This window comes from Brevundimonas sp. FG8, from assembly GCF_057808845.1.
On sequence record NZ_JBMDIU010000001.1, the window covers coordinates 168,183 to 224,586 of the forward strand.

The window sequence follows — 56,404 nt, forward strand, 5'->3', positions numbered from 1 at the left end:
GCCTCGCCGGCGGCCCTCCTGCTGATCCTTCTGGGGGTCGGCCTGGGGCTGGTGGCCGGTGTTCTGGTCGGCGCCCTGCGTCGCGACATCAAGGGCTGGATCGCTGTCGGCGCGGCCGTCGGTCTGGTGATCGGCTGGGTCGTCTTCCTGCATAACTACATCGGCGGCATGGGGGCCTACGCCTCGGCTGTCGGTCCGGAAACGGTTCCGGCTGATGCCGCCGCCGCGGTGGTCGATCCGGCCGCCCGCGCCGCGACCCTTCGCAACATCGACACGGTCTTCATCGGGCTGGCGATCTTCTTCGCCCTGCTCGGCGCCTTCATCTGGAGCGTCCGCAAGCGTCTGACCGCCGCCAGCGCCACGGCCTCGGCCGAGACGCCCGGTTCGCCGCTCAAGGCCCTGGGTTCCGGCTGGGCGATTTTCGGCGCGCTGGCCATCTTCATCTATGTCGGTTCGGAGGTGACCATCGGCAGCCTGATGACCAACTTCCTGCACTCGGACGGCGCCCTCGGCCTGCCGATCCACGATGCGGGCCGTCTGGTCGCCCTGTATTGGGCCGGCGCCCTGATGGGCCGGTTCGCGGGCAGCGCCCTGCTGACGCGCATTCCGGCCGGTTGGCTGCTGGCGGTCTGCACCGCCGCCGCCGCCATCCTGTGCGCCGTGGTGACCCAGACTGGCGGCGTGAACGCCTCGTTCGCCGCCCTGCTGATCGGTCTGTTCAACTCGGTGATGTTCCCGGCCATCTTCACCCTGACGCTGGAGCGCTCATCCGCACCCGCGTCGGCTACCTCGGGCCTGCTGTGCATGGCCATCATCGGCGGCGCGGTCCTGCCTCTGCTGGGCGGCTGGATGGCGGACTCGGCGGGGCTGAACCTGGCCTTCGTGATCCCGCTGGTCGGCTACGTCATCCTGACGATCTTCGCGGTCGCCGCGGCCCGGGCGAGGGTCCGCAATGTGGAGACGCCGGTGGCGACGGGCGGTCACTGACCGCCTGCTCCCATCGCTGAAAGGCAGGGCCGCCGGGGGAAACTCCGGCGGCCTTTTCGTTGGTGGAGGGGAGCAGGCAGTAGGCAGCAGGTCGGGCGGGACTTTCCGTCCCGGATGCGGCTTTGGCATGCCGGAGGTGGGGCATTGCCTTTGCGTGGGCAGGGGAGGCCAGCGACCCTACTGCCTACTGCCTACTGCCTGCTGCCTCAGGCCAACGGTCTCTGGATCAGGCCCGTTCGCGTTCGGTGGGCTGGCCGGCCTTTTCGAGGATGGCGGCGCACAGGGCGAACAGGACGGCCAGGGCGGCGGTGCGCAGGGGGTAGTCGACGCCGGAGTGCACGAGCATGGCCAGAAGGGCGATGCTGGCGGCGCGCTGGAGATCCCGTTCCCGGGAGGGGCCGGCTCGCCAGGCGGCCCAGAGGCGGCGTCCGTACCAGATCAGGAAGGCGATGATCAGCGCGGCGCCGAACCAGCCCGCTTCCAGCCAGGTTTCCAGATACTCGTTGTGGGCGTGATTGAAGAAGGTGGGGTCCAGCTGATCCAGCGGCTCGACCGAACGATAGACTGCGTCGAAGCTGCCGATGCCGGAGCCGACGGGAAGCCAGCTGTCGGCGGCGGACGCGACGATGGGCCAGCCCTCGAAACGGCCTTCCGGCGCGGACTGGACGTCGAAGCGGGCGAGGATCGGCGGCAAGGCCAGAATCGCCACGGCGCCGATGGCGGCCGCGACGCCGCCGGTCAGGGCGATCAGCCCGGGGCCGGGACGACCACGGCCGGCGGCGATCCAGGCGGCCAGCAGGCTGGCGACGGCGACCGGGCCGAACAGGATGACGCCGGCGCGTGACCGGATGGCGGCCAGACCGACTACCACCAGCCCCATGAACAGGGCGCCGAACCACAGCGGCAGGCGCTGCTCGCTGCGGCGGCGCAGCACCGCGGCCCCGAAGACCGCCGCGAACGGCAGGCAGGCCAGCAACAGGGTGGCGAGGTGGTTGCGGTTGGCGAAAAAGCCGGTGACCGAGCCCGCCGCGGTGGTCGCCCAAAGGTAGAAGCGGGTGTCGCCGCTGGCCAGCTGAACCGCTCCCAGAAGCACCGAGACGACGGTCGCGACCAGATAGAAGGCCAGCATTCGCGCGGTCTGGGCCTGCGAGGAGCCGAGCACAGCCAGGAACATGGCGGCGGGCGGAAGGATGGCCAGCACGGACTGCCAGGTGAGGTCCGGCGTGACAGTCAGCTGCGCCCAGGCGGGCTGGATGCCCGCAAGCTCAAGCGCCAGCACCATCTCGCTGCGCCCAGGCAGGGACGTCCAGATCGCTGGCGGCAGGGGAATGAGCTGGATCAGGGGGATGGCGATGAAGGCGCCGAGGAGGCCCAGAGCGAACCTGTGCGACTTCCATTCGCTGGACCGCAGCAGTCGGTCCGCGCTCATCACCAGAAGGGGCAGGGCGGCCAGTTCAACAAGCGCGAGACGCAGGGCGTGCTCGCGGCTGGCGCCGCCGAAGACAAACGAAAGGGCCAGCAGAAGGGTCGCAGCAATCGCTACGCCATCCCACTGGCCCTTCAAACCTTTAATCGGCACGCGTTACGACTGCATCAGGCGCAGCGCGGACCGGGTCTGCTTAGTCGCTTTCCGAGTCGTCGTCCGAAGCGACGACGACGACGCCCACCAGCACCGCGGTGCCGATGATGAGCACCGGGAGCGGAATGCCCTGGAACTCCGACGAGGCGTCGGCGCGAGCGCCCACGCGGTCGCCGACGCGAACGACGGCAGAGTTGTTGGCGGCGGCGGCTTGGCCAGCCACGAGCAGCAGGCCTGCCGTTACAGCGGCGATGGTCTTACGCATGCTAATCCCCTTCTAATCAGGTCTTTGGTACGGGCTGGCCCGCGACGTATCGAGAATGGGTATAGGCGGCGAAGGTTTCCAAATCAATACGATTCCGGCGGTCTTTGGTGCAAATAGGCCACCGTTCAGTACCGAGTTCGTGTCTCAGGGGATCGGGGTGATCGCCAGCTTGTCGAGCCAGGCGGCGGTTCTGGAGCGGACATCACCCGCCCGGGTCTCGAGTCGCAGCCATTGGGCGCGGCATCCCGTCGGCACGGTGAAGGTCGTGCTGAACGGGGTCCAGACCTCGGATCCAGGGGCCGCGGCGGGGGCGGACATGACCACCAGGTCGCCCGGGGCGCAGGTGACCGTCAGGGCCAGACGTTTTGCGGGCTCGCCCGCCTCGGTCCGCGATTCGGCGCTCAGGCGATACCGGCCGGGCGACAGGAACATCAGCTGCTCCGCGATTCGCGAGGCGGAATAACCGTCATAGTCCACGCGCAGGGCGGGGTCGGCCGGGCGCACGTCATCCGGAACGATTTCCGCGACCACCCCCGCATCCTGGGCCAGACGCCACTGGAAGGGTTCAGGCGCGGAGGCGTCGCCGAATCCGCCGTTGGTGACCAGATTGGCGACCGACGGACGGTTCAGGCGCGCACGGACGACCCGCACGGCCTCGATCTGCCCCTTCTCCATCAACTGGATATAGAGCTGGTGCAGTTCGGTGTTGGTGAGGGGCGCGCGGCCGTTCTGCAGCAGGACGGCCAGATTGATCGCCACCTGCAGGCCCGCGACGTCGCCGTACAGGCTTTCCAGATAGGACTGGCGCCAGGGCGGGTTGGCGGTGAGCAAGGTCGCGACCTGGGGCAGGGCCCTTTGCTGGTCGAGGGTGGCGGCGGTGGTGAACAGCCGGAACACCTGCGGGCGAACGTCCTCGCGACGGCGCACCAGGGTGTCCGCGTGGGCGAAGGCCGAGGCATAGTCGCCCCGTTTGAGCCGATAATCGACCAGCCAGGCGTGGGCCGGGTCGTCGCGCAGGCTCCAGTTGCCCGCGAGGGTCAGAATGTCGTCGGCGGCGGTTTCGCGGCCCGCGGCGGCCTCGGTCAGGCCCACGACCCGCAGGGCGCGGACATCGAAGGGGGACCGGGCCACGGCTTCGCGGGCCAGGTCGGCGGCCTGACGATAGCGTTGGGGGTTATTGTCCTTGCGCCCCGCGGCGTACTCGCTTTCGGCGGCGCGACGCAGGACCAGCGGCGAGGTCGGGGCGACCGCGAGAGTGACTTCGGCCGGGCCCCGCTGGAGCACCGGCTGGATCAACACCTGCCAGCCCAGGACGACGCCCAGCGCGGTCAGTCCCCAGGAGACGACCTCGGTCGCCCGCAAGCGCTTGCGGGCGGGAGCGGCGGCGCGGTCCGCCTCTTTCCTCAACCCTTCTTGCCCTTCTTGGCGGCCGGGGTCTCTTCCTGGGCGCCGTAGTTGTAGTCATACGCGTAGTCGTACCCACCGTAGGTGGCGGTCTTGGCGTTGAACTTGGTCAACACCGCGCCGAGCAGGCGGGCGCGGCCCATCTTCAGACGACGCAGGGCGCCGCGGGCCTGACCGCGACGGGTGCCGCGCGATTCCAGCACGAACAGAACGCCGCCGACGGTCGCCGCCAGCAGGGGCGAGTCGGCGAAGCCCAGAACCGGCGGGCCGTCGACCACGACGTGATCGAAGCTGGCGCCGGCGTCGTTCAGGAACTGACGCAGACGATCACCGCCCCACAGTTCAGCGGGGTTGGGCGGCAGCGGGCCGCAGGGGATGAAGAACAGGTTCTCCTGACGCGTGCGCTGGGTGACCGAGGCCAGATCGACCGAGCCTGAGAGCAGGTTGCTCATGCCGCGTTCGTTCTCGACACCGACCACGCGGTGCATTGAAGGATTGCGCAGGTCGCCGTCGACCAGCAGCACCCGCTTGCCCACGCGAGCAAGGTTCAGCGCCACGGCATAGGCCGTGGTCGACTTGCCTTCGGCCGGCCGGGCCGAGGAGACCAGCAGGCTGGCGGGGGCGCCGTTCGGGGTAGAGAACTGAAGCGCCGTTCTCAGGGAGTAGTAGGCCTCGGAGAAGCCGGACCGGATGTCCACCAGGGCGGCGGCGGTCGTCTGGCCCTTGTCGAGCAGCGGCACGACGCCCAGCACCGGAACGCCCAGCTTCTTCTCGACGTCGTCCGGGGTGGCCAGGGTTTCGTCCAGGGCTTCCAGAACCAGGGCGGCGACCACGCCGATGCCCAGCCCGAAGATCGCGGCCAAGGCCAGATTGATGATCATGTTCGGCTTCGACGGCGAGACCGGCGGGGTGGCGGTGTCGACGATCGAGATGTTGTTGGCGGTCACATTGCCGGTGACGCCGACTTCCTTGTAGCGCTGCAGCAGGCCCTCATAGAGGGTGCGGGTGGTGTCCAGCTCGCGTTGCAGGATGTTGTACTGGATCGAGCGGTCGCGCAGGTCGAGGACGTCGCCCTTCAGGCTGTCGACCTGGTTCTGCAGCGAACGCTCCTGATTGGCGGCGACCACATACTGGCTCTGGATCGAAGCGCGGATGTTGGTCGCCAGGGCGCGGACCTGACCGTCGATCTCGGTGATCTGGCCGCGCAGGCGGACCATCTCGGGATAGTCGGCCTGATAGATGCTCGACTTCTGCTGGTACTCGGCCTCCAGCTGGGCGCGTTGCTCGCCCAGACGCTGGATCGAGGGGTTCTGCAGCACTTCCGGCAGGGTCATGACCTCGGCGGTGCGGGCCGTGCGCCAGCGCTCCTCGGCGGCGACGCGGGCGGCGCGGGCTTCGGCCAGCGAGGAGTTCAGCGCCACCAGATTGTTCGAGGCCAGCGACTGCGAGCTGCCCGAGGCGTTGGTTCCGCCTTCGCTGGGTTCGCCGACGTTGATGATCTGCTGGTTGGCGGCATAGGCGACCAGCTGACGCTCGGCTTCCTCAAGGCGGCCCTTGGTCTGGGCGATACGCTCTTCCAGGAATTCGCGGGCATAGGCCGATGACTGGAATTTCCGGTCGAGATTGGCCTGGATGAAGTTCTCGGAGAAACCGTTGGCGACGCGGGCGGCGACGACGGGGTTCGGGTTGTCGAAGCCGACGGCGACCAGACGCGAGCCGCGCACCGGGGTGATGCTCAGATTGTCCTGCACGTAGGCGAGGGCGGCGTTGCGGCGGCGCTCGGCCTGGGCGGCGGCGCTGCCGCCACCGGCCGGGGGCTCGACCCCGAGCTCTTCCAGCGCGCGGTCCGAGCTGGCCAGGCCGAGGCTTTCAACCACGCGTTCGGCCAGCGAGCGGCTGCGCAGCAGGCCGTACTGGGTCTGGAAGAACTCTTCCCCCTGCGCCATGCTTTCGCGCGGGCTGACATCCTCTGCGGAGGTGAAGACGCGGGCGGCCTCGCGGTCGATCTGCAGCGTCGCCTTGGCGCTGTAGATCGGGGTCATCAGCAGGGTCATCGCCGCGCCGATGGCCAGGGCCGCCAGGAAGCAGCCGATGATCAGGATGCGGTGCTTGAGCGCCAGCCGCCAGTAGGCGCCCAGGTCGAAGACCGGAGCCTCCTCGGCCTCGTCCACCCAAACGCCGGGCTGGTTGTCATCGAAGACCGCTTCGCCGGACGCGCGGCCATGCCGCGGGTTGCGCTCGTCAGCGAAGTGATTGTCGCCCAGCATTATGCCATCCGTCAGATCGTGGCGGTCGAGGCCGCCGGTCGAGAACCTATCGGGCTGATACCGCAAAGCCCTACACCGCGCACACGAATTCGAGAGCATGCGACGGCGGCCGTCATGTCGCGGGGACAGGCCTTCGCGGTCAAGCGTTGTCTTGAGATCGCGGAGAAGCTTCGATCGGGCTCATCGGGGCGGCCGGATGTCGGGATGAAAACGGCGACAGGCCGACTTCGCTGTAGAGGCCTGCCCCCCGTCCGGCGTATGGAGCCGTCGGGGCGGCGTCCGGCGCGGCCCGACGATGGTCGCGCGTATTGCTGATGCGTGTCGCCATGGAACCCCTCTCCACCCGACGAGCGACCCGAACTCATGACCACGACGAATCACGAAGAGCGGCGGCGCCCGTCCCCGCACTCGAACACCCGGCGTCGGGACATGTTCCGTGCAGGAACGGTCGTTTTCGCGGTCGCCGTGGCCTGGTTCGCCTTCACACCCGCGACAGGCGCGGAGAGCGGCTTGCCTTGGGACAAGGCGAACCATGCCGTCGCCTTTCTGACCTGGACGCTTCTGGCCGGCTGCGGCTGGCCCCGGGCCGGTGTGGCGCGGATCGCCGTCGTCATGCTGGGGCTCGGCATCGGGATTGAACTGATTCAGGGGCTGCCCGCGATCGGGCGCGACGCCGATGTCTGGGACGTGGTCGCGGACATGGTCGGTTTCGCGATGGGCTGGGGCGCGCTGGTCGGTCTGGCCCTGCGCCGCCGGCTCGGGCTTACGGGATGAGCGCCTGCCCGGCCGCCTTGCGCGCGGCGATGTCGGCCAGCACCGGCTCCAGCGTGCGACGCCGGGCCGGGGCGGACTCATAAATCCCGCCCGCATTGGCCTGCGGATAGCGGGCCGCCGGATTGACCTCGGCGTAGCGGGTCAGGAAATCGACCGCCCGATAGGGATCGAAGCCCGCACGAGCCAGAAGGAACAGGCCGAGATGATCGGCGTCAGGTTCAGCCCTCAATGAAAGCCCCCTGTTGAGGGTGATCCGCTGGTTCGTCTGACCGGGCGAGCCGGTCACGTCCGGCTGGCTGCGATGCTCCAGCACGGCGTGGGCCAGTTCATGCGCCAGCACGAAGGCCAGTTGATCGTCATCGTCGGCCACCTCGACCATGCGGTCGGAGATGAAGATGTGGCGGCCGTCGGTGTGGCTGCGGAAGGTTCCCGTCACCTCGATCTGGGTCGGATAGGCGCAGGCGAGGGTCGGGGCGAGGTCGACCCGTCGCTCCACGCCGTGCCTGCGGACCTGAAGCCAGATGGGCCTCCTTGCCGCCAGGGCGTCCAGATGGGCGATGTTGGCTTCAAGTCCCGCGTATGAGCCGGATGATGAGGCGCCGCCCCGTGACAAGGCTTGTCCGTCAACCGACAGGATCAGGTCGCCGGGGGCCAGTCCGGCTTCGGCGGCCGGGCTGCCCGGCGGGGCGGCCAGAATGCCCGGGAGGTCGCCGTCCAGCCCGTAACGGGCTTCTGCCAGTGGACGCAGTTCGCCGCCGTACTGGCTCGCCGAGTGTAGCGTCCAGCCCACGCGGAGACGACTCTTCGGGCAAAGGTCGGCGTTGGCCTGGGCGAGCTTCCAGGCCACGGCCGCGACTCGGGCGTCAGCGGCGGTCAGCGCTTCGAGACGAGCCTCCGGAGCGTCCGGGACGCCCCCGGAGTTCATGGCCGGGTGGCCGCAGGCCGCCAGCCCCGATCCGAAGATCAGGGCCGCGGCCAGCAAGCGGGTCCGGCGCCGCAACGGCTTTAGAACGGACGGAAGATCGCCAGCGCCGGCAGGGCGCTGACCGCTTCGCGCAGGGCGGCGTTCAGGCGCGAGGTGTCGACCACGATGATGTCGTCACCCAGTACGGTCGGGTCGCTGGCGCGGCCCTGACGGATGGCCTGAAGGTCGAACAGGGCGACCGAGCGCTGGCCGTCGATGGTGCGGAAGACCGCGACCTGGGTGAGGTTGGCGACCGGGCTGGGCCCCTGGGCCATGGCGACGGCCTGCAGCAGCGAGGTGGTGCCGCGCATCTCGTACACGCCGGGCTTGGTCACGGCGCCGTCGATGGTGATCTTCTGGCTGGCGGCTTCAGCGACGGTGACGGTCACCTGCGGGTTGCGCAGATACTGGGTGCTGAGCTTGGCGGCGATGTCGGCGGACAATTCGCCCGAGGTGCGGTCGGCGGCGCGCACGGCGCCGATCAGCGGCATCTGGATGTTGCCCGAGGTGTCGACCGTCAGGGCGTCGAAGGTCAGGTCCGGCACCTGGAAGACCCGAACGCCCAGCTTGTCGCCCACACCGATTCGATATTCGGATTGCGGGGCGCTGGTGGCTTGGGCGTTCTCCAGATCGACGGGCGTGGCCGCCGTGACCTGATTGATGTCCATATTAGGCCCGCCGCAGGCGGCGAGCAGGGTGGCCGTGGCGATCAGGACCAGCGAGAGGGCGCGCATCATTCGACAGTCACCTTGAAATTCAGGCGGCCTTGAACAGCCGTTTGAAGAAGCCCGGCCGGGAGGTCGGACGGGAGACGCCGACCGCGGACGGGACCGAAGCGGGCGTAGCGTTTTCCAGCACGGCGAGGGGTCGGGTCAACACCATGTCTTTCGCAGCCTGTTCGCCGAGCCGGTCCGCGACGGCCTGAACGGCCTCTGACAGGACCGGAGACCGGCTGCGAAGGTTGTGTGCGTCGGTCGCCAGAATGTGCACGATCCCCTCGTCCAGCATGCGCTCGGCCCAGTATCGGGTGCGTTTGCCGAAGCGACCGGTGACGGAACCGGCGGTGATCTGCAACCATGCGCCGGCCTGGGCCATCCGGACCATCAGGTCGTACTGTTCCTCGATCCAGCGCAGGCGCTCGGGGTGGGTGATCAGGGGATGGAAGCCCGCGGCCATACAGTCGAACACGGCGTCGGCCATGCGCGGCGGGGCGGTGTTGTGGGGCGGCTCGAACAGGAAGTAGCGGGTGTCGGCGAGCGTCAGCTTTGATCCGTCGCGCAGTCCTGACGCCAGACCGGGCACCAGATGCACATCGGCCCCGGTGACAAGGCGCAGGGCAATGCCGGCCTTGTCCAGTTCGGCCTGCAGGGCGACCACGGCGGCGCGGACGCCGTCCGAGGTGTTCTCGTAATAGCCCGGCATCATGTGCGGGGTGCAGGCGGTCACGGTGATTCCGTCGGCGACGGCCATGCGGGCCATCGCCAGCGCGGTCTCCAGATCGGGCGCGCCGTCGTCGATCCCGGGCAAGATATGGCAGTGGAGGTCGATCACGTCGGTCTCGCGTTGCGGTGTCGTCCCCGGACAAGGGACGCTCGCGGCTGAACAGGGGATGAAAGGACCGCCCCCGCGGTCGGGCCTCTAACGCTGCACTGCGATCTTTAGTTCAAACCGGTCGGCGCATCACTGACAATGCCCGCCTGCGCGGCGACGCACACCTGATCGAAGGCGCCGACGATGTGATAGAGCGAACTGGCCGGCGCGGGTTCGTCTGTGAAGGCGCCCGCGGGCTCCAGCTTGTCGCGCCATGCGCCGTTCGGCCGCAGGTAGAGGGCCAGCCCGGCCATGGCCTTGCGGGCCTCGGACAGGCGTTGTTCGCGCTCCGACCCCTCGGCCAGTTCCGCGAAGGCCAGCGCCGCGCGCAGCCATTCTGTCTGGGGCCACAGTCGGGCGCGGGCGCTGCGGACCTGCAGGCTGTCATCCAGTTCATCGACCGCCACGCCCCGGCGGGGATCAACGCCGCGCAGGCCGTGGAGATAGAGACGCTTCGCCGCCGTCATGGCGCGCGCGTCGCCCCGGTTCAGGGCATGGCGCGACAGCAACCAGGCCCATTCGAACTGGTGACCCGGCTCGACCAGTCGGCCGTCGTCGCCCGGCGCGGGGCGCCAGTCAGCGTTGAAGAACTCGCGCAGGAAGCCGCCCTCGGCGTCAATGAACCGGGTCAGGGCCAGTTCAGCCAGGCTGTCGGCGATGTCGTTCCAGCGCGGATCGACGCCGCGCGCGGCCCAGGCCTGCGCCGCCTCGAACAGGTGCATGTTGGCGTTGGCCTGGTACGGATGGTCCCCCGCTTCCTTCCAGCCGCCGTTCGGCAGGCGCTCGGCGAACAGGCGATCCAGCAGGATCGTCGCCTGCGCCTCGCAGCGGTTGGTCTCGATTCCGGCGGCGTGGACGGCGGACAGCGCCAGCAGGGTGAAGGCCTGTTCGTACAGGACGACGCCGTCGTCCAGCACCAAACCGTCGGCGTTCAGGGCGTTCCGAACCGCGCCGTCGGGGCGCAGATAGCCGTCGAGGAAACGGGCCAGGCCGCTTTCGACCCGGTCCCGCCAGGGGCCGGTCCAGCCTTGGGCGCCGGCGCGGGCGAAGACGTAGATCTGGCGGGTCTGCACACGGGCGCGGCGGCGGCTTTCGACCGGGCGGCCCTCCAGCGTCAGGGTCTCGACGAAGGCTCCGTCGGCGTGGGTTCCGAGCGTCGCCCACAGCGGCAGGGCGGCGGTGCGCATCCAGTCGCCGAAGCGTCGGTAGGGAGCGGTCTCGCCGGTTTCCGGCACATCGGCGTGGCGCGGGGCCTCGGCCTTGACCCGATCCACCACCAGCTTGACGTCCTGGGACCGAGACAGATCGCAGACCAGAACGGCGTCATTCTCGGCGATGACCGCGATGTTGGATACGCCCAGCGTCGCCACGACCATGCCGTCGGCGGCGCGGACAAGGGTGTTGTCGCTGTCGACCCCGATATGCAGGCCGGTGTGCCCGGCCCCGGTGGCGAGAACGGAGTCCCAGGCGCCGACATCGGACCATTCGAAGGCCACGGGCAGGACGGAGGTGCGGTCGCTCTTCTCCATCACCGCATAGTCGATGGAAATGCGCGGCGCTGTGCGGAAGGCGTCGGTCAGGCGGACCAGCGGACCGGCCAGGTCTGTGGGCAGGGCCGCGCGGGCGGCGTCGCCGATGCCGGGCGCGTACCGGGCGAGTTCGTCCATCAACGCGGCGGCGGAGACGATGAAGTTGCCGCTGTTCCACAGGAAGCCGTCGGCCAGATAGCGGGCGGCGGTCGCGGCGTCGGGCTTTTCGACAAAGCGTTTGACCGGCGACAGGCCCACGCCCTCGGGGCTGATGTAGCCATAGGCCGGGGAGGGCCAGGTCGGTGTGACGCCCAGGGTGACGATCCGGCCGCGCGCGGCCTCGTCCGCGGCGGTGCGGACGGCGGCGCGGAAGGCCTCGGCGTCGGGAATATGGTGGTCGGACGCGATGATGGCGGCGACGCCGTTCGGATCGCGGCACTGGATAAAGGCGGCGGCGGCAGCCATGGCCGGTCCTGAATCCCGGGCTTCGGGCTCCAGCAGGATGGTGGCCTCGACACCGATGGCGTTGAGTTCGGCGGCGATGGCGTCGGCGTGGCCCAGACCCGCGACCACGACCACGTCGCCCTCACCCGCGAGGGGGGAAACCCGCAACACCGTCTCCTGGAACAGGGTCCGGGCGCCGGTCAGGGGCAGGAACTGCTTGGGCCGTCCGGGACGCGACGCGGGCCAAAGGCGCGAACCGGCGCCTCCGCACATGATCACCGGATAGATTTTCATCGGTCCCCCGCGTCTGTCGCGACCACTCGGTTCTAGAGACAGAATGGCGCGCCGTCTCGGAACAGTTTGTGTCGCCCGGTGTCAATCAAGCGGCGCGCGGCTTTGGCGGTTTGAAGAAATCGGGATTTCTCTACAGATGATCCGGGTTGGAATACTTTCGTTCTCCCATGTCATGGCGAGGTGTGGCCCAAGCGTGACAGAGAGCCGACAAGGCGCTAGAACCCCGGAACTTTTCCCGGACACGCTGACTTTCAGCGCGTCGGGGCGGGCGTTCGGCGGGGAAACCGTGAGCGTGCGCGGATTTTTAATGGCCGAAGTGGAGGGCGGCGCGGATTTCGTCACCGTACTGTGAAGGCCGGACGTTATTACTTTGGCGTGTGGCTCTGTGGATGAAACCCGCCGGACAGGACTGTTTTGGGTAACGCGAACGTACTGTTGATCCGGGGACTGAAGGTTGCGGTGCGCGCCAGTGTGCGCGTCGTCGCGATGATCGGCGGCTATCTGGTCGCCTCCGGCAACGCCCTGACGCCAGACGCCATTCTGGATGCGACGCAGTCGGCCTGGCCGTTCGCCCTGGCGTTCGCGGCGCTGGGTTTCCTGCTGGATCAGTTCTTCCGCACGGATCGCGCCCTGTGGCGCTATGTGTCGATCGTCGACGTGGGGCCGATCGTCCGGACCTCGCTGCTCTCGACAGTGATCTTCCTGGCGCTGGGTTTCTTCATGGACCGGGGCGCGTCCCTGCCGCGCTCGACCCTTCTGATCGCCCTCATTCTGGATATCGGCCTGACGCTGGCGCTGGTGCTGCTGCGTCGCATCATCCACGACAAGGAAGCCCTGAAAGCCATCGCCCCGTTCGTCGGCTCGCGCGATGAACGCAAGCCGCTGATCGTGGTCGGCGCCATGGATCGCGCCGAGACCTTCCTGCGCGAACTGGCTCGCAGCGGGGAAGCCTATCGCCCGGCGGGCATCGTGACCGACAACAAGGGCGCGGTGACGCGGGAGCTGCGCGGCGTGCCGGTGCTGTCCGGCGCCGGCGCCGCCTTCGAGATTCTGGAAGACCTGACCGACCGCGACATCGAGGCGGCCATCGTCTTCCTCGATGACCATCTGACGCCGGTGGATTTCGGGGTCGAGCGTCTGGGCCAGCTTCGGACGCGCGGCGTGCACCTGCTGCGGGTGCCGAGCCTGGTCGAGATGGGCGGCAAGGCCGACGAGCCGGTCATGCGCAAATTCGAGCTCGAGGAACTTCTGGCGCGTCCGCCGGTGCGTCTGGCCGATGGCCCGCTGCGAGCGCTGGTCGCCGGCAAGCGGGTGCTGGTCACGGGCGCGGGCGGCTCCATCGGCTCGGAGATCTGCCGTCAGGTCGCCAGTCTGGGCTGCGGCCATCTGGTGCTCGTCGACAACTCGGAATTCGGCCTGTTCAAGATCGATCAGGAGATCAGCGCGCGTTGGCAGACCCTGTCGTCCCGCGAATATCTGTACGACGTGCGCAACAAGGCCCTGCTGAACGAGGTCTTCACGCGCGAGCGCCCGGATGTGGTCTTCCACGCCGCCGCCCTGAAGCACGTGCCGCTGATGGAGAAGCACCCGTGTGAGAGCGTGCTGACCAATGTCGTCGGCACCTGGAACGTCGCCGAGGCCGCCAACGCCGCCGACGTGAAGCACATGGTCTTCATCTCGACCGACAAGGCCGTTGATCCCCCGAACGTCATGGGCGCCACCAAGCGTCTGGCCGAGGCCGTGGTTCGCGCCCAGCAGACCAGCGCGGGCAACACCCGTTTCAGCGTCGTGCGCTTCGGCAATGTGCTGGGTTCGGCCGGCTCGGTCGTGCCGACCTTCCGCGCCCAGATCGAGCGCGGGGGTCCGGTGACGCTGACGCACCCGGACATCGAACGCTACTTCATGACCATACCGGAGGCGGTCCAGCTGGTCCTGCACGCCACGGCCCACTCGGCGGGACAGCCGGATGGTCCGATGGGCGTCTTCGTGCTGGATATGGGCAAGCCGGTGAAGATCATCGACCTGGCCCGTCAACTGATCGGCCTGTACGGCAAGGTTCCGGGCAAGGACATCGAGATCGAGGTCACGGGCCTGCGTCCCGGAGAGAAGCTGTTCGAGGAGCTGGTCGATTCCAGCGAGGTCGCCGAGATGTGCGGTCAGAGCCTGATGTGCGTGACCGATCGCATCGAGGGCGCGCGGATGACCGAGCGGATGGTGCACAAGCTGGAGCAGACCGCCCGCACCGGCGACAACGCCGCCGCCCGCGCCCTGATCTTCGAAATTCTGGCCCGGGTCCGCACCGTCGGCGACGAGCGCGGCGCCGACGTGGTGCCGATCAAGCGGGCCTGATCAACGGTTCAGTGCGAGATGTTCCGCGCGCGCAGAACCTTTCCGACCGTCATCCAGATCGTCTGAAGATCCATCGCGAACGAGCGGCGTTGCAGGTACTCGACGTCCAGCGCGACCTTGTCCGGAATGGAAAGCTCGTCCCGCCCGTTGACCTGCGCCCAACCGGTCAGGCCGGGACGCAGGGTGTGGACGCCCTTTTCGGTGCGCAGGGCGATCAGGTCGTCCTGGTTGAACAGGGCCGGGCGCGGGCCGACGATCGACATATCGCCGACAAAGATGCTCCACAGCTGGGGCAGCTCATCCAGACTGGATTTGCGCAGGAAGCCGCCGATGGGCGTCAGCCACGCGGTGGTGTCGGTCAGCAAATGGGTGGCGACCGCCGGGGTCTCGGTCCGCATCGAGCGGAACTTGGGCATGCGGAACAGCTTGTTGTCCCGGCCGACCCGGTCGGACCAGTAGATCGCCGGCCCCTTTGAGGTCGCCTTCACGGCGATGGCCGTGGCCAGCATGAGCGGCGAGAACACCAGCAGGGCGCCGCCGGCCATCACGAAATCAAACGCGCGTTTCACGGGATCACCGGGCCTTCAGGATGCCGCGCATGGCGTCGATAATGCGGTCGATCTCCGCGCGGGTCATGTTCGAGCCGGAGGGCATGCACAGGCCGCGCTCGAAGATGTCGTCCGACACAGGCTCGTTGCCGTGGGCGAAGTGGCGGCAGTGGGCGAAGACCGGCTGCTGATGCATCGGTTTCCACACCGGACGGGCCTCGATCATCTCGTCGGCGAGGCGCTGGATGACTTCGGAAGCGGTGACGCCGGTGATCGCCGGATCCAGCGTCAGGGCCGAAAGCCAGCGGTTGGACCAGCTCCATTCCGGCTCGGGCTGCCATTCCAGACCGGGAATGTCGGACAGGCCCTCGCGGTAGGCGTCGTGCACCGCGCGGCGTGACGCCACGCGGTCGCCCAGCACCTGCAACTGGCCGCGCCCGACCCCGGCCAGAATGTTGGACATGCGATAGTTGAAGCCGATCTGGCTGTGTTGGTAGTGCGGCGCCGGATCGCGCGCCTGCGTCGCGAGGAAGCGGGCCTGTCTGATCAGGGCCTCGTCATCGGACACCAGCATGCCGCCGCCCGAGGTGGTTATGATCTTGTTGCCGTTGAACGAGAAGACGCCCATCAGGCCGAACGAGCCGGACGCCTTGCCCTTGTAGGTCGCACCGAGGCTTTCGGCGGCGTCCTCGATCATCGGCACGCCGTGACGGTTACAGAGTTCGAGGATCGGGTCCATGTCGGCCGACTGGCCGTACAGGTTCACGACGATCACAGCCTTGGGCATCCAGCCCTCGGCCTTCGCGGCGTCGAAGGCGCGCTCCAGCGCGACGGGCGACATGTTCCAGCTGTCGGCTTCGCTGTCGATAAAGACCGGCTCGCCACCCTCATAGACGATGGGATTGGCCGAGGCCGCGAAGGTCAGCGTCGAGCAGAAGACCCTGTCCCCCGCCTTCACCCCCAGCATCCGCACGGCCAGATGGATGGCGGCGGTGCCGGACGACAAAGCGGCGGCGTGCTTCACCCCCGCCAGCGCGGCGATCTCGCGCTCGAAGGCGTCGACGTTCGGACCCAGCGGGGCGATCCAGTTGGTGCGGAAGGCCTCTTCCACGAAGTGCAGTTCCGCCTCACCCATATGCGGGGTCGACAGCAGGATGGGCGCGCCGATGTCGCGGCGGTTCAACACCCGCACGACGCGGCCGTCGCCGTCGATCAGGGGCAGGTGGTTGATCTCGTGCTTGTCCATCAGGCCCAGCGCGGCCTTGCGCGTCACCTCTTCCGGCGCGGTGACGGACGCGAGGTCCGGCAGGTCTTCGAGCGTATCACTCATCTCCGAACCGGCCAGCAGCAGGCGGCGCAGATCCCCGTCCGTGACGGTGCGCTGGAAGCGGCCCTCGGCGTCGACCAGCAGCAGCATCTGCATGCCGGAGTTGTTGATGGTCTCCATGGCGTCGCGAATGGTCGCGGTGCGCGGGGCGCTGAAGGCGTGGACGTCGGTCATTCAGGAAGCTTTCGGGGCGGCGGGCACGCCGGTCCAGGTCTGTTGCGAGGCGACGTCGCGGGTCACGACCGCGCCCGCGCCGATGGTCACGTCATCGCCGACGGCGACGCCGGGCAGGATGACCGCGCCCGCGCCGATCAGGCAGCGCGCGCCGACGGTGACCCCGCCGCCGAGGCTGGTGTTGGGGGCGATGTGGCTGAAATCGCCGACGGCGCAGTCATGATCGATGACGGCGCCGTGATTGACGATGACGCCGCGCCCGACGACGGCCCTGGGCCCGACCACGGCGGAGGCTGCGATGAAGGCGCCGTCCGCCACGGTGGCGAAGCGGGACACGGTCGCTGCCGGATGGATGACGGTCAGCGGGGCGCCGCCGGCGGCCTCGGCCTCGACATACAGACGCCGACGCACCTCCGCCGCGCCGATGGCGACGTGGAAGCTGAGGCCGGTCAGCGCGGGCGCGACGGACGGCGTCCCGACCGGCAGGCCAAGCAGGTCAGGCGCGGGGGCGTCGGCCCGGACCGTGACGCCAGACAGGTTCGTCCCGCCTTCCAGCAAGGCGTCCAGCACCACCTTCGCATGCCCGCCTGCGCCGATCAGATGGATCATATCAGTACCCGTTGACCTTCATCATCAGGGCCGCGTCCAGCGGGACAGAGGCCAGAAGGCGCGCGATGCGCGGTCCCGCCTGACCGTCGCCATAGACGTTGAGCGGCGCAAGTCGGCCCTTGGCCAGAAGGTCGGCGATCCCGTGGGCCAGCGCCTGTTCGGTGGCGTCGACGTCGCGGACGTTGGCGTTGCGTTCGCGCAGATTCTGGCGCGGACCGACGTTCAGGACCGGCGTGCCGAAGCTGGCGGCCTCGATGATTCCGGCGCTGGAATTGCCGATCATCAGGTCAGCGTGGGCCATGGCGGCGATGAAGGCCGGGCGGGCCAGATGGGTGCGCACGGTGATGTCCGGCGTTCCCTTGGTCTCGGTCAGGACGGCGCGCACCCCGTCGCTGCCCGCGTCGGCGTTGGGCATCAGGGCCAACACCTGCAGGCCCGCATCGGTGACGGCCTTCAGGATGCGGCGCGCATCGTCGGCGGCGGTCAGGGCCTCCTGCAGCACCGGGTGATAGACCATCAGGGCGAAGCGGCGCTCCGGGTCCAGCCCGTGCAGGCGGGTCACTTCCGTCAGGTCCGGCAGTTCGGCGTCGATCAGGCCGTCCAGACCGGGGGCTCCGGTGACGTGGATGTTGGCGGGGTTCTCGCCCATCCGCTCCAGCCGGTCGGCGGCTTCCCGCGTCGCGGTGAAGTGCAGGTGGCTGAGCTTGGAAATGGCGTGACGGACAGGCTCGTCCACCGTGCCGGATCGCTCGCCGCCGTGAATGTGCGCCACGGGGATGTTCAGATGGATCGCCGCCAGCGCTCCGGCCAGCATCTCACCCCGGTCGCCCAGCAGCAGGACCACGTCGGGTCGCTCGCTTTCCAGCCCATCGGTGAAGGCTGTGACCATGGTTCCCAGATTGCGGGCCATGGTGGCGCCGGTCGCGGGCTCCAGCGGCACGGGGACACGGGCGGCGATGCGCAGGCCGGCGGCCTCGATCTCGTCCGCCGTGTGCCCGTAGGCTTGCGACAGGTGCATGCCGGTGACGATCACCGACAGGTCCAGCTCCAGATGGTCGCGCAGGATCTGCAGCGTCGAGCGCATCAGGCCGAAGTCGGCGCGGGTGCCGCTGATGTAGCAGACGCGGCGGCCCATCAGATCATGGCCTCGCCGGACAGCAGGTCCCAGGTCAGGGGCTGGCCCGCCGCGACGTCTTCCTGAAGGGCGCGGCCCGGCAGGGTGTGGAAGAAACGCGGCGCGATCCCCGAGGCCGGGCGCAGCAGGATCAGGTCGGCCTCGGTCAGGATGTGGCCGGCGGGCAGGGCGGTTCGGGCCATGACGGACCTGCGGGCCACCGCGCGCACCGGCAGTTCTGCGGCGGTCGGCGCCTTCACCGACGAACCCAGCGCCTGTTCGACATCGCGGATCTGACGGACCAGATCGGTCAGTTGTTCGACGGTCAGCGAGGCGCGGTGGTCCGGCCCGGGCAGGGTGACGTCGAGGGTGAAATGCTTCTCGATCACCGTCGCGCCCAGCGCCACGGCGGCGGTCGAGACCGCGAGCCCGAGCGTGTGGTCGGAATAGCCGACCGGCATGCCCGTGACTTCGCCGATGGTGCGCATGGCGCGCAGGTTCACGTCGGACGGCGCGGCCGGATAGTTGGACGTGCAGTGCAGGATGGTCAGCACCTGATCCAGCGGCGCGGTCAGGCCGTGCTTCGCACGGGTCTCGGCGATGACGGCGACGGCGTCGGTGATCTCCTCCATCGTCGCCATGCCGGTCGAGACGATCAGCGGACGATCCTTCGCCGCCAGATGGCGCAGGAAGGGATGGTTCACGATCTCGCCAGACGGGATCTTGATTCGCGCCATGCCCGAGGCGACGAGGAAGTCCGCCGCCTCCTCGTCGAAGGGCGTGGACATGAACTCAATGCCGACCTCGCCGCACCGGGCGATCAGGCGGTGGTGGAGGTCTTCCGACATCTCCAGCGCCTTCAGCATCTCGTGCTGGTTGCCCTCGCCGGTCTCGCGTTTCTGATAGTCGGCCTTCTCGGCGCCGGGCGCGGCCAGCTTGTCGGCCGAGAAGGTCTGGAACTTGACCGCGTCGGCGCCCGCCGCCTTCGCGGCGTCGACCATGGCCAGCGCCCGGTCGGCGTCGCCGTTATGATTCACGCCGGCTTCGGCGATGATGAAGACGCTCAACAGCTCCTCCCGGATAGCGGCCCGGTCTAACTCAGGTCGCACGGCGCAGGTAGCGCGGATTTCGACAAAGCGGGCTTCAGGGCGTCCAGTTCAGCGTTTGGCGGGTGTGGGCGATGTCGACCTCCAGATCGCCGAACAATTGGGAGGCCATCGCGCTCTTGCCCAGCAGCTTCAGTGGGAGGGTCAGAAAGACCGGCGGAACCGGCAGGAGGGTGAGGGAGCGGCCTTGCGCCGCGGCCATCTGCTCCAGCAGGGCGCGGGTTGAGACCGGCGCGCCGTCGCTGACGAGGAAGGTCTGGCCCGCCGCCGCCGGGTGGTCGATGACCACGTCGATCAGACTGCACAGGGTCTCAAGCGACACCAGATCACGCCGGTTGTTCGTCACCAGACCGAAGGGCAGGGGCAGGCCCTTGGCGATCACCCGGTTCAGGGTCGCCAGATTGCCCTTGGGCTCAGGCCCCGTGATCAGGGGCGGACGAAGGATCACCACCTCCAGCCCGGTCTGCGCCGCGATGGCGCGCAGGGCCAGTTCGGCCTCATGCTTGGATACCGCGTAGGGCGAGTGGGGGGCGGGCGGGGCGTCGTGACGGAAGGGCGTTCCGTGGGTCTCGGAACCGTTCACCCCGATGCTGGAGATGAAAACGAAGCGCCGCACGCCCGCCGCCGCGGCCTGCCGGGCCAGCGCCGTCGTCGCCCCGGTGTTCACCACGCGGAACAGGGGCAGGGGATTGTCGGTGGTTTCCTTGAGCACATGGGCGCGGGCGGCGCAGTGCACGACCGTGTCCACGCCTTGCAGGGCGGCGCTCCAGTCGGTGTCGGCGGACAGGTCGCCGACGGCCACGGCGCCCGGTCCCGCATCATGCCGGACGGCGGCGCGGACACTCCGGCCGTTCTGGATCAGGCGATCCACGACCGCGCGGCCGAGAAAGCCGGTCGCGCCGGTGACGAGAACGGTCATCCGCTCCTCCTGTTCGGAAACCTTCGGGTTTTCCTCGTACAGGGTTGGCCTGTCGTTCGAAACGAGGCATTCGATCCTGACTGACTTTGCTGAACTCCCTGGATGGCCTCGACCATGTCCGAAACCGAAATCTACGCGCAGCTGACCGAGATCTTCCGCGACGTCTTCGACGACGACGATCTGACGCCGGTTCCGACCATGGTCGCCGCCGACGTCGAGGAATGGGACAGCCTGAGCCACATCCGCCTGATGCTCTCGGTCGAGAAGGCCTTCGGCCTGCGGTTCTCGACGGTCGAGGTCGGCAGCCTGAAGCAGGTCGGCGATCTGGTGGCCCTGATCCAGAGCAAGCAAGCCGCGGGCTGAGCCGGACCCGGAAGACAGAGCGATGAGTGACCGCGGGAACCTGTTCTGGCTTCCTCAAAGGCCGGCTGACTTCGCCGACCGGCTGAAGGCCGCGCAGGCGGGCGACGGCGCGCTGGCGCATGAGCTGAAACTGCTGGCCGGCCACGCGCTGGACATCAACGGTCTGAACCGTTTGGCCAAGGCCCTGCGGAAGGCGCGGGCGGACGGGCGGTCGCTGAAGCCGTTGGGCGCGTTCCGGCTGGGGCTGCTGAGCAACTCCACCACCTCGCTGATCGCCCCCGCGCTGGAGGCGACGGCCCTGCGCTACGGGCTGGCGATGGAGGTGGTCGAGGCGCCCTTCGGCCAGATCGTGCAGGAGGCGCTGGACCCGCAGTCGTTGCTCGCCACCTCCGATCTCGACGCCATTCTGATCGCCGTCGATGTGCACGGTCTGCCGCTGAGCGGGACGCCGGGCGACAGCGAGCGGGCCGAGGCCACGCTGGACGGCGTGCTGGCCCAGTTCGACCTGATCCGTCAGGGGCTGCGCGCCAATACGACGGCGGCCCTGGTCTGGCAGACCGCGCCGCGCTTGCCCGAGACCCTGTTCGGCAGCTTCGATTTTCGCCTGACCGGTACCCATCGCTGGCTGGTGGATCAGTTGAACCGGCGTCTGGCGGACAGCCTGCCGGATGACGAACTGCTGGTCGACGTGGCCGGGCTGGCCGAGAGCGTCGGTCTGGACGCCTGGCATGACCCGGTCATGCGCAATATCGGCAAGCTGCCGTTCGCGCAGGAGTTCGTTCCCGTCTACGCCGAGCATGTAGCGCGGGTGATCGGGGCGGTGCGCGGCAAGAGCCGCAAGACGCTGGTGCTGGATCTCGACAACACCCTCTGGGGCGGGATCATCGGCGACGACGGGCTGGAAGGCATCGTTATCGGTCAGGGGTCGGGGCTGGGCGAGGCGCACCTGTCGGTGCAGCGCGCGGCGCTGGACCTGCATGGGCGCGGCGTGGTGCTGGCCGTCTCGTCCAAGAACGAGGACGCCGCCGCCCGCCTGCCGTTCCGGGAGCACGACGACATGCTGCTGAAGGAGGACCATATCGCGGTCTTCCAGGCGAACTGGATCGACAAGGCGACCAATCTGGCGACCATCGCCGACGCCCTGACGCTGGGCCGCGATGCGCTGGTCTTCCTTGACGACAATCCCGCGGAGCGGATGCAGGTGCGGGGCGTCCATCCCGAGATCGCCGTGCCCGAGCTGCCGGCTGATGCGGCGCTGTATGCGCGGGCGCTGAACGCCGGGGGCTATTTCGAGGCGGTCGCCTTCTCGGACGACGATCGGAAGCGGTCGGGGTTCTACAAGGAAAACGCCAAACGGCTACAACTGCAGGGCAGCGCGGGGTCGCTGGACGCCTATCACGCCTCGCTGGAGATGGTCGCCACGCTGCAGCCGTTCGACGCCGTGGGCCGGGCGCGCATCTCGCAACTGATCAACAAGTCCAACCAGTTCAACCTGACCACCCGCCGCTATACCGAGGCGCAGGTCGGGGCGCTGGAAGCGGATCCGACCCGGTTCACCCTTCAGGTGCGGTTGGCCGATGTGTTCGGTGACAACGGCATGATCTCGGTCATCGTCGCCGACCGGGGCCCCGATCAGTGGGAGATCGACACCTGGTTGATGAGCTGCCGGGTGCTGGGGCGCCGGGTGGAAGAGGCGGTGCTGGCCGAGCTGGTTCGCGAGGCGCGCGCCGCGGGCGCTTCAGAACTGATCGGCCGCTTCATCCCGAGCGAGAAAAACATGATGGTGGCGAAGCACTACGAGAAGCTGGGCTTCGAGAAGATCGCCGAGACGGACGAGGGGGAAACGGTTTGGCGGTTGCGTCTGGCGGACCTGGCTGAAAAGACCCTGCCCATGACGATCGTGCGTCCGACCGCCGTGCAGGCGTAACCGGCGGTCGGGGGACGAGGACGGATGCAGTTCACCTCTACGGCTTTCGCGGGCTTCGTGCTGGTCGCCGCGCTGCTGGCCCAGCCGCTGCGGGGCGCGTGGCGCACGAACTTCCTGATCGTCCTGAACCTGATCTTCGCGGCCAGTTTCATCGCGACGCCGTTGGCGGCCGTGCCGCTGGCCGCCTTCATCCTCGCCGGCTACGGCGCGCTGATGCTGGTCGAGCGGCGCAAGGTCGCGCACGCGGTGGGCCTGAGCATCGCGGTGCTGGTTGCGGTCTTCATCTGGTTGAAGCGCTACCCCTTCGTGGCGGCGGTCCCGGCCGTGCCCTTCCCCTATGCGGTGGTGGGGCTGTCCTACCTGCTGTTCCGCCTGCTGCATCTTGTGCTGGAAGTCGGTGACGGGGCGCTGAAACGACCGTCCTTCCCCCGCTACCTGGCCTATCTGATCTTCTTCCCCGCCTTCCTCTCGGGCCCGATCAACCGGTACGAGCCGTTCGGCAAGGATCTGGACCAGCCCGTCGGCATGGACACGGACGAGGCCTGGCGCACGCTGCGCCGGTTCCTGATCGGCTTCGCCAAGGTGGCGGTGGTCGGAGAGCTGATCCTGATGGGGCACCAGCTGTTCGTTGGCCGTCTGGAGGCGACGGTGGCGGCGAGCGGCTCGAGCGCACTGATCGCGGGCTTCTATGCGTTTGGCGCAGGCCTGTACCTTCTGTTCCTGTACGCCAACTTCTCCGGCTACACCGACATGGCCATCGCCGTGGCCCGGCTGTTCGGCATCGTGCTGCCCGAGAATTTCAACCGCCCCTTCATGGCCGGAAACTTCCAGGACTTCTGGGGGCGCTGGCACATGACCCTGTCCGAGTGGTTCAGGATCTACTTCTTCAACCCGCTGCTGAAGGTGCTGATGGGACGGTTCCCGTCGGCGGCGGCCATGCCCTATCTCGGGGTTATCGCCCTGTGCGTCACCTTTGTGGTGCTGGGCGCCTGGCACGGTTCGTCGTGGGAGTATCTGCTGACCGGCCTGCTGCTCGGCGCCGGGGTGTCGGTGAACAAGCTCTATCAGGTCGAGATGACCAAACGACTGGGCAAGAAGCCGTATCAGGCGTTGACGAAGCGTCCTCTGTACGTCTGGGCCGCGCGCGGGCTGACCCTGACCTGGGTGTCGATGGCCCTGACGCCGTTCTGGATGCCGGTCGCCGGGATCGGCGGCCTGCTGGCGGCGGGCGGCGTGGTCGCCTTCGGACTGGCGCTGGTGTTGATGTCAGCCGCCTTCGCGGTTCCGATTTTCGTGCTGACCCGGCTGTGGCCTCCGGTCGAGAGCGTCTGGAGCCGTGCGTCCGGCGCGACCGTCGTGCGGGTGCTGGTGCTGGCGGGTCTGATGCTGCTTCTGGTCTTCGCGGTGCCGCTGCTGCAGACCTCCACCGACTTCGTTTATCAGGCGTTCTGACGTGATCCGGTTCTGGAAATGGCTGGCCTTGTCGACCGCGACCACGGCGGCGGCCTATGGCGGGATCGTCGCCCTGACGGGGCTGGCGCTGCCGTGGAAGGCCGAGACCTTCGACACGCAGGCGGTGACCACGACCCAGCCCGGCTGGAACAGCGAGGCGCGCTATTTCGTCCTGAACCGCAACGTCCTGTCCGAGCGGGCGAACCGCATCGTGGTGCTGGGCGCCTCCAATGCGCGCGATCCCTTCCGGCCCGACGTGATGGAGCCCCTGCTGCCCGGCTGGCGCGTGGCCAATGTCTCCCTGAGCGGCGCGGGCATCGGCGAGATCGCCGATGCCGTGGATCTGTACTACGCCCGGCGTCCGCCAGAGGCGGGGCGCACGGTCTTCGTTCTGGGGCTCAGCTATCTGCAGTTCCTGCCGGTGAACTACGGCGCCGGGCACAATCCGCTGGTGACCGAGGCCCTGCGCAGCGGTCTCTATGAGCAGGACGGCGGGAAGCTGTCGGCGATCTGGCCTGAGCCGGTTTCCGACGGGGTGGCGATGGCGTTGCGCCCGCAGGCGGTGGCCGCCAGCCTGCCGCGCCGCATGGTCCGGTCGGTGTTCGCCAACCCCGATCTGCCGATGGTGAAATCAGTCGTGGACCGGTTCAGGGGCGACGATCCCCTGTCCGTCTGGACCCGCCATATCGCCGATCAGGAATCGCTCGACACTGTCACTGTCCCTGCCGAAATGCAGCAGGCGCTGCTGGCCCAGCGGCTGGCAGGGATGGGCGGCGATCATGTGATGCCGTCGAGGGACTTCGAGCGGCTGGCCGGATTGATCGCGGCCGTCCGCGCGCGCGGAGATGCCGTGGTGATCGCGGACCTGCCCTTGCCGGAATGGCATCGTTCAGGCGTGCCGGTGACGGACGGCTCCTATCTGGCCGCGATCCGGTCGATCCTGGCCCCGCACGATGGCGACCCGGCGGTGGCTCTGGTCTCGCTGCGGGACTTCGATGCGAACGAGAACTTCTTCGATTCCGGTCATACCGAGCCCCGCCTCTGGCCTCAGCTCAGCCGCCGGCTGGCCGAGGCGCTTGCTGCGTCGTCGGTTCTGCGACCGACGCCTGCGCCGCGCTGAGACCTACCGGGCGAACAGCGGGCGTCGGCGGGCGACCGTGCCACTGCCGAGGCGGTGGGGCTTCGACAGGAAGAAGGCTGTCAGCAGCCAGACGTGCAGCATCAGGCCATTGGACAGTCCCACCGGGGTGTTGTTCAGGCTCATGACGATGCCCGCGCTGATGTAGGGCGTCAGAAGCAACCAGCGGGGATCAACACCGGCCTTGACGTTCCGGTACACCAGACCCGCGCAGTAGCCCCAGATCGCGCAGGGGATCAGGCCGAAGAACTTCAGGTCGACGTACAGCGAGCCGAAGGCGGACGGCACGAAGCCGTAGACGTTCATTCGCAGCAGGGTGGCGAAGCCGTCGGCGACGAAGTCACCGTTCAGGCGGCGCATCAGGGCCGAGACCAGATCGAGCCCGTAGGTGCCCATCAACATCGGCCCGTCGTAGCCGGTGAAAATCTCGTTCGACATGACGATGCCCTGCACCCAGTACCAGGCGAAGACGAACACCATGTAGGTGCCTTCCGACCCGAGTATCGAATAGAACAGGTTCGAGAAGTGGCCGTTGAAGCTGACGCCCCAGTTCAGGCCGACGTCGCCCAGCGCGGCCTCGACCCCGCCGCCGCCTTCGGCCCGAGCGATGAAGACCTGGATGAAGTAGACCATCGCGACGCCCGCGAAGAGGCCGAGCGCCACCTTTGAACGGGCGCCGAAGCGGAACACCTTCCGGCGTTTGCGAGGCTTGGGCGCGCCCATGTAGGCGGCGGTCGGCGCCGCGGCTCGTGCGGGAGCGGGGGCGGGAGCCGGAATGGCAGGGCGCGCGCCGGCTTTGCGACGCGTGCGCTTGGGCGTCGGAAAGACCTGCTGGCGCAGGAAATAGCTCAGAACGGCGTAGACCACCGCGAAGAACAGGGGGCCGCGTCCGCCCATGGCCAGCGCGGCGAGCGTGGGCGGTCCCAGACCGAAGACGGCGATCCGCCAGATCTGCGGACGCAGTCTGAAGCCGATCTCCCGGGCCAGATAGACGTAACCCACCGGGTAGAAGAGGAAGCCGATCTGGAACCAGATTGAACTGTTTGACTGTGCGCCTTGCAGCAGATCGGTCGCGCGGCCTGACCGGGCGGCGTAGGACGCGGCCAGATCGAACACATTGTTGTTCTGCATGTCCATGAACAGGGCGGCGATGGCGATGATCGCGGCGATCATCATCACCTGATCGGCGCGCCGGAAGTTCACGGTGACCAGCGGATCGCGGGGGCGCTGCTGCATCGGCCGCGCCGCGCTCAGCGCCGCCGCGCAGAAGGTCGTCAGGAAGACAGCCGTGATCAGGAAGCCGTAGGGCGTCAGCACCCGCGACTCGAGCCGGAACGGCAGAATGAAAAAGATCGCATAGGCGCTGATCCACGAGATCAGCATCAACACGGCGGGATGGAAGGTCATGTACAGGCCTTATGCCGCGTCTTCACGCGTCTTGTCATCCAACCACGCAGGTAATGACGCGGCGCTCTCCGTCCTCGACCATGCCGCCGCGGTGGATGCCCTTGGTGTCGAACAGGACGATGGAGCCCTTGCCCGCCGTGACCTTCCACAGTCCGCCACCGATCTCACGGCCCAATGGCGAGTCCGGAGTCAGGTCGTTTCCGAACGCGCCCTTCTGACGAAGCCTTTTCGGAAGGGCGGCGAACCGGGCGCGGGCGGCGGGATCCGTCCCGGCCAGACCGTTCGAGTCATTGGCCTCGCAGATCAGATCATCCAGCCGGCTGATCTTCATCCGGTTGGAGCCGACGACATAGCTGAACGGACCGGTGCGTTCGCCGACGTCGCTCATGTAGAAGATGGCCTTCAGGTCGCCGCCCGATGCGTCGCGGTGGCAGTAGGCCGTCGGCGGCAGGGTCGCCAGTTCGGCGTCCGGGAAGATGTCGCGCCAGAAGGTGTCAGAGGTGTCGTTGATCTGCGGATTGACGTCGATCAGCCCTGCCTTGCGGCCCAGATAGGCGGAGGCGACATCGAACACCCCGGCCTCGCGCAGGGTCGCCTCGATGGCGTTGAACAGGTCCTTCTGATCAACCCGGCTGGCCTGCGCCCGCGATTCCTCGAAATTGCGTTGGCCGTTGGACTGGCCGCGTCGTGCGACCAGGCGGTCGAACTCCGGCTTGGCGATGGCTTCCAGTTCCTCGAACCGGTCCATCGGCATGGTGACGACATGGATGCCGTGCTCGGCCAGACGGCCCGAGGGCGCGCCCTTCGCCGCCGCCGATGCGCGCTGGGCGCGGTCATCGCCGCGCACCGTGTTGCGCAGGGCCGCTCCCGCGAAGCGCAGGCGTCCGCCGAGCGAGCGGTCGGCGCGAATGTCGTGCGGGATGAACTCGTACCGGATCAGCCGCTTGAACAGCAGCTTGCCCATGCTGAGGCCGAAGATGCCGAGCGCCTGAAGGCGGGTTCCGAGCGAGGGTTTCCTGACCAGATCCTGATAGGCCGCGTGCTGGTCGTAGGCGACAAGTTCCGGCGACCAGTCCATGGCGCGGACCGGCGTGATCGCCCTGTCGGGTTCGACGTTCAGATAACCGGAAGGAGCCATGAAGCGATGTCCTCGAACGATCCGCGAGGCAGCCTTTCAGGGACTGTCCCGGATGCGCGGATACTAAGACTTTCCAGCCCGGCTGGCGCCTTGGTTAGTAGCTAGGCGAAGGTTTCAAGGTCAAGCGCGCCGCGGTCGCAGCGGCCTCTAACGCAGCAGTTCGTCCACGATGTCGGCGGCGACCTGCTCCGGGGTGGAGAAGGGGCTGCGCTCGCGCATCATTTCCAGATACCGCTCATCAAAGGCCTTGAGCATCGGGGTCTCGGTATAGCCCGGCCGAACGCTGCGAACCGTCAGCCAGCCATAGTCGGCGGCCAGCGCGTCCAGCAGACCGGCCAGACCCGCCTTGGCGATGACATAGGCGCCCATCGAGCCCGCCGCGGGCTTGCCCGGCTCGGCCAGCGCCGAGGTCAGAACGCCCAAAACCCGGCCCGACTTGCGGGGGCGGAAGCAGCTTTTCACCACCCCGGCCAGCAGGCGCTGGGGACCGGCGACGTTGACCTGCCATTGCAGGGCCATGGCTTCGGGCGAAATCTTGCCGAAGGGCTCGATCTCGGGCGGGGGCGAGCCGGCCAGCACCAGTCCGACCGGCGGCGACTCCGTCGCGGCCAGCGCCGCCGTCGCCGCGGTGATCGAGGCGTCGGAGGTCAGGTCCAGATGCAGGATGCTTCCGCCTGTGCGGTCCGCCACGGCCTCCGCCGCTTCACGGTTGCCCGCATAGCCGACGACCGGAATGAAGCCGCGCGCGGCCAACGCATCACAGACCGCCGCCCCGATGCCACCGCTGCCGCCGGAAACCAGAATCGTCTCAGCCATTGCGCAGCACCGCCTCCACCGTCGCCTTGGCGACCACCTTGTCATTCGAGGTCATCCGGACCTTCATCACGATCAGCCCGCCGGCTTCCGAGGTGTCGGTGATCGTCGCCGTCAGCGTGACGGGGCGGTTCACATAGACCGGGTTCGAGAAGCTGACCTTCATGCCTGCGAAGACGCCGTGCAGGCCGGGCATCTCCATGCCGACCAGTCGTGACAGCTGGGCGCTGAGCAGGGCGCCGTAGACGACCCGTCCCTCGAACCCCTTGGACCGCGCGAAGGCGTCGTCCATGTGCAGGGGCGCCACGTCGCCGGACAGGCGCGCGAAGGCGGCCATGTCCTCGTCGGTGACGGTGAAGTCCCAGGATACCGACCGTCCCTCGGTCAGGTCGGCCCATTGCAGTTCGGTCGCGGTGGCCATCGGCTCAGTCATCAACGCGGGTGCAGATCAGGATGCACGAGATGCTGACGCCACGCTTGATCGCCCGCTCCAGCGTGTAGCCCGTGACCGGCAGGTTATGGGCGATGTCTATGCGGAATCCCTGCGCCTCGACGAAGCTGTGGAACTCCTCGATCTGGCGCCACAGATAGATGTGGTCGGGCGCCGGGCTGTTGATCGGCACATGGATGAAGATACGGCCGCCGCGCTTCAGGGCGGCATGCAGGCTGCGCAGCGCCAGATCTGGGCGCTCCAGATGCTCCAGCACTTCGCTGATGACGGCGGCGTCGAACTCGTTGTGGCGCTCAGGCGCCTTCAGGATGTCCTGCTGGACCAGAGCCACCTCGCGGGTGACACCGAGCGTGTGCAAAGCCTCGCGGGTCTCGATGATGCTGCCTTCGGAGACGTCCCACGCTTCCAGCGCGGCGACATTGGGCTGCATCGAGGCGAAGTACAGGAAAATGCCGTGGCCCGGCCCGATCTCCAGATAGCGGCTGTCGGGCGCCAGCGCCGTCAGGAACTCCTGCCGGAAGACGTCGAAGGCGCGGGCATGCTGGTCCCAGATGATCTGCGAGATCATCAGGCCGCGCATGTAGCGGCCCATGTATTCGACGTTGCTGTAGACCTCGTCATAGGCCTCCTGGAACGTCGACAGCCGATAGCTGCCCTCGCGCTGGAAGTGGATTTCTTCCTCCAGCAGGCGCTCCGACACCCAGCGATAGTCCTCGACATAGAGGGGCAGTTCACCCTCGCCGATGCTGCGCAAGGAGACGGCGGCCAGTTCCTCGGTGCGGGCCAGGAAGGCGTCGTCATCGTTGGCGAAACGCTTCTCGACGTATTTCTGATGGTCTGGCCAGAAGGTCAGAAGGGCGCCGACGATGGCGCTCAGGCCGGGGTAGGGCGCGAGCTTTTCGGCCAATTCCGTCACGGATATCCCCTCGTCGATCCTGACCGCGTCTCCAGCCAGCCGGAAGGGCCTAACCGCTGCCCGCCGGTGGTGCAAGGCGAGGCGACGGCCCTGCGTCAGTTCAACGGCGATCCGTCGTGCCGTCCGCCGCCGGGCGGCATGAACCGGCCGTGCCAGTCCTCGCCTGCCGGGCCCAGCGCGCGCAATCGCTCGCCCAGCTTGCGGCCCAGCTCGGCGGTGGCCGGATTTGGCTGCGCCGGGTCGAAGCCTTTGAACGAGAAGAAGTCGGCGTCGAAGCTGCCCTTGAGCAGATTGGCGATAATGCGGGCCTGACGATCCCGCAGCGGCTCGGGCGGCGCGCGCCCTGCGACGGTGGTGGGCAGGGTCTCGAGATCAGGGGTCCCGCGCAGGACCACGAAATCGTCGGCGGTGACGTAGTAGGCCTCGCCCGTCACCGAGATGTTGCCCAGCAGGGCCGCCTGAAGTCCCAGCGTCCCGGTCGCGGTCACGTTGACGCCGCAGCGCGCCAGCAGGGCGTTGCCGCTGACCTCGTAGGGGACGATCACCACATTCGGGAAGGCTTTGAGGCGGTCCAGCAAACGGGTCTGGCGGAAGCCGAACTGCAGCGGGTGATCCTTGACGATGATCTGGTAGCCGGCGGCGGTCATCCGGCGCGCGATCTCGACCAGCATGTCCTCGTGGCGGACCAGATCGAGATCGTCGATCCAGTAGTCGATGGCGGCCTCGGGGAAGAGCTGCAGGCCGTAGAGGACGCGCCTGTCTTTCGGGAAGGCCTCGACCTTCGCTTCCCAGTCGCTTTCCACCATGCCGGTGACGCGCACGTCGGACCATTTCGCCTTGTGGCCGAGCCACGGCTGGGCGTCCATGTAGTGGGTATTCAGCCGGTCGCGCCGGGCCCAGGCGTAGAGCTGGAAGAAGGCGGCGCGGATGCGGAAATAGCCCAGCGTCTTCAGAAATCGCAGGGGGGTATAGGCGGCCTGCCCCTGCACATAGGCGGGGGTGAAAAGAGGGTCGGCGATCTCGCGGATGCGGGCCTCGACATCGGCGGCGTCCGGCTCGGCGCAGGCGGTGATCAGCTTGCCCCGGTGCATCAGCATGCACATGCCCGGCAGGGCGCTGGCCGTGACCTCGAAATAGGGCAGGCCGCGCTTTCGGGCGAGGCGGGCCAGAACGTCCTGATTGTAGTTGTCGATCGGGAAGCTGATCACATAGTCCGGCCGGATCGCCTCCAGTTGAATGTGCATGGCGTCCGCCATCGCCAGCGCCATGGCCGAGGCCTTGCGCACCGGCAGCCAGCGCAGCACCCTGCACCGGGCGATGACGTCCTTCACCTCGGCTGCGCTCAGCAAGGGAGAGGCAATGTCGCCCGCGGCGTAACGGCTCCGGTAGGCGGCGTAGTAGTCCTCCGTGACCGAGGCATCGCCCTGATCCCGGCGGTCTGTCAGCACCGTCACCTTGTCGAAGCCCAGATTGGCGCCGACATGGATCCACCAGTCCTGGGTGCGGTGGATGGCGTAGATCAGGGCGGTGGTCATGACTGCAGTCTTCGGACGGCCCGGCTGACGAGCACGAGGTAGAGGGCCGAGGTGGCGATGGTGGCGAAAGCGGCGCCGTATACCCCGAACCGCCAGGTCAGGGCCACCAGCAGCACCGCGCCCACCGCGAAGGCGACGCCCTGCGAAATCAGAATATGCCGTTCGTCATGGCGGGCGTTCAGGATCAGGGCGTGGAAGTCGGCGGCGGCCCGCAGCATGAAACCGATCAGAAGCACCCCCATCAGGGCCAGACTCAGATGGAAGCGCTCGGACCAGACGTGACCGGTCATGACATCGGCTCCCCACGCCATCAGCAGCAGCAAGGGGACGCCTACGACCGTTTTCAGATACTCGCGGAGCACCCGGCGACGCAGATGTGGAATGTCCTGCGTTTTCGCCTCGGTGAAGATGGCGGGGGTGATGCGATTGAACGAGGCGATGTTGAAGGCCTGATAGGCGAACGACACCAGCAGGGTGTGCCGGAAGTACTGGCCGGTCTGTTCAAAGCTCATCAGCCCGCCGACGGCCAGCCGGTCGAATTGCAGGATCAGGATGGCGATCAGGCCGATCAGGAAATGGGTCAGCGACGCCCTGTGCTGGCCCAGGATATCGACGTTGAACCGGAAGGGTTCGGTCCGCGCCGCGGCCGCGTTCAGCCGGGCGAACAGGACCAGCAGGGCCGTGGTGCACATCACCGCCCCGATCGCCCAAATCTCCATGACGAACATCAGGTCGAAGCCGTCGCGAGCGAAGATCGCGTGGTACAGGACCATCAACGCCAGCACGCTGTTCTTGGCCGCGACCACCACCAGCATCGGATAATAGCGGTGGTTGATCAGGGCGTACTGATAGGCCTGATTGGACAGGTGCTCGCCCAGCACCACGACCACAGCCAGCCCGATGACCAGCCAGCCGGGCTGGGTCCACAGGGCGATGGCCAGCACGAACAGCGGAACCATGACCGCCCAGTTGAACGCGAAAAATTTCAGCGCCTGCACGACATAGCGGTCGAAGACGCCGTGATCCTCGCCGGCCGAGCGGCGCTGGATGTCGATGTGGCGCTCGAAATTGAAGGCGAAGGCGAACAGGCCGACAAGTGTCGCGATCAGGCCGAACCGGCCCGCCTGCGCGATCTGCAGGCCGTAGGTGGCCGTCAGGATGAAGGCCGCGCGGGTTCCCACATCAACCAGTTTCACCCCGACCAGAAACAGGTCGCGTCGGCGTTGGGTGGTCACCAGGCGGTCCACCCGCCGTCCACCGCCAGCACCTGACCGGTGACATAGGACGAGGCCTCGCTGGCCAGGAACAGAAGCGGCGGCGCCATCTCCTCGCCCCGGGCCATCCGGCCCATCGGGACCCGCGAGGAATACAGGTCTCCGAACACGGAGTTCTGGCCGCTGGAGACGCCGCCCGGGACGAGGCAGTTCACCCGGATGCCCTTGTCGGCCCAGTGGGTCGCCAGCCATTTGGTCAGGCCGACGACGGCCGCCTTGGACGCCGAATAGACGGCCGGGGTGTTGATCGGGCCGCCGAGATAGTCCGAGCCTTCGTAGATGCGGCTGTCAGGTCCGACGAGGCCATAGATGGAGGCGGTCTGGATCACCCGTCCGCCGCGTCCGGCCTTCAGCATCTCCCTGCCGACCGCCTGCGCCATCAGGAACATGCCGTCGATATTGACGCTCATCACCTCGCGCCAGACGTCGAGACTGTAGGTCTCGAACGGCTCGAAGAAGGCGCGCACGTCGGCGGTCTTGGTCGCGGCGTTGTTGACCAGCACGTCAATCCGGCCAAACCGCGCCATGACCGCATCCACCGCCGTCTGCACCGACACGGGATCCGACACGTCGCAGCCGAAGCCCGCGCAGGTGTCGCCGATCTCCGAGGCGGCGGCTTTCGCGGCGTCCTCGAACAGATCCACGACCGCCACCTGCGCGCCCGCCTCGGCCAGTGCGCGGCAGAACAGCCGGCCGAGGATGCCCGCGCCGCCGGTGACCAGCGCAACCTGTCCGTCCAGTCGCGTCGCAGCGAAGGTGGGTGCGGTCATCAGTTGTGCGTCCGGAAGACCGGCTTGATCGCCGGGCCGTTCAACTGCGTTTCAACGCCCGCATCGAGCGCCTGTTTGTAGACGCCCAGCGCGCCGTCGAAGGCTTCCAGCGTGGTGGCCAGTTCAGCGTCGCCGTGGGCCTGCGAAATCGCCAGCCAGGGCATCATCACGCCGCGTTTCAGCATCTCCTGCGAGAACAGGGTGCGCATGGGCAGGGAGGGCGCGCCCGAGGCGTCGCGGGTCACGTAGTTCAGGGCGACCGACGGACCTTCCATGAAGACGTGGTCCTGCAGGCCGTGGCGGCCCGCGACCTCGGCGAGACCCGCCTTCAGCTTCGCGCCGTAGGCCCAGATATGGCCCGGGACGTCGTCGTCGGCGTTGATGCGTGTGGCCTCGACGAAGGCGCCCAGGGCCGGCATTTCCGCGCCGTGGGTCGAGGACAGCAGGAAGGTCCGCTCCATCCCCGGCTTGTCGATGGAGCCGACCTCCATGAACTCCCGCTTGCCGACGACCGCGGCCAGTGAGAAGCCGTTGGCCATCGCCTTTCCGTAGGTGGCCAGATCAGCCTCGATCCCGAACACTTCCTGCGCGCCCTTAAGATGCCAGCGGAAGCCGGTGATCATCTCGTCCAGTATGAACAGGGCGCCGTTGGCGTGGGCCAGATCGCGCACCTGATGCAGGAAGCCGCCGGCATGGTGGTCGGGCCCGGAATTCGGTTCGGGCGGCAGGCCCGGATCACCGTTGGCGAGGTGCGGCCAGATATGGGTCGAGGGTTCCAGCATCACCGCGGCGATCTGGTCCGGATACTGGTCGAAAAGGGCCTTCAGCGAGCCCATGTCGTTGTAGTCGAAGACCAGGGTGGTCGCCGCGTGATCATCCAGCGTGCCGCGCTTGATCGCGGTGACGCCGATGAACCAGTCGTCGAACGAGAAGAAGGGATGCTGGCGCGGCACGCAGACGTAGCGACGGCCGGTATAGGCGCGCGCGATCTTCACCGCGGCGGTGGTGACGTTGGAGCCGTTCTTGCCGAACTTCACCATCTCCGCGCAGGGGATCAGGTCGCAGATCAGCTCGGCGGCTTCCAGCTCGATCTCGGTGGCGCGGGTCAGGTTCACCCCGTTCTCGATCTGGCGAATGGCGGCGGCGTTCACCCGGTCATCGGCATAGCCGATGGTCACCGCGCGCAGGGCCATCCCGTAGTCGAGATACCGATTGCCGTGAGTGTCCCAGACATGGGCGCCCTTGCCCTGGCTCAGGACCGGCGGCGCGATGGACGGAAACTGGTCGTCACCCCGCGAATAGGTGTGGGCGCCGCCCGGGATCGCCTTGTGCAGGCGCGCGCGCAGGGCGGCGAAATCGGCTTGGGTGTTGCTTTTCGGGTCGGTCGTCATCGTCTCGGCATCCTCACACCCGCCACAGCGGGTAGGGCTTGTCCTGGCGTTTCAAGGTCGCGGTCTTGGGGCCGCCTATGTAGAGCGTATGGTCGGGCAGGTCGCGGTCCAGCACCAGAGATTCCGTCGCGATCTGGCAATGATCCCCGACGGTGCACCCGCCCAGCACCGCGCTGCCCGGGCGCAAGGTCACATGCTTGCCGAAGGTCGGGTAGACGTCGTGGTTCGAGCCGACGCCGCAGCGCTGGTAGGCGACGAAGAAGTCGCTGTAGTTCCCGCGTCCCAGCACGGTCGCCAACGGGTGCACCAGCAGGAAGACCGACGGCAACGACACCTCATAGAAGGCGTCGATGCCGTGCAGCGCCTTGTTGAGCAGGAACAGCTTGGAGCAGGTGGAGGCGGGGCCGCCCTGCCGGAACAGTTCGTTCGACAGCAGGTACAGCCACATCGCGTACTGGTCGCCGTGCAGGTGGCTGAACACCGCCGTCTCGCCGTCGAAGAAGTATTTGTTGTCGACGTGGCTGAAGCAGTGCTCCAGCCGCGACAGGGCGACGGTCACGGCGGACATCAGGTCGTCGGCCTCGACCACGTCCGGATCGGGGAACATGGCGTTGACCTGATGGGCGGCGTAGGCGGCCAGCCCCGGAGCGTCCAGGCTGGAGCGAACACGCAGGGTCATGCGGCGGTCTCCATGTTCGGTGCGGCCTTCTTCGCCCGCGCCAGCTTCCACAGACCATGGATGGGCGCGATCTGACCGTAGAGGAAGCCCTGCGGAATCTGCTCGTGATGCAGACCGTAGCTCAGGGGCTTGTCGCCACGCGGGACATAGGTGCCGAACATCCGGTCCCAGATCGCGAAGACGCCCGCGAAATTGCGGTCGATATGCTCCGGCGCCCTGGAGTGGTGGGTGCCGTGGAAGCTCGGCGAGACGATCAGCCACCCCAGCGGGCCGTAGGTCCAGGTCTGCCCCGAGTGCTCAAGGCATGAGCGCAGCACCATGAACAGATACAGCGCCAGCGGCGCGGCCGCCGAGCCCGTGATGACGCCGATAGGGAACAGCACGACCATGTCCAGCAACCGGTCCAGCAGGGGGAAGCGGAAGCGGGTGAAGACATTCAGCTCGCTCTGCGAATGGTGCACCTTGTGGAACTGCCAAAGCACCGGCCAGGCATGCTTCCAGCGGTGCAGCCAGTAGGCGGCGAAGTCCGTGACGATCAGTGTGACGACGAGCTTCAGCCACAGGGGCGCGGTGGCGATGGCGTCCAGCCGAAGCCAGGGCAGGTTGCCGTCGATGGTCGCGTTCAGTCCCGCAGCCACCGGCGCGAGGATCAGCAAGGCCTCCAGATGGCTGAGCTCCAGCACGGCGTAGAGCATGTCGGTGCGGACATTGCGCGAGGTGTAGCGCTTCCAGACATTCCGCCGCTGGATCAGTTCAGCGACGACGACCGCCGTCAGCGCGACCGCCAGGATGATGTAGAAGGGAAGCTCGGCGCCGATGTTGCGCGCGGCGGCGTTCACCGCCTTGACCACCACAGCCTGTATCCCCCCGAAGTCCATCAGGACCGGCTGCCCTTCTGGTTGCGGACATAGACGCCGTTGGTGGCCAGATAGGTCCGCACCTTGATCGGGCTGTGGTCGGTGAAGATAAACATGGACGAGATGGTGATCGCCGAGGCGCCCGCATCCAGCGCCGCCTTGCAGTCCGCCAGAGACCCGGCGCCGGACGAGGCGATCAGCGGGATCGACAGCCTGTTCGACAGCTCGCCGATCAGATCCAGATCATAGCCGTTCATCATGCCGTCGCGGTCTATGGACGACATCAGGATCTCGCCTGCGTGCAGGTCTTGCATGCGCTGGGCGAACTCGATCGGATCCTGGCTGGTCGGGGTCGTGCCGCCACGCCCGACGACGCGCTTCTTTCCGAACTCGTCGGCCTGATAGTCGATGGAGACGACGATGCACTGGTCGCCGAACCGGCTGGCGGCCTGGGTGATGAAGTCCGGGTTCTCGATGGCGGCGCTGTTGATGCTGACCTTGTCGGCGCCGCTCTTCAGCAGGCTTTCGATCTGCTCCAGCGTGGTCACGCCGCCGCCGACGGTCAGGGGCACGAAGACCTCCTCGGCCACCCGTTCGATGACGTTGCCGGTGACGACCCGTCCCTCGTTGGTGGCGTCGATGTCCACGAACAGCAGTTCGTCCACGCCGTAGGAGTCATAGACCTTGGCGGTCGAGACCGGGTTGCCGGCCTCGCGCTGATCGTCGTGGAACCGGCGCATCTTCACCAGACGGCCGCCGCGGATCAGGAATTTCGGGATGATCCGTTTCTTCAGCATCAGAATTCGTGCGCCAGCCAGTTCTGCAACAGCTGCAGGCCATTGTCCTGGCTCTTCTCCGGATGGAACTGGGCCGCGACCAGATTGCCCCGCCGCACCGCCGCAGTGAAGGGGCCGCCGTGGTCGCAGGTGCCCGCCACGTCCGCCGGATCGGCGCAGACCATGTGGAAGGAGTGGACGAAATAGTAGTCGCTCTCGCCCGAAGGCAGGCCCTTGAACAGCCACTCGTCCGGGGCGAAAGAGACGGCGTTCCAGCCGACGTGCGGCACCTTGGCCGGGCGCTGCACCTGAAGCGGGCGGATTTCCGCGTCCAGCCAGCCCAGACCTTCATGCTCGCCGTGTTCGAAGCTCTTCCTGGCGAACAGCTGCATGCCCAGACAGACGCCCAGCACCGGCTTCTTCACCTCCAGCGCCAGCCGGTTCAGCACCGGGCGCAGGTTCTTGGCGTCGATGGCGGCCATGGCGTCGCCGAACGCGCCGACGCCGGGCAGGACCAGCCGGTCCGCCTCTTCCAGCTCGTCGAAGTCGGCGGTCACGACCGCGTCCTCGCCGATGTACTCGAAGGCGTTCATCAGCGAACGGACGTTGCCCATGCCGTAGTCGATGATGGCGATGGTCATCGGGCGCGCGCTCCTACTTCGGTGGGCCGACCTTGAGGTCGCTCAGGTCCGTGCGGTCCCATTTGTCGAAGTCCGGCATGACGTCGCCGGTCTCCAGATTTTTGCGATCAAACTTCCACGGGTGGACCTGGTGCGGGGCCAGGATGTCGTAGAACTCGTCTTCGGTGATCTGCAGGTGTTGCAGGAACCAGTCCATGGAGGCCGGGCGCTTGCCGTCGTACCTGGCCTCGATCTCCAGCGCCTCCTCGCGGGTCTTGCGACCGTTGCGGATGTCGATGGACAGCAGGTGGTTCGCCCGACCGTAGCCGCGCTTCACATATTTCGACCAGTCGCGCATGCCCTGGAAGGTGCACTCGATCTTTTCGTAGTCGTACTCGGGCGGCACGCCCTCGACTTCCTGCCCCTTCCAGCCGAGCTCCTTCTTGATCAGCTCGACGTTCGCCTTGGTGTCCCACTCGATGTAGTTGCCCAGGCAGATCGACTGGACCTTGAGTTTGATCAGGTCCTTGCGCTTCGGATAGTCGAACATCCACAGGTCGCGGCGCTCCACCCGCCCCTGCAGGAACTCATACATGTCGTCCGCCGTGATCCCCTGGTTCATCAGGCGGTTGAAGCGCTTCTCGTCGACCTCCTCCATCTCCTCGAAGGTGTACCAGCTGTGGTACTCGGCCGTGCTCTCGCCCCAGAACAGCAGCGGCACCTCGAAGCGGACGGCCATGTGCATGACGCCCGAATAGATGCCGGTGTGGCAGTGCCAGCAGAAGTCGCCCCGGCGCTTGAAGCTCTCCAGCATCAGCTCGCGCACGACGTGGAAATTCGGCGTGAACTCGACCACGTCGCAGCCCAGCTGCTTGAAGACCGAAGTGTTGTTCTCCTCGACCAGCGGCCGGTAGCCCCAGTGGTTATAGCGGACCACCAGCGGCTTAAGTTTCAGCACCTTGATGATGTAATAGAGCTGGAAGACCGAGTCCTTGCCGCCCGAATAGGGGACGATGCAGTCGTACAGGCCCTTGCCCTTGTGGGCGGCCACGATCTCGTCGAGCTGGCGGCCACGGTCGGCCCAGTCGATCTTGTCCTGCTTGAACTCGACCTGACGGCAGACCGAGCACACCCCCTCTTCATCGTAGGTGATGGTGTCGACCGTCTCGGGGGTCAGGCAACGGGTGCACTTGCGCATGGTCATTCCGCGCCGGACGCAGAGGCCCGGCTTTCTTCAAGGATCGTATCAAGGTTCGAGGCGATCGCCTCGATGCAGATGAAGTCGACCAGATCGTCGACCTCGTGCGCCTTGTGGCGCGCGCTCTCATAGCCGAGCGTCCGGGTGTGGCAGAAGCCCTGCTCGCGACGCAGGGCCTCGACGGTCGAGATGTAGAGCGTCCCGTCCAGCGAGAAGAGGGGCTCGATGTCCTGCCGGCGCGGCATCTCGCCGAAGGTGGCGGAGGCGTAGGGAGTGATGCCGCCCTGACCGTTCTTGCGGACGGCGAAGGCGGGGTGGGTCGCTTCCAGCTTCGACACGCCGACGATGGCGTCCGCGTCGGCGGCGACCAATCGGGCCAGCGCGGCGTCCACGTCCGATCCTTCGGTCAGCGGCGAGGTCGGCTCCAGCAGCACGACGTAGTCGTAGACCTCGCCCTCCGCCGCCAACGTATCGACGGCGTGCAGGATGAAGCCGATGGACGGGGCGGTGTCGCTGGCCAGTTCGGCCGGACGCAGGAAGGGGGCCTCGGCGCCGTGGGCGACCGCGATGTCGGCGAACTCCCGGCTGTCGGTTGAAATGATCACCCGGTCCACATGGGCCGAGGCGCGCGCGGCCGCGATGGGCCAGGCCAGCAGGGGCTTGCCCGCCAGCATCCGGACGTTCTTGCCCGGCAGGCCCTTTGAGCCCGACCGCGCCGGAACGATGGCCAGAACGCGCTTGCCGTCGATCATTTGCCGCCGGCTCCCGCGATGTCCGGGGCCTTCACGAACGGGGCGCGGGCGCGCTGCACCGAACGGTCCAGCACCTTGTGCGCGAAGAACAGGGCCTTGGGGTAGTTGAGGCCGTGCGCCTGCTGGCTGGCGCGGATTTCGTCGTTCTGGCGGATGATGCTGGAGGCGTTGCCGCCGGTCGCGCCGCCCGAGCGCATCCGCACCCAGATGCTGGGGATGTAGAGCGACTTCACCCGCGCCACATAGAAGGTCCGCAGCATGAAGTCGTAGTCGGCCGCCAGCCGGTAGGTGGTGTCGAAGCCGCCGACCTTGTCGTACACGCTGCGGCGCAGGAACAGGGTCGGGTGGGCCGGGATGAATCCGCGGCGCAGGTTCTCGACCGTCGCCGGGCGCGACTTCCAATGCCGCTCGATCTTCGAGGTGTCGACCGGATCGACATAGACCAGATCGCCGTGCACGGCCTCCAGCTCCGGGTCCGCCTCGAAGGCCGCCATGACTTCCGACAGCGCTTCGGGCGTGCAGTAATAATCGTCGGAGTTGATGAAGCCGATGACCTCGCCGGTCGCTCGCGACAGGCCCTTGTTATAGGCATCGTAGATGCCCTTGTCGGGCTCGGACACGGCGGAGGTGACGCGCTGTCCCTCGCGAGCGACGATCTCCATCGTCTCGTCCTTCGAGCCGCCGTCCACGACCAGATATTCGAAGTCCGGCCAGGTCTGGGCGTTCACCGACCGCAGGGTGTCGGCGATGGTGCGCGCGCTGTTGTAGCTGGCGGTGATCAGGGAAAGCTTGGTCATCACTCTGCTCCGGGCGCCGGCAGGGGCGGCGCCGCGCGGTCCTTGTCCGACAGGATCACCGTCGTCACCCCCAGCAGGGCGGGCAGACGGTCGGCGATGGAATAGGCCGTCTCGGACGCCTCATCGTATCCGCCGTCGCAGACATACTCAAACAGGGTGTCTTCCAGCGCATAGAAGCCGTGGGCGTACTGCGCGTCGATGCGGACCCAGCCGTCCTCGGGTGTCACGGTGGTGGTCTTCAACTCCAGCGCCGGATCATCCAGATCGACGATGATGTCGACGATCCGGCCCTCGACCACGCGGATGACCTTGGTCTGGGGTGAAGGATCGCGCTGGACATGCAGGCCGCGGAAAACGCCCTGTTTCGAGAACGAGCGCTTCAGCACCATGGCGTCGCTCTCGTAGAGAACTTCCAGCCAGCCGCGATTGTCCTCGCGGCGATGCGCCTTGCGGTCGAGGCGGACGAACGGACCCAAGGCGATCAGCTCCAGTCGGCCGACTTGAGCAGCAGGGCCTTGCGGGCGGCCAGCAGATCGGCCTCCATCATCTCGTCCACCATCTCCTCGAAGGTGATCTCGGGCTCCCAGCCCAGTTTCGCCTTCGCCTTCGAAGGATCGCCCAGCAGGGTCTCCACCTCGGTCGGGCGGAAATAGCGCGGGTCGACGCGGATGATGGTCTGGCCTTCCTTGATGGCCGGGCAGCGGGTCATGGCGTGGGCCGGATCGACTGCGGCGACGACGCCGACCTCGTTCACCCCTTCACCTTCCCAGCGCAGGGTTACGCCGATACGCGCGGCCGAGACCTCGACGAACTGGCGCACGCTGTACTGCTTGCCGGTGGCGATGACGTAGTCGTCCGGCTCGTCCTGCTGCAGCATCATCCACTGCATGCGGACATAGTCCTTGGCGTGGCCCCAGTCGCGCAGGGCGTCCATATTGCCCAGATACAGGCAGTCGCTCAGACCCTGGGCGATCTCACCGAGGCCCCGGGTGATCTTGCGGGTGACGAAGGTCTCGCCGCGCCGCTCGCTCTCGTGATTGAACAGGATGCCGTTGCAGGCGAAGATTCCGTAGGCCTCGCGGTAGTTCACGCACATCCAGTAGGCGAACATCTTGGAGACCGCATACGGGCTGCGCGGATAGAAGGGCGTGGTCTCCGACTGGATCGGCTCCTGCACCAGTCCGTACAGCTCCGACGTCGAGGCCTGATAGAATTTGGTCTTCTTCTCAAGACCCAGCAGGCGGATCGCCTCAAGCAGCCTCAGGGTGCCCAGCGCATCGACATCGGCGGTGTATTCCGGGGTCTCGAAGCTGACGGCCACGTGGCTCTGGGCGCCGAGGTTGTAGATTTCGTCCGGCTGCACCTCCTGAATGATCCGCACCAGATTGGAGGTGTCGGTCAGGTCGCCGAAATGCATCTGGAAACGCACGTCCGCGTCGTGCAGGTCCTGGTAGATGTGGTCCACGCGGTCGGTGTTGAACAGCGACGACCGGCGCTTGATGCCGTGAACCTCATAGCCCTTCTCCAGCAGCAGTTCCGCCAGATAGGAGCCGTCCTGGCCCGTGATGCCGGTGATCAGCGCGGTCTTCTTGGTCGTCATCAGGCCTTCCAGACAGTCTCAAACGGGAGGCGCGCGGACGCTGCAGCGTCGCCCGGGAGCCCCCGTTTCGGGCTTTGCCGACGCTCAACGCACAGCGTCGGTGCGTGATCCGTCGGCCGCGAACTGTCTAGGCGTGATTTGTGACAATGGCCAGCGACGGCGCCGCGGTGCAGCGTGACACCTTCTGACGCGGGCCCTAGGAGGCGCCCTCGGAGGAGACCCCAGTATGAGTCGTCACAAGAGCCGCTCGATCGGCCAGCGTTCGCTTTCGCCTGAAACCCTGATGATGGGCTACGGCTATGATCCCGCCCTGTCAGAGGGTTCCATCAAAGCCCCGATTTTCCAGACATCGACCTTCGTCTTCCGCTCGGCGGAGGACGGCAAACGGTTCTTCGAGGTGGCCTACGGCCTGCGCGAAAAGGACCCCGAGGAGGCGCTGGGTCTGATCTATTCGCGGATCAACAACCCCAATCTCGAGATTCTGGAAGACCGTCTGGCCGTCTGGGACGGCGCGGACAAGGCGCTGGTCTTCTCCAGCGGCATGGCGGCCATCTCCACCACCATTCTGGCGCTCAGCCGTCCGAATGACGTGGTGGTCTACACCGCCCCGGCCTACGGCGGGACCGAGTATCTGTTTGACCGCATCCTGCCGCGCATGGGCGTCCAGACCGTCAGTGTCGCGGACTGCGGTGAGGGCGAAGGCCTGACCGGCGCGATCCATGAAGCGGCGGAGACCGCCAGGGCGCGGGGCGGGCGGCTGGCGGCGGTCTATGTCGAGACCCCGGCCAATCCCACCAACCAGCTGATCGATCTTGAAGACGCCGCGGCGGCGATCAAGGCGTTGGGACAGGCCGAGCCGCCGCCGCTGGTCGTGGACAACACCTTCCTCGGCCCGCTCTGGCAGAAGCCGCTTGAGCATGGGGCGGACCTGATCCTCTACTCCCTGACCAAATATGTCGGCGGCCATTCGGACCTGATCGCGGGCGCCTGTCTCGGTCGCGCCGACCTGATGGGGCGGGTGGCCGAGATGCGGACCATCTGCGGCACGATCAGCGATCCGCACACCGCCTGGATGCTGATGCGCAGTCTTGAGACGCTGCACATCCGCATGGAGCGGTCGCAACAGAACGCGGTCGAACTGGTGAACCGCCTGCGCGGCCATCCCGGGATCGAGGCGGTGCTGGACGCGGGCGGGGCCGAAAGCTCTGCGGCCCAGCAGGCTATCTTCGCGCGCCAATGCTCGGGTCCCGGCTCGACCTTCTCCCTGCGGCTCAAGGGCGGGGAGGCGGAGGCCTTCCGCATGCTGAACGCCCTGCAACTGTTCAAGCTGGCGGTGTCGCTGGGCGGGACCGAAAGCCTGGCCTCCCATCCCTCCAGCACCACCCACTCGGACTATTCACCCGAGGCCAAGGCGCGCTGCGGCATCGGCGACAATCTGGTCCGCTTGTCGGTCGGCATCGAGAATGTGGACGACCTGTATGCCGACCTGACGCAGGCGCTGGGGGCGGTTTAAGCCGCCCCGGCCCTGTTCGTGACGAGGTCGTCGACGACGGAGGGGTCGGCGAGGGTTGAGGTGTCGCCCAGGGCGGTGATTTCGTTCTCGGCGATCTTGCGCAGGATGCGGCGCATGATCTTGCCGGATCGGGTCTTGGGCAGGCCGGGGGCCCACTGGATGACGTCGGGGGCGGCGATGGGGCCGATCTCGTGGCGGACCTGGGCGATCAGGGCGGCCTTCAGATCGTCGGTCGGCTCGACGCCCTTGTTCAGGGTGACGTAGGCGTAGATGCCCTGACCCTTGATGTCGTGGGGGAAGCCGACGACGGCGGCCTCGGCCACGTCGTCGTGCAGGACCAGCGCGCTCTCGACCTCGGCGGTGCCCATCCGGTGGCCCGAGACATTGATCACGTCATCGACCCGGCCGGTGATCCAGTAATAGCCATCCGCGTCGCGGCGGCAGCCGTCGCCGGTGAAATACTTGCCCGGATAGGTGCTGAAATAGGTGTCGAAGAAGCGCTGGTGGTCGCCATAAACCGTGCGCATCTGGCCCGGCCAGCTGTCGGTGATGACCAGATTGCCCTCGGCCGCCCCCTCCAGCACCCGCCCTTCGGCGTCCACCAGTTGCAGCTCGACGCCGGGCAGGGGTCTGGTCGCCGAGCCGGGCTTCAGGTCGGTCGCGCCGGGCAGGGGGGAGACCAGTATCCCCCCGGTCTCCGTCTGCCACCAGGTGTCCACGATCGGGCAGCGGCCCTCGCCGACCACCTCATGATACCAGCGCCAGGCCTCGGGATTGATCGGCTCGCCGACCGAGCCCAGCAGGCGCAGGGAGCTTCGGCTGGTCGCCTTCACCGGCCCGTCGCCCTCGCGCATCAGGGCCCTGAGCGCGGTGGGGGCGGTGTAGAAGATCTCCACCCGGTGCTTGTCCACCACCTGCCAGAAGCGGCTGTGGTCCGGATAGTGGGGCACGCCCTCGAACATCAGGGTCGTCGCGCCGTTGGCCAGCGGGCCATAGACGCAATAGCTGTGGCCGGTCACCCAGCCCACATCGGCGGTGCACCAGAAGACCTCGCCGGGGCGATAGTCGAACACCAGCTCGTGGGTCCATGACGCCCAGAACAGGTATCCGCCGGTGGTGTGCAGCACGCCCTTGGGCTTGCCGGTCGAGCCGGAGGTATAGAGGATGAACAGCGGGTCCTCGGCGTTCATCGGCTCGCAGGGGCAGTCGGCGCTGACCGTCGCCTTCGCCTCATCATAGAGAATGTCGCGGCCCTCGAGGATCGGCACGTCGGCGCCGGTGTGCCGGATCACCAGCACCTTCTCGACCTTGGCCTCGGGCGCCACCTTCTCCAGCGCCGCGTCGACATTGGCTTTCAGCGGGATGCGCTTGCCGCCGCGCACGCCCTCGTCGGTGGTGATGACGACCCTGGAGCCGCAGTCCTCGATCCGGCCCGCCAGACTGTCGGGCGAGAAGCCGCCGAACACCACCGAATGCACCGCCCCGATGCGGGCGCAGGCCAGCATCGCCACCGCCGCCGCCGGGATCATCGGCAGGTACAGGGTCACCCGGTCGCCCTTCACCACGCCCATGTCCTTCAGGACATTGGCCATGCGGCAGACCTCGGCGTGCAGTTCGCGATAGGTCAGGCGCCCGTCGTCGGTGGGGTCATCGCCTTCCCGGATGATCGCCGTCTCATCGCCGCGCTCGGCCAGATGCCGGTCCAGGCAGTTCCAGGCGACATTCAGCACCCCGTCGGCGAACCAGCGAATGCGGAAGTCCGCCTGGTCAAACGACACGTCCTTGATCTGCGTCGGCGCCCTCATCCAGTCCAACCGACGCGCCTGCTCCGCCCAGAAACCCTCCGGCGTCTCACGCGCCGAGACACGGGCGGTGTCATAGCCGTGCGCGGTCATGCGCGCGCGCTGGGCCCACTCGGACGGGACGGGATAAAGATCAGGGCCTTCGGTCACGGCTTTCCTCACTCAATGTTCTTGTCGGACCATTCCGGCCCCGCCGACGGGTCGAGCCGCCAGACTCCGCCACCGAACAGCAAGCCGGAGCCCCGGTCTATCCCGCAGCGACAACATGGGGCGCGCCATCTGTCGCGAAAGTGCGCCAGTCCCCCATCGGCGCTCGCAAAAGTAGGTCTTGGATTTACGTCTGGGTTGTGGTGCCGTCTTCGGCGCCGCACGGGCGACTCAGGAAACGGCAGGACGGCCCCGCATGGCCCCGGTGAAGAATGTCACGATCTCGAACGGATCGGTCACCTACCATGATGAGGTAGAGGCGGGTCTCGTGGAGTTTGAATCGGCGCCGGCCTTCTTTGAGGCGTCCTTCATGCTGGATGCCGAATCCGAAGCCGGCGGTCTGAAGGTGCGCAACATCTTCCATCTGCGCACCCGCGTCGCGGGCCTGCCCGCGGACACGCCCTATGCCGAAGTCGAGGCGCGGGCCTTTGAGCAGCTGGCGCCGATGCTGGCTGATCTGGCGCGTCAGATCGAGGCCGGGCGCGGCAAGGCCTAGCGGACGGCGGCTGCGCCCCGTCCCTCGACCAGCCCCTTCACCTCGGAGAGCGAGGTCATGGCGTTGTCGCCGGGCGTGGTCATGGCGATGGCGCCGTGGGCGACGCCGTAGTCGACGGCCGCCTGTGCGCCGAGGCCCTGCATGAAGGCCCAGGCCAGTCCCGAGACAAAGCCGTCGCCGCCGCCCACGCGATCCAGCACGGCGATCTCCGTCACCGGCGTGGCGTAACGCTCGCCGCCGATCCATAGCACTCCGCCCCAACGGTTGATCGAGGCCGAAACCGGATCGCGCAGGGTGGCGGCGAAGACCTGCACATTCGGCAGTTCCGTCGCCAGCCGCGCCACGAGGGCGTCGAAGGGGGCGCTGTCCGCCGCATCGGCGCGGTTGTCCTTGGTCTCAATCCCGAGGCAGGCGGCGTAGGCGTACTCGTCCCCGACCAGCACATCCACCAGTCCGGCGATCTCCCGGTTCACCCGACGCGCGGCGTCCGGGTCCGGGTGGCTGGACCACAGGCTGGCGCGATAGTTCAGGTCATAGCTGACCACCACCCCATGCCGCTTCGCTGCGCGAATGGCGGCCAGCGTCGTCTCGGCGGTGTCTTCCGACAGGGCGGCGAAGATGCCGCCGGTGTGCAGCCAGCGCACACCTTCAACGCCGAACAGATGGTCCCAGTCCACCTCGTCCGGTTTGATCTGTGAGGCCGAGGAGTTGGCTCGGTCGGAGCAGCCCAGCGCCCCGCGCGGGCCGAAGCCGCGCTCGGTGAAGTTCAGGCCCACGCGGGTGTTGCGTCCGACGCCGTCGGCCTCGCGCCACAGGATGTGGGACACATCAACACCGCCCTGCAGGATCAGGTCCTCGACCAGCGCCCCGGTCTCGGTGCGGGGCAGGGCGGTGACGACCGAACTGCGCAGGCCGAAGGTCTTCCGCAGGCCACGGGCGACATTGTACTCGCCGCCGCCTTCCCAGACCTGGAAGGTCCGGGCCGTGCGGATGCGACCCTCGCCGGGGTCGAGACGCAGCATGACCTCGCCGAGCGCGACACAGTCCCAGCGACAGTCTTCGGCGGGCCTCAGGCCCTTCAGGTCAGTCATCTATTTCAACAGCGAGGGCAGCCAGAGCGAGATCGCGGGCACGAAGGTGACCAGCATCAGCACGGCGGTGCAAGCCAGATAGAAGGGCCAGATCGAACGCAGGCTGTGGGTCATCGGCACCTTGGCGATGGCGCTGCCGACGAACAGCACCGAACCCACCGGCGGGGTGATCAGGCCGATACCGCAGTTCAGAAGCAGGATCACGCCGAACTGAACCGGGTCCACGCCGAAAGCCTTGGCCACCGGCAGGAAGATCGGGGTGCAGATGATGATCAGCGGCGCCATGTCCATGAAGGTGCCGAGCACCAGCAGGATGATGTTGATCAGCAGCAGGATCAGGATCGGGTTGTCGGTCAGGGTCTGCAGCAGGCTGACCATCATCGACGGAACCTGCAGATAGGCCATCAGCCAGCCGAAGGCGCCCGCGCAGCCGATGATGAACAATACCGCGCCCGAGGTGCGCGCCGCGCCCGTGCAGGCCGCCTTGAACGCCGACCAGCTCATGTGACGGTAGACGATGCCGGTCACGACGGTGGCGTAGACCACCGCGATCGAGGCGCTTTCCACGGCGGTGAAGATGCCCGCCCGGATGCCGCCGAAGATGATGCCGACCAGCAGCAGGCCCGGAATGGCGGCGACCAGTCGCGTCAGCACCGCGCGGAAGCCGGGGAAGGGCTCGGCGGTGTAGCCCCGGCGGCGGGCCAGCACATAGGAGACGATCATCAGCGACACGGCCAGCAGGCCCGCCGGGACGATGCCCGCCGCGAACAGGTCCGAGATCGACACCCCGCCCCCGGCCGAGGCCGAGTAAAGGATCATGTTGTGCGACGGCGGAACCAGCAGGGCGACCAGCGCCGCGGAGATGGTCACATTGACGGCGTAGTCGCTGTCATAGCCGCGCTTCTGCATCTGCGGGATCATGGTGCCGCCGATGGCCGAGACGTCGGCGATGGCGCTGCCCGAGACGCCGCCGAACAGGGTCGAGCCGACGACCGTCACCTGGCCCAGGCCGCCGCGCACATGGCCGACCAGCGAACCGGCGAGGGTGATCATCCGGTCGGACAGGCCGCCCTTCATCATCAGTTCGCCGGTGAAGATGAACAGGGGGATGGCCAGCAGGGCCACCGAGGTGATGTCCGAGCCCATCTGCTGGAACACCACGATAGGCGGCAGGGCCAGATACAGCACGGTCGCCAGCGTCGCCGCCAGCAGGGAGAAGGCCACCGGCACGCCGATCGCCAGCAGGATGGCCAGCAGGCCGAACAGGATGATGTATTCCATGATCAGTCCTCCGCCTCGACGGCCTCAGGGGCGCGATAGTCGCCGGTCAGAAGCCGCTCGATCGCGAACAGCAGGATCAGGCCGCCGCCGACGCACAGGCCGGCGAATTTGAGACCAGAAGGCAGGGGCGCGCCGGCCATGTTGACGGACCAGTCGTCGATCATCAGCGTGCCGCCCAGCCAGAACAGTCCCGCGCCCGAGGCCGCCGCGATCAGGCGCGTCATGGCTTTCAGCGCCGACTGCACCTTTTCGGGCAGGGCGTGCTGCAGGGTCTGGAAGGCGAAATGCGTTTCGCGCCGCACGGCCACCGAGGCGCCGAACATGACGGCGAAGCTCATCAGCAACAGGGCCAGCGGCTCGGTCCAGCCGGGACTGTCGTTCAGCACATAGCGGGCAAACACCTGCCAGGCCTGGATCAGCGCCATGAGCACCAGCGCCACGCCGGCGAGGCCCAGCACAGCTGTTGCGAGTGCGTCCAAGGCGCGGACAATACCGCGTCGGGCTTCAGTCATTCCCGGTTCCCCTCCCAGAGCGCCGATGGTGTGTGCGCGGTCGTCAGGCGACCGCTGCGATACGTTCGTGGAGCGCGCGCAGGCGCGGCTCGGCAAGATACTTGTCAAGGACAGGCCGCACGGTGGCGGCGAAGGCGTCGCGGTCGACCTGCGCGACCTGTACGCCGGCGGCCAGAACCGTGGCGCGGGCCTCGGCTTCGCGCTGGTCCCAAGCGGCGCGCATGATCGGCACCGACCGGCGGGCGACGTCGCGGACCAGCTCCTGATCCTCGCTCGACAACCGTTCAAGGCTGGCCTTCGACATCAGCAGGGCGTCCGGCGAGAAGGAATGTTCAGTCTCGCTCCAGTACCGCGCCACCTCGAACTGACGACTGGACTGATAGCTGGGCCAGTTGTTCTCGGCGCCGTCGATCAGATGCGTCTGCAGCGAGGAGAAGACCGCGCCGAAGGTCAGCGGCGTCGGGTTGGCGCCCATGGCCCGGATCGAATCCAGGAAGATGTCCGACTGCGGCGCCCGCATCTTCAGCCCGCGCATCTGGCCCGGCTCGGTGACCGGATGACGGACGTTGTAGAAGCTGCGCGGCGCCGCGTCGTAATAGGCCAGCCCGACAAGGCCGCGTCCCTCGAACACGTTGAGCAGTTCGCTCCCGATGTCCCCGTCAACCACGGCGCGGACGTGCTGCACCGAGCGATAGACATAGGGCAGGGCCAGCAGCCGGGTCTCGGGGAAGGCGTTGTTCAGTGCCGCCACGGCGACACGACAGATGTCCACCGCCTGGAAGCGGGTCAGGCCGATGGAGTCGTCTTCGGTGCCCAGTTGGCCCGCCGGAAACTGACGGATGCCGATGCGGCCGTCGGTCAGGCGCCCCAGTTCCTCACCCATCCATTTGACGGCGGCGACCGTGGGGTAGTCGGCGGGGTGAACGTCCACGGCGTTCAGGATCGTCTGGCCGCCGGTCGCGCGCGGGGAACAGGCCGAGAGGCCCAGTCCGGCGACGCCCGCAAGGGCCAGGGTGCGACGGGTCAGACTCATGCGGCGTCTCCCTTCGCCGTGATCGCCACGCAGGCGATCCGGCCGTCGGCGCCGAAATCGGCGACCGCCGATTGGCCGACGAAAATCTGATGCACCCCGGTCGCGGCGCCGGTCGAGATCAATTGCCCGGCTTCCAGCCGCCGCCCGCGCCGATGCATCAGGTTCAGCAGGAAGGCCAGCGAGTCCAGCGGGCCGTTCGGAATGGAGGCCGCGCCGCCGGTCCCCATCACTTCGCCGTCGATCAGGGTCTTGCAGGTCAGGCCCGCCAGTCGCGACCGCCAGTCGGTGATCTCGGCGCCCAGGATCAGGCCGGCGTTGTTGCCGAAGTCCGAGGCTGTGACCGCCGGGCCGTGACCGTTGATCCCGGCGAAGGGACTGCCCGCGATCTCGACGCCGATGAAAGCCCGTCCGACCAGTCCGGCGGCGCTCTCAGGCGTCCAGCCGTCCTGATCCGGCGCCGTTTCCGCCAGTTCGAGCACATACTCCGCCTCGACCGCCGCGAAGCCGCCGTCGATGACGCCGAAGGTGGTCGGCTGGCCGTCGACGGCCTTCCAGACATTCCTTGAAAAGATCGGCCCCGCCAGTCGCCCGGCGCCGAATTGCGCATCGAACGGCGGCGGGACGCGGCCCAGCTTCCAGCCCGCGATACGGTCCCGCCACAGGTTGATCGCCTCGTCCTGAACGGCGTAGGCGGCGGCCAGAGAGTCCGGCTTTTCGCCCGGATAGGCGGGCACAGCGGTGGCCGTCCGGCGCGCGTCCGTGAAGGTCCGCGCGATCAGCGAACTGCTTGAATTGTCGTGTGCGTGTTTCACGCATCCTCCCATTTGCGATGGACATTGCGCAGGAAGGAAACCGGTGTCAATTTGAATCCGGCGTCGCGATGGGCGACGTTGTCAGCACAAGGCCGCGGTCACAGTCGGTCAGGCTACAGGATGGAAACATGACCCTCGCCCGTTTGATCGCCGTCGCGGCCGCGCTTGTCCTGCCGCTCGCGGCGCCCGTGGCCCCGATGGCCCAGACCGCATCGCCCGCGGCGATGGAGGCGGCCTTGCCGGCCTTTCCCGGCGCGCTCGGCTGGGCGGCACAGACCCCCGGCGGACGGGGCGGTCGCATCATCCGCGTGACCAATCTGAACAGCGAGGGGCCGGGCTCCCTGCGCGAGGCGATCGAGGCCGACGGTCCGCGCATCGTGGTGTTCGAGGTCGGCGGGGTGATCGATCTGGATCGCAAGACGCTGAAGATCACCAATCCCTTCATCACCATCGCCGGCCAAACCGCGCCTTCGCCGGGCGTCACCCTGATCCGGGGCGGCATCGACGTCGGCGGCCATGACGTCATCATCCAGCACATCCGTGTGCGCCCCGGTTCGGCCGGTCAGGAGTGGATGAGCGGCTGGGATGAGGATTCGATCTCAACCCAGGCGGCCTACAACGTCATCGTCGACCACTGCAGCCTGGAGTGGGGTACGGACGAGAACCTGTCTGCCTCAGGCCCGCGCTTCACCGGCGACACGCCCGAGGAATGGCGTCGCGGCACCAGCCACAACATCACCTTCTCGAATAACATCATCGCCGAGAGTCTGGCCTATTCGACCCATTCGAAGGGCGAACACTCCAAAGGCTCGCTGATCCACGACAACGTCACCGGCCTGCTGATCGTCAACAATCTGTACGCCCACAACTATGAGCGCAGCCCCCTGTTCAAGGGCGGTGTGCACGGTGTGATCGTCAACAACCTGATCTACAATCCGGGCCCGCGCGCCATCCACTACAACCTCGCGCCCGAGGAGTGGCTGAATCATCCTTATGAGGTCGGCAAGATGACGGCCATCGGCAATGTCCTGCGCGCCGGTCCCTCGACCCCGACGGACCATCTGGCCTTCCTGATGATCGGCGGCGCGGGTGATCTGGAATACTATGGTCGCGACAATATCGCCGTGGATCAGGTGGGCGAGCCGCTGCGCATGTTCGGGCGGTACACCACCACTTCGGCTCGCATTATCGAGACCCGCCGTCCGCCGGTCTGGTGGGAGGGGCTGACCCCGATTCCGGCTGTGCAGGTTCAGGTCTCGGTCCTGTCGCAGTCGGGCGCCCGTCCGTGGGACCGCGACCAGCGCGACGTCCTGCTGATCGCCGAAGTGGCGGAAGGCCGTGGGGAGATCATCGACCACGAGCGGGAGGTCGGCGGCTACCCGCCGGTGGTCGAGGCGACCCGCAAGCCCTTCAACCCCGATGACTGGGATCTGCGCTTCATGACCCCCCTGCGGGACGATGTGCTGGACCGACCGGCGCGTCGTCGGACCACCTGACCGCTGACAGGCGGAGCGACGCGGTCTAAAGACGGTGTTCGATCAGAGAGACTCAACCGCGTGAACGATACCCGGCGACCCGGCGGCAAACCCGCCACCATCAACGACATCGCTCGCATGGCGGAGGTGTCCAAGAAGACGGTGTCGCGTGTCATCAACAACTCTCCCTTCGTGAAGGAGGAGACGCGCAAGCGGGTTGAGGCGGTGATCGCCGAGCATGGCTTCACCCCCGATCCGCAGGCGCGCGGACTGGCCTTCCGCCGGTCCTTCCTGGTCGGGATGATCTACGACAACCCCAGCCCCAACTACGTCGTGAACATGCAGCAGGGCGTGCTGGACGGGGTGCGCGGTTCGGGTCTCGAACTGGTGGTCCACCCCTGCAACCGGGCCTCCGAGACCTTCCTGGACGACGTGCGCGGCTTCGTCGTGCGGCAAAAGCTGTTCGGCGTGGTCATGCCGCCGTCGGTGTCGGAAGACGACCGGGTCATCCAGATTCTCAAGGAGGTCGACTGTCCCTACGTCCGCATCGCCTCGGTGTCGCTGGACGAGCCGGCCTGCATGGTGGTCACGCACGACCATCGCGGCGCTGCGCAGGCGGCGCGGCATCTGGCGGAACTCGGCCACACCCGGGTCGCCTTCATTTCCGGTCCTGATACCTTCCGCTCGTCGTTCGAGCGGGGCCGGGGCTTCCGCGAGGGGCTGGCCGACCACGGCCTGACGCTGGACGATGCCTACACCCGCAAGGGCGCCTATACCTTTGAGTCCGGTGTCGAGGCGGCGCAGAGCCTGCTGTCGATGGACGCCCCGCCGACCGCCATCTTCGCCGGTAACGACGAAATGGCTATCGGCGTCATGAAGGCCGCCCGCGACAGGGGGCTTGATGTGCCGCGCGATCTGTCCATCGTCGGCTTCGACGACCTGCCCATGGCCTCGCGCGTCTGGCCGAACCTGACCACCGTCCGCCTGCCCATCCGCGACATGGGCCGGATGGCCGCCGAGAAGCTGACGGCGGGAATCCGGGGTCTGGACCCGGCGACCTTGGCCCAGCCTGTGGTCGATCCGTCGCTGATCGTGCGGGAATCGACGGCGGCGCCGAAGGCTTAGGCCGACGCCCCCGCCACATAGCTGAACCGGTCCAGCACCACTGCGCCCTCACCTGTGCAGAAGATGGCCGGGCGCAGGCTCAGGAAGCCGCCGAAGACGTTGTGGTTCAGGCCCGAGACCTCCATCCGCGTCGGGTGGCGGACCCAGCTCGCGCCGTTGTCGGTCGAGTAGCGATAGGTGATCACATTGCCCCGGTTCTCGATCCGCAGACGCACATGGTCCCCCGTCAGCGGCACATCGGCCCAGTCCTGGGTCTCGGCGTACTGCCATGACCGCAGCGCCCGTCCGTTGAAGCTGACCCCGACGAAGGCCTTGTGATTGTAGAACAGCAGCAGGCCTGCCTCGGCGCGCCCTTCCAGCCGCAGCCCGACCTCGACCGTGTAATCCCGGTCGCCGGCCAGACAGGCGAGCGGGGATGAGTCCGCTGGCGATGTTCCGCTACCCGCCAGTCGCAGGCCGCCCGCGACCCGTTGCATCCGCCTGTCCTCGTGCTCGCCCGGCTGGTGGAAGCTCCACTGGGTTCCCATCCGGTCGGTGCTGAAGTCGTCCGACAGGGGCATTCCGGCCGGGGAGGGCCGACCGCCGCGCGGCTTGGACAGGGGGCGGGACAGGTCGCCGCCCAGCGCCCGGAACCAGCCGTCCGCAGTCCACTCGATGGGTTCCAGCAGAGTCTGGCGGCCCAGCGTCCGGAAGCCGTTTTCATAGCCGTGGTAGATCATCCACCAGTCGCCCGCCGGACCCTCGATCAGGGTGGCGTGGCCGCGCGACCACCACGGCTCATCCTCCGACAGGGTGCGGACCAGCGGATTGTTCGGGCAATGCTCCCACGGGCCGTGCACGGACCTGGAGCGCGCGGCGATGACCATGTGGCCGGTGACCGGACCCGCGGTGCCGCCGACTGCGGTGACCAGATAGAACCACTCCCCGCGTCGCAGCAGCTTGGGGCCTTCGGGCGCGAAATTCTCGGTGATCCATTCATCAGGGAAGCGCCAGGGATCGTAGGCGTTCTCCAGCGCGCCGACGGTGGCCAGCCCGTCGTCGGTCAGCCGGATCTTGCGGATGCCGTTGACGAACAGATAACGCTTGCCGTCCTCGCCGACGATGTGGCCGGGGTCGATACAGCCCCGGATGCCCAGATCGACCGGATCGCTCCACGGCCCGGCGATGTCATCGGCCCAGATGGCGTAGATCGACCAGCCGCCGCCGGTCGGATTGGCCGGGATGTAGATGAAGTACCGGTCGCCGTGTTTGCACAGATCAACCGCCCAGATGTCCCCCAGCGGCTTGTGCAAGGCCGGGCCTATCGGCGACCAGTTGACCAGATCGGTCGACCGCCAGATCACCAGTCCCGGATAGGACAGGAAGGACGAAAAGGTCATGTAATAGGTGTCGCCGTCCTTCAGGACGGTGGGGTCCGGATGGTCTCCGGCGACGATGGGGTTCAGATAGGTCCCGTCCCCCAGATCGGCGCGCCGCTGCCCCTCGATCCCCGGCGTCCAGACCGGTGTCGCCTGCGGTCGGGCCTGCGCCTGTCCGCCCGCCGCCAGCAGGGGCGCAGCGGCCACGGCGCCCGTGGCGCCGAACAGTTGTCTGCGGTCGATCATCCTGCCCTCCGTCACCCCGTCAAATGCGGAGTGTTAGCGCTACCATAGCAGCGCTTTCGCGGAAGGGCAGGGGGATGATTGCGGTGGTCGGCCTCGGACAATCCCCGCCGTGTGAACGCCCTTAAAGGACGCTCTTGATGTAGTCGCGGATGGCTTCGTCGGTGGCGTTGGCGAAGAAGTATTCCTGGAATTTCTCGCCCGCGATGGCGGCCTTCAGCAGGTCCTGATCGACGGTCTTCAGCACCGTCAGCATGTCATGGCAGGTCACGGCCTTGAGGTCCTTCAGGATGCCCCGGTTCTTGCGCATGATCTCTGCACGTTCCTTGGGATAGCCGAGGCCGCGCTCCCCCTCGAACAGCTTGCGGTAGACGTCCTGCAGGTTCAGTTCGGCCGCCCAGCCGAAGCCCTTGGCGTAGGGCATGGCGATGGCGTTGCCGTCATTGATCTGGCCGAACAGGAAGGCGTCCGTCGGATCGATGATCAGGCCGCAGAAGACGCCCGGCATGGCGTTGGCCGCCAGCATCGAACCCGTGCCCGTGCCGCAGCCCGTGACCACGAAATCCGCCGCGCCCGAGTTCAGCAGGATACCCGCCAGCAGGCCGTTCATCACATAGGTCAGCGAGGCTTTGTCCTCGGCCGAGTACATGCCGTAGTGGAACACCTCATGGCCCAGCGGCTCGGCCACCGCGGTCAGGGCGTTGTGAACGATCTCGCTCTTGGCGGCCTGGCTGTTCTCGATGATCAGGGCGATTTTCATGGTGTTCCTCCGGGCGGGATAGTGGGCGCAGCGGCGAGGCCGCTCCAGTCTTGTGCCCGTTTGCATCGGCTTATGACACCGGTTACCTATGCATTCAATCCGCATCAAACAAGTCGGGGAGGGAAGCATGTCGGCCAGAGCGCATCCGTGCGACACCCCTCGTCTGACCGGTGGTGCGCCCACCCTTCACGAGGCCTGCTGACATGACTCCGTTCGATCTCTCCGGCCGCGCGGCCCTCGTCACCGGCGCCAACACCGGTCTGGGGCAGGCGATCGCCGTTGGCCTTGCGAAGGCGGGGGCGGACATCGTCGCCGTCGGCCGCTCGGCCCCGACCGAGACCGCTGAACTGGTGACGGCCGCGGGCCGCACCCTGCACGCCGTCTCCGCTGACCTGTCCTCGACCGGGCCCATCGCCGATGTGGTGGCGCAGGCCGTCGCCGCCGTCGGCGAGATCGACATTCTGGTGAACAACGCCGGCATCATCCGCCGCAACGACAGCCTCGACTTCACCGAAGAGGACTGGGACGCCGTCATCGACACCAATCTGAAGACCGCCTTCTTCCTGTCTCAAGCTGTGGCCCGCACCTGGGTCGAGGCC

General features: G+C 67.3%; 53 protein-coding genes (2 of these 53 only partly in view). 13 read left to right on the forward strand and 40 right to left on the reverse strand.

Features of this window, described 5'->3' with window-relative positions; all coding sequences use genetic code 11:
* Window positions 1-987 carry the 3' portion of an MFS transporter gene (locus ACODRV_RS00770; protein ID WP_141625791.1) on the forward strand. The gene continues 537 nt to the left of window position 1, outside the view, so only the last 987 of its 1,524 coding nucleotides appear in the window; its start codon lies off the left edge, out of view; its stop codon occupies window positions 985-987.
* A 226-nt stretch (window positions 988-1,213) separates the two neighbouring features.
* Here ACODRV_RS00770 and ACODRV_RS00775 read toward each other — a convergent pair whose 3' ends face one another.
* The 4 genes from ACODRV_RS00775 to ACODRV_RS00790 form a co-directional block, all read right to left on the reverse strand.
* The gene (locus tag ACODRV_RS00775; protein ID WP_488907090.1) at window positions 1,214-2,566 is read right to left on the reverse strand and encodes an O-antigen ligase family protein; all 1,353 of its coding nucleotides are present in this window, start codon (window positions 2,564-2,566) and stop codon (window positions 1,214-1,216) included.
* Between the two features lie 40 nt (window positions 2,567-2,606).
* Window positions 2,607-2,831, reverse strand: coding sequence for a hypothetical protein (locus ACODRV_RS00780; protein ID WP_141625793.1), 225 nt, complete (start codon window positions 2,829-2,831; stop codon window positions 2,607-2,609).
* Between the two features lie 144 nt (window positions 2,832-2,975).
* Window positions 2,976-4,238, reverse strand: coding sequence for a hypothetical protein (locus ACODRV_RS00785; RefSeq protein ID WP_488907091.1), 1,263 nt, complete (start codon window positions 4,236-4,238; stop codon window positions 2,976-2,978).
* Entirely contained in the window at window positions 4,235-6,502 is a 2,268-nt protein-coding gene (locus ACODRV_RS00790) for a GumC family protein (RefSeq protein WP_488907092.1), read from the reverse strand. The genes ACODRV_RS00785 and ACODRV_RS00790 overlap by 4 nt, the downstream gene beginning before the upstream one ends.
* A 429-nt stretch (window positions 6,503-6,931) precedes the next feature.
* Between ACODRV_RS00790 and ACODRV_RS00795 the strand changes: the two genes are divergently transcribed.
* Window positions 6,932-7,276, forward strand: coding sequence for a VanZ family protein (locus ACODRV_RS00795; protein ID WP_488907093.1), 345 nt, complete (start codon window positions 6,932-6,934; stop codon window positions 7,274-7,276).
* Here the strand turns inward: ACODRV_RS00795 and ACODRV_RS00800 are convergent.
* The 4 genes from ACODRV_RS00800 to ACODRV_RS00815 all read right to left on the reverse strand — a co-directional run bounded on the left by ACODRV_RS00800 (window position 7,266) and on the right by ACODRV_RS00815 (window position 12,097).
* Window positions 7,266-8,258 (reverse strand): M48 family metalloprotease, encoded by a 993-nt coding sequence (locus ACODRV_RS00800; protein ID WP_488907094.1) that lies wholly within the window; start codon window positions 8,256-8,258, stop codon window positions 7,266-7,268. The genes ACODRV_RS00795 and ACODRV_RS00800 overlap by 11 nt on opposite strands.
* Before the next feature lie 23 nt (window positions 8,259-8,281).
* The gene (locus ACODRV_RS00805; protein WP_141625798.1) at window positions 8,282-8,977 is read right to left on the reverse strand and encodes a polysaccharide biosynthesis/export family protein; all 696 of its coding nucleotides are present in this window, start codon (window positions 8,975-8,977) and stop codon (window positions 8,282-8,284) included.
* Between the two features lie 19 nt (window positions 8,978-8,996).
* Window positions 8,997-9,791 carry a tyrosine-protein phosphatase gene (locus ACODRV_RS00810; RefSeq protein WP_488907095.1) on the reverse strand — a complete coding sequence of 265 codons (795 nt, stop codon included), beginning with the start codon at window positions 9,789-9,791 and terminating at the stop codon, window positions 8,997-8,999.
* A 107-nt stretch (window positions 9,792-9,898) separates the two neighbouring features.
* A complete protein-coding gene (locus tag ACODRV_RS00815) occupies window positions 9,899-12,097 on the reverse strand; it encodes an AGE family epimerase/isomerase (RefSeq protein ID WP_488907096.1) in 2,199 nt (732 codons plus the stop codon).
* A 43-nt stretch (window positions 12,098-12,140) separates the two neighbouring features.
* On the opposite strand from ACODRV_RS00815, the gene ACODRV_RS00820 reads away from it, so the two are divergent.
* On the forward strand, window positions 12,141-12,449 hold the full coding sequence (locus ACODRV_RS00820; protein WP_488907097.1) for a hypothetical protein: 309 nt from the start codon (window positions 12,141-12,143) through the stop codon (window positions 12,447-12,449).
* Window positions 12,450-12,532: 83 nt separating this feature from the next.
* Complete coding sequence (locus tag ACODRV_RS00825) at window positions 12,533-14,446, forward strand: polysaccharide biosynthesis protein (protein ID WP_488907098.1); 1,914 nt, start codon at window positions 12,533-12,535, stop codon at window positions 14,444-14,446.
* Between the two features lie 8 nt (window positions 14,447-14,454).
* On the opposite strand, the gene ACODRV_RS00830 is transcribed toward ACODRV_RS00825, so the two are convergent.
* From ACODRV_RS00830 to ACODRV_RS00855, 6 genes are all read right to left on the reverse strand, one after another.
* On the reverse strand, window positions 14,455-15,015 hold the full coding sequence (locus tag ACODRV_RS00830) for a sugar transferase (protein WP_141625802.1): 561 nt from the start codon (window positions 15,013-15,015) through the stop codon (window positions 14,455-14,457).
* A 4-nt stretch (window positions 15,016-15,019) separates the two neighbouring features.
* A complete protein-coding gene (locus tag ACODRV_RS00835; RefSeq protein WP_488907099.1) occupies window positions 15,020-16,495 on the reverse strand; it encodes an aminotransferase class I/II-fold pyridoxal phosphate-dependent enzyme in 1,476 nt (491 codons plus the stop codon).
* Window positions 16,496-17,104 carry an acetyltransferase gene (locus ACODRV_RS00840; RefSeq protein ID WP_488907100.1) on the reverse strand — a complete coding sequence of 203 codons (609 nt, stop codon included), beginning with the start codon at window positions 17,102-17,104 and terminating at the stop codon, window positions 16,496-16,498.
* A 1-nt stretch (window position 17,105) separates the two neighbouring features.
* A complete protein-coding gene (gene neuC, locus ACODRV_RS00845) occupies window positions 17,106-18,239 on the reverse strand; it encodes a UDP-N-acetylglucosamine 2-epimerase (RefSeq protein WP_488907101.1) in 1,134 nt (377 codons plus the stop codon).
* On the reverse strand, window positions 18,239-19,285 hold the full coding sequence (neuB, locus tag ACODRV_RS00850) for an N-acetylneuraminate synthase (protein WP_488907102.1): 1,047 nt from the start codon (window positions 19,283-19,285) through the stop codon (window positions 18,239-18,241). The genes neuC and neuB overlap by 1 nt, the downstream gene beginning before the upstream one ends.
* A 76-nt stretch (window positions 19,286-19,361) precedes the next feature.
* Window positions 19,362-20,243, reverse strand: coding sequence for an NAD-dependent epimerase/dehydratase family protein (locus ACODRV_RS00855; RefSeq protein ID WP_488907103.1), 882 nt, complete (start codon window positions 20,241-20,243; stop codon window positions 19,362-19,364).
* A gap of 114 nt (window positions 20,244-20,357) precedes the next feature.
* On the opposite strand from ACODRV_RS00855, the gene ACODRV_RS00860 reads away from it, so the two are divergent.
* From ACODRV_RS00860 to ACODRV_RS00875, 4 genes are read left to right on the forward strand one after another with little or no spacing between them, the layout of a single operon-like run.
* Window positions 20,358-20,606 (forward strand): acyl carrier protein, encoded by a 249-nt coding sequence (locus ACODRV_RS00860; protein WP_141628202.1) that lies wholly within the window; start codon window positions 20,358-20,360, stop codon window positions 20,604-20,606.
* A gap of 22 nt (window positions 20,607-20,628) precedes the next feature.
* On the forward strand, window positions 20,629-22,533 hold the full coding sequence (locus tag ACODRV_RS00865; RefSeq protein ID WP_488907104.1) for an HAD-IIIC family phosphatase: 1,905 nt from the start codon (window positions 20,629-20,631) through the stop codon (window positions 22,531-22,533).
* 24 nt (window positions 22,534-22,557) lie between these two features.
* A complete protein-coding gene (locus tag ACODRV_RS00870) occupies window positions 22,558-23,985 on the forward strand; it encodes an MBOAT family O-acyltransferase (protein WP_488907105.1) in 1,428 nt (475 codons plus the stop codon).
* Window position 23,986: 1 nt separating this feature from the next.
* Entirely contained in the window at window positions 23,987-25,105 is a 1,119-nt protein-coding gene (locus ACODRV_RS00875; RefSeq protein WP_488907106.1) for a hypothetical protein, read from the forward strand.
* 3 nt (window positions 25,106-25,108) lie between these two features.
* On the opposite strand, the gene ACODRV_RS00880 is transcribed toward ACODRV_RS00875, so the two are convergent.
* From ACODRV_RS00880 to gmd, 18 genes are all read right to left on the reverse strand, one after another.
* Window positions 25,109-26,530 (reverse strand): oligosaccharide repeat unit polymerase, encoded by a 1,422-nt coding sequence (locus ACODRV_RS00880; protein WP_141625810.1) that lies wholly within the window; start codon window positions 26,528-26,530, stop codon window positions 25,109-25,111.
* Window positions 26,531-26,564: 34 nt separating this feature from the next.
* A complete protein-coding gene (locus ACODRV_RS00885; RefSeq protein ID WP_488907107.1) occupies window positions 26,565-27,668 on the reverse strand; it encodes a hypothetical protein in 1,104 nt (367 codons plus the stop codon).
* A gap of 147 nt (window positions 27,669-27,815) precedes the next feature.
* Complete coding sequence (locus tag ACODRV_RS00890; RefSeq protein WP_488907108.1) at window positions 27,816-28,484, reverse strand: SDR family oxidoreductase; 669 nt, start codon at window positions 28,482-28,484, stop codon at window positions 27,816-27,818.
* Complete coding sequence (locus ACODRV_RS00895; RefSeq protein ID WP_488907109.1) at window positions 28,477-28,902, reverse strand: MaoC/PaaZ C-terminal domain-containing protein; 426 nt, start codon at window positions 28,900-28,902, stop codon at window positions 28,477-28,479. Before ACODRV_RS00895 ends, ACODRV_RS00890 begins: the two co-directional genes overlap by 8 nt.
* 4 nt (window positions 28,903-28,906) lie before the next feature.
* Window positions 28,907-29,848, reverse strand: a complete 942-nt coding sequence (locus ACODRV_RS00900) for a class I SAM-dependent methyltransferase (protein ID WP_488907110.1) — start codon at window positions 29,846-29,848, stop codon at window positions 28,907-28,909.
* A 95-nt stretch (window positions 29,849-29,943) separates the two neighbouring features.
* Window positions 29,944-31,383, reverse strand: a complete 1,440-nt coding sequence (locus tag ACODRV_RS00905) for a capsular polysaccharide export protein, LipB/KpsS family (RefSeq protein ID WP_488907111.1) — start codon at window positions 31,381-31,383, stop codon at window positions 29,944-29,946.
* Window positions 31,380-32,618, reverse strand: a complete 1,239-nt coding sequence (locus ACODRV_RS00910) for a lipopolysaccharide biosynthesis protein (RefSeq protein WP_141625816.1) — start codon at window positions 32,616-32,618, stop codon at window positions 31,380-31,382. Before ACODRV_RS00910 ends, ACODRV_RS00905 begins: the two co-directional genes overlap by 4 nt.
* Window positions 32,615-33,427 (reverse strand): SDR family oxidoreductase, encoded by an 813-nt coding sequence (locus ACODRV_RS00915; RefSeq protein WP_488907112.1) that lies wholly within the window; start codon window positions 33,425-33,427, stop codon window positions 32,615-32,617. The genes ACODRV_RS00910 and ACODRV_RS00915 overlap by 4 nt, the downstream gene beginning before the upstream one ends.
* Window positions 33,427-34,818 (reverse strand): glutamate-1-semialdehyde 2,1-aminomutase, encoded by a 1,392-nt coding sequence (locus tag ACODRV_RS00920; protein WP_488907113.1) that lies wholly within the window; start codon window positions 34,816-34,818, stop codon window positions 33,427-33,429. The genes ACODRV_RS00915 and ACODRV_RS00920 overlap by 1 nt, the downstream gene beginning before the upstream one ends.
* A 13-nt stretch (window positions 34,819-34,831) precedes the next feature.
* Window positions 34,832-35,497: an LbetaH domain-containing protein gene (locus ACODRV_RS00925; RefSeq protein ID WP_488907114.1), complete on the reverse strand. Its 666-nt coding sequence runs from the start codon at window positions 35,495-35,497 to the stop codon at window positions 34,832-34,834.
* Entirely contained in the window at window positions 35,494-36,375 is an 882-nt protein-coding gene (locus ACODRV_RS00930; protein WP_488907115.1) for a sterol desaturase family protein, read from the reverse strand. Before ACODRV_RS00930 ends, ACODRV_RS00925 begins: the two co-directional genes overlap by 4 nt.
* The gene (hisF, locus tag ACODRV_RS00935) at window positions 36,375-37,151 is read right to left on the reverse strand and encodes an imidazole glycerol phosphate synthase subunit HisF (protein ID WP_488907116.1); all 777 of its coding nucleotides are present in this window, start codon (window positions 37,149-37,151) and stop codon (window positions 36,375-36,377) included. The genes ACODRV_RS00930 and hisF overlap by 1 nt, the downstream gene beginning before the upstream one ends.
* Entirely contained in the window at window positions 37,151-37,771 is a 621-nt protein-coding gene (hisH, locus tag ACODRV_RS00940) for an imidazole glycerol phosphate synthase subunit HisH (protein ID WP_141625822.1), read from the reverse strand. The genes hisF and hisH overlap by 1 nt, the downstream gene beginning before the upstream one ends.
* 13 nt (window positions 37,772-37,784) lie before the next feature.
* Entirely contained in the window at window positions 37,785-38,948 is a 1,164-nt protein-coding gene (locus ACODRV_RS00945; protein WP_141625823.1) for an N-acetyl sugar amidotransferase, read from the reverse strand.
* 2 nt (window positions 38,949-38,950) lie between these two features.
* Window positions 38,951-39,700, reverse strand: a complete 750-nt coding sequence (locus ACODRV_RS00950; RefSeq protein ID WP_141625824.1) for an acylneuraminate cytidylyltransferase family protein — start codon at window positions 39,698-39,700, stop codon at window positions 38,951-38,953.
* On the reverse strand, window positions 39,697-40,497 hold the full coding sequence (locus ACODRV_RS00955) for a glycosyltransferase family 2 protein (protein WP_141625825.1): 801 nt from the start codon (window positions 40,495-40,497) through the stop codon (window positions 39,697-39,699). Before ACODRV_RS00955 ends, ACODRV_RS00950 begins: the two co-directional genes overlap by 4 nt.
* Entirely contained in the window at window positions 40,497-40,973 is a 477-nt protein-coding gene (locus ACODRV_RS00960; RefSeq protein ID WP_488907117.1) for a dTDP-4-dehydrorhamnose 3,5-epimerase family protein, read from the reverse strand. The genes ACODRV_RS00955 and ACODRV_RS00960 overlap by 1 nt, the downstream gene beginning before the upstream one ends.
* Before the next feature lie 5 nt (window positions 40,974-40,978).
* Window positions 40,979-42,097 carry a GDP-mannose 4,6-dehydratase gene (gene gmd, locus ACODRV_RS00965; protein ID WP_488907118.1) on the reverse strand — a complete coding sequence of 373 codons (1,119 nt, stop codon included), beginning with the start codon at window positions 42,095-42,097 and terminating at the stop codon, window positions 40,979-40,981.
* Between the two features lie 226 nt (window positions 42,098-42,323).
* Between gmd and ACODRV_RS00970 the strand changes: the two genes are divergently transcribed.
* Complete coding sequence (locus ACODRV_RS00970) at window positions 42,324-43,610, forward strand: cystathionine gamma-synthase family protein (protein WP_488907119.1); 1,287 nt, start codon at window positions 42,324-42,326, stop codon at window positions 43,608-43,610.
* Here ACODRV_RS00970 and acs read toward each other — a convergent pair.
* Window positions 43,607-45,562, reverse strand: a complete 1,956-nt coding sequence (acs, locus tag ACODRV_RS00975) for an acetate--CoA ligase (RefSeq protein ID WP_488907120.1) — start codon at window positions 45,560-45,562, stop codon at window positions 43,607-43,609. The two genes, ACODRV_RS00970 and acs, sit on opposite strands and share 4 nt — an antisense overlap.
* Before the next feature lie 253 nt (window positions 45,563-45,815).
* Here acs and ACODRV_RS00980 point away from each other — a divergent pair, with 253 nt between their 5' ends.
* Window positions 45,816-46,115: a hypothetical protein gene (locus ACODRV_RS00980; RefSeq protein ID WP_488907121.1), complete on the forward strand. Its 300-nt coding sequence runs from the start codon at window positions 45,816-45,818 to the stop codon at window positions 46,113-46,115.
* Here the strand turns inward: ACODRV_RS00980 and ACODRV_RS00985 are convergent.
* The 5 genes from ACODRV_RS00985 to ACODRV_RS01005 are packed head-to-tail and all read right to left on the reverse strand — an operon-like array spanning window position 46,112 to window position 50,844.
* On the reverse strand, window positions 46,112-47,206 hold the full coding sequence (locus tag ACODRV_RS00985) for a sugar kinase (RefSeq protein WP_488907122.1): 1,095 nt from the start codon (window positions 47,204-47,206) through the stop codon (window positions 46,112-46,114). The genes ACODRV_RS00980 and ACODRV_RS00985 overlap by 4 nt on opposite strands.
* Window positions 47,207-48,487, reverse strand: a complete 1,281-nt coding sequence (locus tag ACODRV_RS00990) for a TRAP transporter large permease (RefSeq protein WP_141625833.1) — start codon at window positions 48,485-48,487, stop codon at window positions 47,207-47,209.
* A gap of 2 nt (window positions 48,488-48,489) precedes the next feature.
* On the reverse strand, window positions 48,490-48,999 hold the full coding sequence (locus ACODRV_RS00995; RefSeq protein WP_488907123.1) for a TRAP transporter small permease: 510 nt from the start codon (window positions 48,997-48,999) through the stop codon (window positions 48,490-48,492).
* A gap of 43 nt (window positions 49,000-49,042) precedes the next feature.
* The gene (locus ACODRV_RS01000; protein ID WP_141625835.1) at window positions 49,043-50,032 is read right to left on the reverse strand and encodes a TRAP transporter substrate-binding protein; all 990 of its coding nucleotides are present in this window, start codon (window positions 50,030-50,032) and stop codon (window positions 49,043-49,045) included.
* Window positions 50,029-50,844, reverse strand: a complete 816-nt coding sequence (locus ACODRV_RS01005; RefSeq protein WP_488907124.1) for a 2-keto-4-pentenoate hydratase — start codon at window positions 50,842-50,844, stop codon at window positions 50,029-50,031. The genes ACODRV_RS01000 and ACODRV_RS01005 overlap by 4 nt, the downstream gene beginning before the upstream one ends.
* Window positions 50,845-50,972: 128 nt before the next feature.
* Between ACODRV_RS01005 and ACODRV_RS01010 the strand changes: the two genes are divergently transcribed.
* Together ACODRV_RS01010 and ACODRV_RS01015 are read left to right on the forward strand one after the other, a co-directional pair.
* Window positions 50,973-52,340 (forward strand): pectate lyase family protein, encoded by a 1,368-nt coding sequence (locus ACODRV_RS01010; RefSeq protein ID WP_488907125.1) that lies wholly within the window; start codon window positions 50,973-50,975, stop codon window positions 52,338-52,340.
* Window positions 52,341-52,400: 60 nt separating this feature from the next.
* Window positions 52,401-53,444, forward strand: coding sequence for a LacI family DNA-binding transcriptional regulator (locus tag ACODRV_RS01015; RefSeq protein ID WP_488907126.1), 1,044 nt, complete (start codon window positions 52,401-52,403; stop codon window positions 53,442-53,444).
* On the opposite strand, the gene ACODRV_RS01020 is transcribed toward ACODRV_RS01015, so the two are convergent.
* Window positions 53,441-55,048, reverse strand: coding sequence for a family 43 glycosylhydrolase (locus ACODRV_RS01020; RefSeq protein ID WP_488907127.1), 1,608 nt, complete (start codon window positions 55,046-55,048; stop codon window positions 53,441-53,443). The genes ACODRV_RS01015 and ACODRV_RS01020 overlap by 4 nt on opposite strands.
* Before the next feature lie 121 nt (window positions 55,049-55,169).
* Window positions 55,170-55,805: an RpiB/LacA/LacB family sugar-phosphate isomerase gene (locus ACODRV_RS01025; RefSeq protein WP_488907128.1), complete on the reverse strand. Its 636-nt coding sequence runs from the start codon at window positions 55,803-55,805 to the stop codon at window positions 55,170-55,172.
* Window positions 55,806-56,008: 203 nt separating this feature from the next.
* On the opposite strand from ACODRV_RS01025, the gene kduD reads away from it, so the two are divergent.
* A protein-coding gene (gene kduD, locus ACODRV_RS01030; RefSeq protein ID WP_488907129.1) for a 2-dehydro-3-deoxy-D-gluconate 5-dehydrogenase KduD crosses the window boundary here: on the forward strand, window positions 56,009-56,404 show its 5' portion. It continues 360 nt past the right edge of the window; 396 of the gene's 756 nt are visible here — the first part of the coding sequence; it begins with the start codon at window positions 56,009-56,011; its stop codon lies beyond the right edge, outside the window.

Excerpts from the sequence above, each read along its gene's own strand:
- ACODRV_RS00780 (WP_141625793.1), bottom strand. The coding sequence starts at position 2,831 with ATGCGTAAGACCATCGCCGCTGTAACGGCAGGCCTGCTGCTCGTGGCT.
- ACODRV_RS00790 (WP_488907092.1), bottom strand. The coding sequence starts at position 6,502 with ATGCTGGGCGACAATCACTTCGCTGACGAGCGCAACCCGCGGCATGGC.
- ACODRV_RS00795 (WP_488907093.1), top strand. The coding sequence starts at position 6,932 with ATGTTCCGTGCAGGAACGGTCGTTTTCGCGGTCGCCGTGGCCTGGTTC.
- ACODRV_RS00805 (WP_141625798.1), bottom strand. The coding sequence starts at position 8,977 with ATGATGCGCGCCCTCTCGCTGGTCCTGATCGCCACGGCCACCCTGCTC.
- ACODRV_RS00815 (WP_488907096.1), bottom strand. The coding sequence starts at position 12,097 with ATGAAAATCTATCCGGTGATCATGTGCGGAGGCGCCGGTTCGCGCCTT.
- ACODRV_RS00820 (WP_488907097.1), top strand. The coding sequence starts at position 12,141 with ATGGCGCGCCGTCTCGGAACAGTTTGTGTCGCCCGGTGTCAATCAAGC.
- ACODRV_RS00835 (WP_488907099.1), bottom strand. The coding sequence starts at position 16,495 with ATGACCGACGTCCACGCCTTCAGCGCCCCGCGCACCGCGACCATTCGC.
- ACODRV_RS00840 (WP_488907100.1), bottom strand. The coding sequence starts at position 17,104 with ATGATCCATCTGATCGGCGCAGGCGGGCATGCGAAGGTGGTGCTGGAC.
- neuC (WP_488907101.1), bottom strand. The coding sequence starts at position 18,239 with ATGGGCCGCCGCGTCTGCTACATCAGCGGCACCCGCGCCGACTTCGGC.
- ACODRV_RS00855 (WP_488907103.1), bottom strand. The coding sequence starts at position 20,243 with ATGACCGTTCTCGTCACCGGCGCGACCGGCTTTCTCGGCCGCGCGGTC.
- ACODRV_RS00860 (WP_141628202.1), top strand. The coding sequence starts at position 20,358 with ATGTCCGAAACCGAAATCTACGCGCAGCTGACCGAGATCTTCCGCGAC.
- ACODRV_RS00865 (WP_488907104.1), top strand. The coding sequence starts at position 20,629 with ATGAGTGACCGCGGGAACCTGTTCTGGCTTCCTCAAAGGCCGGCTGAC.
- ACODRV_RS00870 (WP_488907105.1), top strand. The coding sequence starts at position 22,558 with ATGCAGTTCACCTCTACGGCTTTCGCGGGCTTCGTGCTGGTCGCCGCG.
- ACODRV_RS00880 (WP_141625810.1), bottom strand. The coding sequence starts at position 26,530 with ATGACCTTCCATCCCGCCGTGTTGATGCTGATCTCGTGGATCAGCGCC.
- ACODRV_RS00885 (WP_488907107.1), bottom strand. The coding sequence starts at position 27,668 with ATGGCTCCTTCCGGTTATCTGAACGTCGAACCCGACAGGGCGATCACG.
- ACODRV_RS00890 (WP_488907108.1), bottom strand. The coding sequence starts at position 28,484 with ATGGCTGAGACGATTCTGGTTTCCGGCGGCAGCGGTGGCATCGGGGCG.
- ACODRV_RS00895 (WP_488907109.1), bottom strand. The coding sequence starts at position 28,902 with ATGGCCACCGCGACCGAACTGCAATGGGCCGACCTGACCGAGGGACGG.
- ACODRV_RS00905 (WP_488907111.1), bottom strand. The coding sequence starts at position 31,383 with ATGACCACCGCCCTGATCTACGCCATCCACCGCACCCAGGACTGGTGG.
- ACODRV_RS00915 (WP_488907112.1), bottom strand. The coding sequence starts at position 33,427 with ATGACCGCACCCACCTTCGCTGCGACGCGACTGGACGGACAGGTTGCG.
- ACODRV_RS00920 (WP_488907113.1), bottom strand. The coding sequence starts at position 34,818 with ATGACGACCGACCCGAAAAGCAACACCCAAGCCGATTTCGCCGCCCTG.
- ACODRV_RS00925 (WP_488907114.1), bottom strand. The coding sequence starts at position 35,497 with ATGACCCTGCGTGTTCGCTCCAGCCTGGACGCTCCGGGGCTGGCCGCC.
- ACODRV_RS00930 (WP_488907115.1), bottom strand. The coding sequence starts at position 36,375 with ATGGACTTCGGGGGGATACAGGCTGTGGTGGTCAAGGCGGTGAACGCC.
- hisF (WP_488907116.1), bottom strand. The coding sequence starts at position 37,151 with ATGCTGAAGAAACGGATCATCCCGAAATTCCTGATCCGCGGCGGCCGT.
- hisH (WP_141625822.1), bottom strand. The coding sequence starts at position 37,771 with ATGACCATCGCCATCATCGACTACGGCATGGGCAACGTCCGTTCGCTG.
- ACODRV_RS00945 (WP_141625823.1), bottom strand. The coding sequence starts at position 38,948 with ATGCGCAAGTGCACCCGTTGCCTGACCCCCGAGACGGTCGACACCATC.
- ACODRV_RS00950 (WP_141625824.1), bottom strand. The coding sequence starts at position 39,700 with ATGATCGACGGCAAGCGCGTTCTGGCCATCGTTCCGGCGCGGTCGGGC.
- ACODRV_RS00955 (WP_141625825.1), bottom strand. The coding sequence starts at position 40,497 with ATGACCAAGCTTTCCCTGATCACCGCCAGCTACAACAGCGCGCGCACC.
- gmd (WP_488907118.1), bottom strand. The coding sequence starts at position 42,097 with ATGACGACCAAGAAGACCGCGCTGATCACCGGCATCACGGGCCAGGAC.
- ACODRV_RS00970 (WP_488907119.1), top strand. The coding sequence starts at position 42,324 with ATGAGTCGTCACAAGAGCCGCTCGATCGGCCAGCGTTCGCTTTCGCCT.
- ACODRV_RS00980 (WP_488907121.1), top strand. The coding sequence starts at position 45,816 with ATGGCCCCGGTGAAGAATGTCACGATCTCGAACGGATCGGTCACCTAC.
- ACODRV_RS00985 (WP_488907122.1), bottom strand. The coding sequence starts at position 47,206 with ATGACTGACCTGAAGGGCCTGAGGCCCGCCGAAGACTGTCGCTGGGAC.
- ACODRV_RS00990 (WP_141625833.1), bottom strand. The coding sequence starts at position 48,487 with ATGGAATACATCATCCTGTTCGGCCTGCTGGCCATCCTGCTGGCGATC.
- ACODRV_RS00995 (WP_488907123.1), bottom strand. The coding sequence starts at position 48,999 with ATGACTGAAGCCCGACGCGGTATTGTCCGCGCCTTGGACGCACTCGCA.
- ACODRV_RS01000 (WP_141625835.1), bottom strand. The coding sequence starts at position 50,032 with ATGAGTCTGACCCGTCGCACCCTGGCCCTTGCGGGCGTCGCCGGACTG.
- ACODRV_RS01010 (WP_488907125.1), top strand. The coding sequence starts at position 50,973 with ATGACCCTCGCCCGTTTGATCGCCGTCGCGGCCGCGCTTGTCCTGCCG.
- ACODRV_RS01020 (WP_488907127.1), bottom strand. The coding sequence starts at position 55,048 with ATGATCGACCGCAGACAACTGTTCGGCGCCACGGGCGCCGTGGCCGCT.
- ACODRV_RS01025 (WP_488907128.1), bottom strand. The coding sequence starts at position 55,805 with ATGAAAATCGCCCTGATCATCGAGAACAGCCAGGCCGCCAAGAGCGAG.